Here is a 55,106-nt window from a genome sequence, read left to right on the forward strand (position 1 = left end):
CATGACCGCCACCACCAGGTAGATCAGCGGCGTGACCTGCGGCGTGTTCGGCAGCAGCGCGATGCCCGGCAGGGTCAGCACGCTGACGAGCACCGTGATCGTCGTCACCGCCCAGGTCAGCAGCGTGAGCGGCCGCTCGTGCAGCTGCCGCAGCGCGTAGTGCACCACCGCCACCAGCCAGAACAGCGCATTCACCGTGAGCCATGCGAACCAGTCGTTGGCGATCGGCAGCGACACGTAGAAGTGCAGCCCGCGCAGGTACGAGGTGGTCGCGAGGTTGAAGAACAGCAGGTAGCCGGTCTCGTGGCGGCGCCACAGCCACACGAACAGCGCGAACACGCCCACCGCCATGAAGGCCGCGCTCAGCATCGCGGGCAGCTCCTGCTGCAGCCACTGGCGCATCTGGTAGCGGCCCTTGAGCGCATCGGCCGGGCCCAGCCACAGCGAGGCGATGCCGACCTGCGCGGCGCGCGTGTGCTCGAGCCGGATCAGGATCTCGGCCGGCCGCGCGGCCGAGCCGTCGTCGCGCTGCTCGAACACCACCCACAGCGGCGTGCGGGTGCTGTTCCACAGCGGCCCGAGCTCCTGCGCGCGGTGCACCAGCCGGCCATCGGCATAGATCGCGATCGTGCCGTCGGTCTTCACGCGCGAGCCGTAGAGCGCGAGCGGACCGCGCAGGCCGGGATGCGGCGGCACTTTGAGCCGCAGCCAGGTGGTGCGCGTCTCCTTGCCCGGGTCGGAGATCGTGTTGGCGTCGGCCTGCGCCAGCAACGCGATCGGCAGCGCCAGCGGCAGCTCGACCGGTTGCCAGGTATCGGGCAGTTGCTGACTGGCGAAGATCAGCGGCGGCGCCATGAAGCCGTTCGCGCGCTGCACCTGCCAGTCGGCCCGCGTGATGTGCAGCGTCGCGCCCGGCGGGTACTTGCCTGCGGCGTTGTCGCCGAAGAAGGCCCCCATCGCCACCAGCAGCGCCACCGACAGCACGAACACCACGCAGGCGATCGGCGACGGCAGGCGCGCCCGCGCCCGGGCCAGCGGGCCCTCGCCTTCGCGGCGGATGTCGGTGGAAGCGTTTCTGGAAAACAAGGCGCGCCGGGTGCGGAGGGTCGGGCGCGAATTGTCGGCGAGACCCCTGGCGGCGCGCCATGCCGGCGGGGCAAGAGGCGGGTTTGCCCTACACCCGCGCGTTGCGCGGGCCGTCAGTGCATCTCGACGAAGCGCCGGATCGACGCGAGGATGCCCGCCGCATCGAGGCCCTGCAGCGTGAGCAGCTCGCTCCGGTCGCCGTGCCCGACGAAGGCATCGGGCAGGCCCAGGCGCAACAGCCGCACCGGCAGCCCCTCCATCGCGAGGCGCTCCGCGCAGGCCGCGCCCGCGCCGCCGATGACCGTGGCCTCCTCGAGCGTGACGAGCAGCTCGTGCGTCGCGGCCAGCTCGAGCAGCAGGTCCTCGTCGAGCGGCTTGACGAAGCGCATGTTGGCAACGGTCGCGTCGAGCGTTTCGGCGGCCTCCATCGCGGCGTGGAGCAAGGGGCCGAAGACGAGCAGCGCGACCCTGGCGGCCTTGGTCTTCGTCGACCGGCGCACGACCACGCCGCGGCCGATTGCGAGGGGCGGGTCGGTGCGAACGCCGCCGTCCGCGGGCACGACGGCCCGCGGGTAGCGCACCGCCGACGGTCCGTCGTGGCCCAGGCCCAGCGCGAGCATCCGCCGGCACTCGGGCCCGTCGGCCGGCGTCATCAGCAGCAGGTTCGGAATGCAGCGCAGCGCCGCCACGTCGAAGGCGCCCAGGTGCGTGGCGCCGTCGCCGCCCGCGATCCCCGCGCGGTCGATCGCGAACAGCACCGGCAGCTGCTGCAGGCAGACGTCGTGGATGAGCTGGTCGTAGCCGCGCTGCAGGAAGGTCGAGTAGATCGCCACGATCGGCCGCAGGCCGGCCGCCGCGAGCCCCGCGGCCAGCGTCACCGCATGCTGCTCCGCGATGGCGGCATCCACGAAGCGCGACGGAAACCGCCGCTCGAAATCGACCAGGCAGGAGCCCTCGCGCATCGCAGGCGTGATCGCGACGACCGCGGGATCGTCGGCCGCCGCATCGCACACCCATTCGCCGAAGACCTGGCTGAAGGTCGGGCGGCTCGCGGCCCTGGCGACCACGCCCACGGCGAGATCGAAAGGGCCGGGCCCGTGGTAGGTGGTCGGGTCCGCCTCGGCCGGCGCGTAGCCGCGGCCTTTTCGCGTGACGACGTGGATGACCTGCGGCGCGCGCGAGCGCTTCGCGGCGCGCAACGCGGCCACGAGCGCCTCGACGTCGTGGCCGTCGATGGGACCGGTGTAGCGCAGGCCGAGCAGCTCGAACAGCGAGCGGTGGTCAGGGCTGCGCTCGACCAGGCCGCGCAGGTGCCGATGCAGCGCGCCCAGCGCGGGCGAGATCGACATCCCGTTGTCGTTGAGCACCACGACGAGCGGCAAGGTCGCGAAGCTGCCCGCATGGTTGAGCGCCTCGAAGCTCATGCCCGCCGACAGCGCGCCGTCGCCGACGATCGCGACGGCATGCCGGCCATCGTCGCGCATGCCCATCGCCAGGCCCACCGCCGCCGAGACGGCCGTGCCCGCGTGGCCGGCGCCGAAGGGGTCATGGGGCGACTCGTCCCTCGAGGTGAAGCCCGACAGCCCGCCGACCTTGCGCAGGGTGGCCATCGCCGGGCCGCGGCCCGTGAGGATCTTGTGCGAATAGCACTGGTGGCCGACGTCCCAGACCAGCGCATCGCGTGGCGTGTCGAAGGCGTGGTGCAAGGCGAGCGTGAGTTCGACCACGCCGAGGTTCGAGGCGAGATGCCCGCCGGTTCGCGACACGCCACGCAGCAGCGCGCTTCGGAGTTCGTTGGCCACCGCGGCGAGGTCCGCGGGATCGAGGTCGCGCAGCTGCGCGGGCGTTGGAAAGCTGGATGACGGGTCGGAGGGCGGCATGGATGCCTTCTGGTTCTCGAGGGGTTGTCTTCGGCCCCGGCGGGCGCCGTGGGCAGGGGTACGGATCGCTCGCACCAATAGTTGCTATTGCATGCAGATTGATCCGACGTGGCCGAGGCATCGGCGGCGATTCATGGCCATTCAGGCACTTATCTACTCTCGCATCGCCTCGATTCACGCCAGGCAGGTTACAGCACAACTGATTGCATTTGCAATGAACTGGGGATACATTGCCGTTGCGCATCGCACGATTCATATTCACATAATGAAATTCAGTGAGCTGCGAACGACGTTCGAACAACGAACCGCACAACGAAGGAGCAACGAATGAACGACTTGGCGAGCGCGGACGACATCGATCCGCAAGAGACGCGCGAATGGCTCGACGCCATGCGCGCCGTGGTGATCCACGAAGGCCGCGACAGGGCCCACTACCTGCTGGACCAGTTGATCGGGCAGGACCGCGCGGCTTCAGGCCGCTACACCGCGCCGCGCACCACGCCCTACGTGAACACGGTGCGCGTCGCCGACCAGCCGGCCTTTCCGGGCGACGTGGGCATCGAGCTGCGGCTCGACGCCTACCTGCGCTGGAATGCGATGGCGCTGGTGCTGCGCGCGGGCAAGCACTCGGGCGTCGGCGGCCACATCGCGACCTATGCCTCGGCCACCACGCTCTACGAGACCGGCTACCGGCACTTCTTCCGCGCCGCCACGCCCGAGTTCCTCGGCGACATGCTCTACATCCAGGGCCATTCGTCGCCCGGTATCTATGCGCGCGCCTACCTCGAGGGGCGCCTGACCGAGCAGCAGATGGACCGCTTCCGGCGCGAGATCGGCGGTGGCCTGGCCTCCTATCCGCATCCGCGCACCATGCCGGACTTCTGGCAGTTCCCGACCGTCTCGATGGGCCTGGGCCCGCTGATGGCCGCCTACCAGGGGCGCTACATGCGCTACCTCGAGGACCGCGGGCTGATCCCGGCGCAGGGCCGCAAGGTCTGGGCCTTCCTCGGCGACGGCGAGCAGGACCAGCCCGAGACCCTCGCCGCGGTCGCGATGGCGGGCCGCGAGAAGCTCGACAACCTGATCTTCGTTGTGAACTGCAACCTGCAGCGCCTCGACGGCCCGGTGCGCGGCAACGCCAAGATCATCCAGGAGCTCGAGAGCGTCTACCGCGGCGCGGGCTGGAACGTGATCAAGGTCGTCTGGGGCAGCGGCTGGGACGAGCTGCTGGCGCAGGACCACGACGGCCGGCTGCACCGGCGCATGATGGAATGCGTCGACGGCGAGTACCAGGCCTTCAAGGCGCACGGCGGCGACTACGTGCGCGAACACTTCTTCGGCAAGGACCCCGAGCTGCTCCAGCGGGTCGCGCACCTGAGCGACGCGCAGATCGGCGCCCTCGCCCGCGGCGGCCACGACCCGCTCAAGGTGCATGCGGCCTATGCCGCCGCCGTGCGCCATGCGGGCCAGCCGACGGTGATCCTCGCCAAGACGGTGAAGGGCTACGGCATGGGCGCGGCCGGCGAAGCGGCCAACATCAACCACCAGCTGAAGAAGATGGGCGACCCGGCCGTGCGCGCCTTCCGCGACCGCTTCGCGATCCCGGTGCCCGACGAACGGCTCGAGGAGATCCCGTACATCAAGCCCGCGCCCGGCAGCCCCGAGGCCGCCTGCCTCGAGGCCGGGCTGAAGCGCGCCGGCGGGCTCCTGCCGTCGCGCTCGCGCGGACCGGGCCCACTGGCGACGCCCGCGCTCGCGGCCTTCGCGAGCCACCTGCAGAGCAGCGGCGAGCGCGAGTACGCCACCACCATGGCCTTCGTGCGCATCCTCGCGCAGCTGCTCAAGGACCCGGTGCTGGGCCCGCGCGTGGTGCCGATCGTGCCCGACGAATCGCGCACCTTCGGCATGGACGGCATGTTCCGCCAGGTCGGCATCTACTCGCACGTGGGCCAGCTCTACACGCCCCAGGACGCGGACCAGCTGAGCTTCTACAAGGAGGACCGCCAGGGGCAGATCCTGCAGGAAGGCATCAACGAATCGGGCGCGATGTCGTCCTGGATCGCGGCGGCGACCGCGCACAGCACGCACGGCATCGCCACCATCCCGTTCTACATCTTCTATTCGATGTTCGGCTTCCAGCGCGTGGGCGACCTGGCCTGGGCCGCCGGCGACATCCGCGCGCGCGGCTTCCTGCTGGGCGCGACCTCGGGCCGCACCACGCTCGAGGGCGAGGGCCTGCAGCACGACGACGGCCACAGCCACGTGCTGTCGTCGGTGATCCCGTCCTGTGTGTCCTACGACCCGGCCTACGCGTACGAGATCGCGGTCATCGTGCAGGACGGGCTGCGCAGGATGTACGGCGAGCCGCAGGAGGACGTCTTCTACTACCTCACGCTGCTCAACGAGAAGACCGCGCATCCGGCGATGCCCGAGGGTGCCGAGGAAGGCATCGTGAAAGGCATGTACCGCCTGAAGCGCGGCGCCCGTACCGCCGACGCGCCGCACGTGCAGCTGATGGGCAGCGGCGCGATCCTCTCCGAGGTGATCGCGGCCGCCACGCTGCTGCAGCGCGACTTCGGCGTGAGCGCCGACATCTGGAGCGTGACCAGCTTTTCGGAGCTGCGCCGCGACGGCCTCGAAGCCGAGCGCTGGAACCGGCTTCATCCGGCGCGGGCGCCGCAGGCTTCGTATGTCGCGCACTGCCTGGCCGGCGAGGACGGACCGGCGATCGCCGCCACCGACTACATGAAGATCGTGCCCGACCAGATCCGGCCCTTCGTCGGCGATCGCCGCTTCGTGACCCTGGGCACCGACGGCTTCGGCCGCTCCGACACGCGCGAAGCGCTGCGCGCCTTCTTCGAGGTCGACCGCCATCACGTCGCGCTCGCGACACTGAAGGCGCTGGCCGACGACGGCGTGGTCGACGCGGAACTGCCGGCACGCGCCCTGTCGCTCTACGGCATCGACCCCGAGGCCAGGTACGCGGCACTCCCCTGACGATGCGCGCCCGGCCGGCCGGCGCGGCGGAGAGAGAATCGAGGCTCACTCCCGAAAGCGCTCTCCACCCGTATGGCAACGCCCCGTTCCACCGCCGTGCGCGGCACCTCCACCTGGGCCTCCTTCATCAGCGCCTACGTGCTGGTGCTCGACTTCATGGAGGACAGCTTCCGCAAGGAAGGCCTGCCGCCGCTGACCTGGTACGACGTGCTGTGGCTGCTCGATGCCTCGCCGAACGGCCGCATGCGCATGCACGAACTCGCGGAGCGCGCGGTCTACAGCCGCAGCTTCATCTCGCGCATCGTCACCACGCTCGAGGCCGAGGGCCTGGTGGTGCGCGAGGTCGACGAGACCGACGGGCGCGGCCGCGTCGCGGTGCTGACCGAGCAGGGCCGCGCGCTGCGCCGCAAGATGTGGCCGCCCTATCAGAAGCTGATCCACGAGATGTTCAACGAGCACATGACGGCTTCGGAGCTCGAATCGATGGAGCGCGGGCTGCGCCGCGTGATCGCGGGCGCGCACCAGCGCAACCAGGACCTGCGCAGCGCCGCGGCGCAGCCCGCCGCCGAACCCCGGAGCACCCGCAAGCGCTCGCGTTCGCGCTCGACCACCCAGCGCTCGGGCGCGTAGCTCAGGCGGACGAAGGCCAGCCCGACAGGAAGCGCGGCGGCACCGCCTCCGTCAGCCAGACCCCGTTCTCCGCGCGATGGAAGGCATGGCCCAGCGCCTGCATTCCGAGCGCGTCGACGCGCAGCACATGCGCCTTGCCATGGCGCTGCCCCACCTGCACGGCGGTCGCCGCGTCGGCCGACAGATGCACATGCTGCCGCGTGCCGGGCCGCAGGCCTTCGGCGCGGATCGATGCGAGAAAGCGCGTGGCCGTGCCATGGAACAGCACGGCCGGTGGCTCCGCCGGTTCGAAGCTGCGGCGGACCTGCGGCGTCGAATGGCCCTGCAGCGCGCGGATGCACCGGCCGTCGGCCGACAACGCGTAGCGCTTCTTCGCGCCGGCATCGACCGCCTGCACAACCTGCGCATGCGTGAGCGCGCGGCCCGCGGCCACCGCGCCAGCCACCAGCGCATCGATCTCGGCCCAGCCCTCGGCATCGAGCGCCAGCCCGATGGACTCGGGCGCATGCCGCAGCACGTAGGCGATGAACCGGCTCGCGTCCTCGGGCGTCATGCGTTCTTCCAGTGGTCGGCCTGCGCGAGCAGCGCATTCCACAGGCGCTGCGCATGCACGGACGGCGGACGGTCGGCCGCGCGGAACAGGTGGTACTCGAGCGGCGGATAGCCCTGCAGCGGCACCGCCACCAGGCCCTTGGGAATGCGGCAGCAGGCATTCACCACCGTCAGGCCGAAGCCGAGCTGAGCGAAGCGCAGCATCAGCTCCCAGCCATCGGCCTCGAGCGAGGGCTGCCACTGCACCGACTCGGCCTGCAGCAACCGGGCGAGCAGCTCGCGGTGCGGCCGGCCCGCGGGCGGCACGATCAGGTTCGCGCCCTGCAGGTCGCGCAGTCGCACCGAACGGCGCGAGGCCAGTGCGTGCGCGCGTGGCAGCACCAGCACCTGGCCAACGACCGTGAGCCGCACCGCATGCAGGTCGGCGGGCACGCCGCCCAGCGGCGCGATGCCCAGTTGCGCCTGGCCTGCGCGCACCGCCTGCACCGCCGCGTCGCGGTTGCGCGTGAGCAGTTGCAGGTGCGGCGACGCGCCCGGCCCCGAGAACTGCGACAGCGCCTTGCCGAGCAGGTAGAGGTAGGCGCCCTCGCCGGCCGCGAGGCTCACCACCGCCTGCTCCTGCCCCTGCGCGAGCCCCTTCACGAAGCGCTGGTTGAGCAGCAGCAGCTCGCGCGCATGGCGTGCCACCTGTTCGCCCGCGCTCGTGAGCTGCAGCGCGCTGCCCACGCGCAGATAGAGCTTGGCGCCGAGCTGCTCCGACAGCTTGCGCACCTTCGCATGCAGGGCCGGCTGGCTGATGTGCAGCAGGCGCGCCGACTCGCTGAAGTTCATCGTGTCGGCGAACACGGCGAAGGATTGCAGCGCGTCGAGGTTGGTGCGAGGAATTTCCACCTATCCATTTTATGGATAGCCCATCGCATATCGGTAGTTCCTGGTGATGGGCTTCGTTCCTACGATCCACCGCACACACAAGAAAGGAACACGACATGAGGAACGCATCGCAACATCTCCCGCGCCTGGGCATCGACATCGGCCGCGTGCTGATCGCGGCCGAACGGGCCGACGGCGGCGACACCGCCTTCATCGGCGGCTCGCTGCAGGACGCGCTCGACACGCCGCCCTACGAAGGCATGTTCGAGGCCGTCGCGCCGCTGGTCGATCGCTTCGAGGGCCGCGTGTGGCTGGTCTCGAAGTGCGGACCGAGCGTGCAGGCCAAGAGCCGCGCCTGGCTCGCGCACCACCGTTTCTTCGAACGCACGGGCATGGCGCCCGGCAACCTGCGCTTCTGCCTGAAGCGTCCGCAGAAGGCCGACCACTGCCGCGAACTGGGCATCACGCATTTCATCGACGACCGCAGCGACGTGCTGGGCCATCTCGAAGGCATCGTGTCGAACCGCTACCTGTTCGGCCCGCAGACCGGGCCCGTGGCCATGGCCGGCCTGGTGCCGCTGCCCGCATGGCGCGATGCGGCGGCGCTGGTGCGCTGATTCAGGCGTCCAGCTCGGGGTAGCGCCGGAAGATGCCGTCCTCGTTGAAGGCGATGCGGCGCGGGCTCTGCAGGTAGTCGTGCACGCGCTGGCGGCGCCGGATGTTGGCATGCAGCTTCGCCACCGCCGGCGTCTTCGCGAGCGCATGCGCGGTGGCCTTGGGGAAGGCGTACTGCAACCCGTCGACCAGCTGGAACAGCGAGAGGTCGGCATAGGTCAGCACGTCGCCCACCAGGTGCAGGTCGCCCGAGGGATTGCGCTGCAGCACGCGCTCGAACCAGTGGAGGAACTTCGGGATGCGCTGCTCGCGAAAGGCCTTCGCGCGCGCCAGCGCGGCCTCGCGCTGGTCCTCGTAGTAGTCGCCGGTCGAGATCGGATGGTGCGTGTCGTGCGCCTCGGCCACCGCGTCGGCGATGGTGAGCTGCAGCTGGTGCGTCCACAGGCCGTCGGATTCGCCGACGCCGGCCAGGCCCAGGCGCGGCCCCAGGTAGAGCAGGATCGCGGCGGTCTGGCCGACGACGATGTCGCCGTCGACGAGGAAGGGCGGCGCGAACGGAGGCCGCGTCTGCAGCGGATCGGCGAGCCGGCGGCCGAGGGCGCTTTCGCCGCCGCCCTGGTCCTCGCGCTCGCGCGCCACGTCGACATAGTCGGCACCGGCAGCCTCGAGCGCGAGCCGCACGAATTCGCCGCGGCCCTGGATGGTGGGCCAGTAATGGAGTTGGTAAGGCATGCGGCCATGGTGGCAGGCCCCGCCCGGCGCCGCAACCGCCGGCGCGCAACTATGGAACTTCGATGACAAGGAGGCGCGCGTTCGGCGAAGCCGCTCAGCGCAGCAGCATGCCCAGCAGCACCGCCACCAGCAGCGCGAGGTAGCCCCAGGCATGCACGCGGTCGGGCAGGCGGCCGATCAGCGGCGCGGCGGCGCGCACGCCCAGCAGCGATCCCGCGACCAGCGCGGCGAAGGCCGGCAGGTCCACGTAGCCGAGGTGCCAGCCCTCGAGCGCCGCGCCCGAGCGCCAGGCCAGCGCCATGTAGGTGGCGGTGCCGGCCAGCGCGATGGGCAGCGACAGCGGGTTGGCCATGGCGGTGGCGCGCGTCATGTCGATGCCGCGGCGGCGCATCAGCGGCACGGTCATCACGCTGCCGCCCACGCCGAGGAAGGCGGCGATCAGCCCGATGACGAAACTGCCCGCGGTGGCGATGCCGCGCGAGAGCGGCTCGCCGACCGCCGAGGCGGTGACGCTGCGCACGATGAAGCCCGGCCGCAGCAGGCAGTCGAGGATGGTGATACCCAGGTAGACGATGAAGGCCAGCCGCACGAATTCGCCATCGGCCCGCACGGCGGCCGCGGCACCAACGATGGCGCCCAGGCCGATGAAGCCGAGCAGCGGGCGGATCAGCGGCCAGTCGATGGTGCCGGCGCGCTGGTGGCGTCGCGTGGCGAGCAGCGCGCTCACGATCATCACGCAGGTCGAGGTGGCCACGGCGATGTGCATGGCCGCGTGGCCGGTGGCGCTGTGCTCGCCATGCGCGAGCAGCAGCACGCGGTAGAGCAGCGGCACCACGACGAAGCCGCCACCGAAACCGAACAGCACGGTGGTGACGCCCGCGAGGCCGCCGAAGACCGCGAGCACGAGATAGATCCACACGAGAGGCACTCCAGGAGAACAAAAACAGGCCTCGACGATAGGCCGGTGCCGCGCGGCGCGCCCGCGCAAGCCGGACAATGATGTTCTCGTTCCGGCCAACTCTTCCTCGCCCATGCGCAACGTCCCGATCGATGCCGTCGACGCCATCGCCCGCCCGGTGCTCGCGATCGGCACCGACTACCCGCCGGGCCAGCTGCTGCCCACACACAGCCATCGGCGCGCGCAGTTCCTCTACGGCGCGACCGGCGTGATGGAGGTCGGCACCGACGACGGCGCCTGGGTGGTGCCGCCGCAGCGCGGCGTGTGGATACCGGCGGGCCAGCCGCATCGCGTGCGCATGCTCGGCGTGAGCACGCGCAGCCTCTACATCGAGCCGCGCGAGGCGCCGCGCCCTGGCCGCCAGTGCGAGGTGCTCGAGGTGTCGCCGCTGCTGCGCCAGCTGCTGATGGCGGCCATCGAAGTGCCCGCCGAGTACGAGCGCCAGGGCCGAGACGGCCTGCTGATGCGGCTCGCGCTGCACGAACTGGCGCACGCCGAGGCGCTGCCGCTGCACCTGCCGCTGCCGCGCGAGCCTGCGCTGGCCGCGCTGTGCCTGGACTTCCTGCGCGCGCCCGATATCCATGCCACGCCCGCGCAATGGGCGGCACGGCTGCATGTGAGCGAACGCACCTTCAGCCGCCGCTTCGGCCGCGAGACCGGCATGGCCTTCGGTCAGTGGCGTCAGCGCGCCTGCGTGCTGCTGGCGCTGTCGCGACTGGCGTCCGGCGAAGCGGTGACGACGGTGGCACTCGACCTGGGCTACGACAGCCCCGCCGCCTTCTCCACCATGTTCCGCCGCACGCTGGGCCGCCCGCCCTCGCACTTCGCCGAAGCGGGCGCTCAGAGCTCCATGCGATAGCCGACGCTGTAGATCGACTTGATCCAGTCCTCCGAGCCGCCGGCCTCGGCGAGCTTGCGGCGCAGGTTCTTGACGTGGCTGTCGATGGTGCGGTCGGTCACGACGCGCCGGTCGTCGTAGATGCGGCCCAGCAACTGGTCGCGCGAGAAGGCGCGGCCCAGCGCGCCATGCAGCACGGCCAGCAGGCGGAACTCGACCGGCGTGAGGTCGAGCTCGCGGCCGCGCACACTGGCGCGGGCCGTGGCTTCGTCGACCCGCAGCGGCACCGGCGCCGGCGCGGCCAGCGGCCTGGCGCTCGCGGCCCGATGCCGGCGCAGCACCGCGCCCACGCGCGCCACCACCTCGCGCGGGCTGAAGGGCTTGCACACGTAGTCGTCGGCGCCGATCTCCAGCCCCAGCAGGCGGTCGACCTCCTCGACGCGCGCCGTGACCATGATCACCGGCACCGCGCCGATGCGCCGCAGGTCGCGGCAGATCTCCACGCCGTCGCGCCCGGGCAGCATCAGGTCGAGCAGCACCAGGTCGGGCCGCTGCGCGTGGAAGGCCGGCAGCGCGGCGTCGCCGTCGGCGACCCAATGGTGCGTGTAGCCGGCCGCCGCGAGGTAGTCGCCGAGCACGGCCGCCAGCCGCGGCTCGTCCTCGACGACGAGCACATGGCCCTGGGTCTGGAGGCCCATGCTCATTGAAAGACCTTCGTGCTTCGCACTGCGGTGCGAGCTTGCTTGGGGCGGCCCGGCGCGGCGCTCATGCGTCGATCCCCGGCAGGTCGATGACGATGCGCAGCCCGCCGAACGGCGAGGCCTGCGCCTCGATGCGGCCCTCGTGCGCCTCGACGATGTTGCGGCAGATCGCCAGGCCCAGCCCGCTGCCGCCGCTCGCTCGGTTGCGCGAGCCCTCGACGCGGTAGAAGCGCTCGAACAGCTTCTCGAGCTTGTCGAGCGGCACGCCGGGCGCGCTGTCCTCGACCACGATGCGCACGCCGCTCTCGTGACGATCGGCGCGCAGCTGCACCACGCCGCCGCGGTCGGTGTAGCGCAGCGAGTTCTCGAGCAGGTTCGCGATCAGCTGCTGCAGCCGCCGCTCGTCGCCGCTGAGGGACAGCGGTGCCGGCGCGATATGCACGCGCAGCTCGAGGCCCTCGGCCTCGAGCCGGCCCTGCATGCTGCCGACCGCCGCGCGCAGCACGGTCGCAATGTCGATCGGCGTGCGCCGGTAGGTCATCGCGCCGATGTCGGTCAGCGAGAGGTCGTGCAGGTCGTCGACCAGCTTGCCCAGCCGGCCAACCTCGGCATGCATCGCGTCGACCGACTGCGCGCTGGTCGAGCGGATGCCGTCCTGGATCGCCTCGAGCTCGGCGCGCAGCACCGCCAGCGGCGTGCGCAGCTCGTGCGAGATGTCGGCCATGAAGGTGCGGCGCGCGCGCTCGGTGTGCTCGAGCGTCTGCGCCATGCGGTTGAAGTCCTTCGCGAGATGGCCGAGCTCGTCGTTCGACCCGACCTCGATGCGCGAGGCATAGTCGCCGGCCGCCAGCCGCTGCGTGGCGCCGGCCATGCCGCGCACACGACGCAGCAGCGCGCGCGACAGCACGAAGGTCAGCAGCGCCGCCACCGCGATCGAGCCCAAGCCGATCAGCGTCAGGGCCTTGAACTGCCGCTCGAGGAAGCGCGCGTCGTCCTTGGGCAGCACGTCCTCGAACGGCACCATCGCCACCCAGCCGACGATGCGCCCGTCGACCGCCACCGGCAGCCGGATCGAGTCCGGCCCGACCGAGGGATTGCCGACCACGCGGCGCAGCTGCGCGTCGAGCAGGCCGATGCGCGCGAGAGCGCCGGTCTGGTCGGACGAGGCGAGCTGCGGCGCCGGATCCACGCCGGGCTCGCGCGCGATCGGCAGCACCAGCTCCATCCAGTTGCGGAAATCCTGCCGCAGGAACTGCCAGTCGCCATGCGCCGCATAGGCCGCGGCCACGCGCGGCACCATCTCCTCGACATGCGCGCGACCCTGCTGATTGAGGTAGCCGAGGAAGCCGCGCGCGAACACGAAGCGCATCGCGCCGGCCTGAACCACCACCACGGCGGCGCAAGCCACCAGCACGAAGAAGAAGAGCTTGGTCCGGATGCCGATTCTCATGATGGACACCGATGATGCCGCGCGGCCGGCAAACGCAAGCAAGGCCATGCGGGCGGTGCGATCTTCACAGTTGCTCCACATTGCGCCCGCAACATCGGCGCGATCGCAGTTTTCGCGGACCGCGGCGCGGGGCAGATCGGGGCCGACCACCCGCCGCCCACCCCAATGAGCACCCCCATGAAAAAGGCCGGAAGCCCCTTGGAGCTTCCGGCCTTTTTGCCGTGTGTCTGGTCCCGCCGCCAGGAATCGAACCTGGATCTCAGCCTTCGGAGGGCCGAATTCTATCCGTTGAAATACAGCGAGAAATGGGTTTCCGGTGAAACCGCAGCCTCGCATTATCGCCTATCACGCGGCCGCTGTTTCGGCTTCGTGCACGGCCGCGCCATTCGCCCCCGTCTGCCGCGTGAAACCGAGGCCCGCGAGGTACACGCGGAAGGTGCGCCGGCCCGTGGGCACGAGGTCGAAGGCCGCGGGATCGAGCAGCCAGTTCTGGATCAGTCCGCTGATCAGCGCATGCAGCCCCTGCGCCGCCACGCTGCCGGGCACCGGCAGCTTGATGCGGGCGCGCCGCGCGGCCAGCCGCAGGGCCTTCTCGAAATCGACCACGCAGGCGTTGCGCGCGTCGAGGTGGCGCTGCTGCACCGAGGCCATGTCGTGGGTGTATTCGACCTTGTGGGTCGCCACGTCGAACACGCGGCGCACCTGCGGGTCGGTGGTCATGAGGGTCAGCGCATGCACCATGCCCTCCTCGATCTCGGCCAGCGGGTCGTCGTGGCTCAGCGCCGCGGCCTTGGGCGGCGCCTCGAGCGGAAGGATGACCCGCTCCATCATCGCGTTGAAGAGATCGGCCTTGTCCTTGAAGTGCCAATAGATGGCGCCCCGCGTCGCCCCGGCCTGCTGCGCGATCTGCTGCAGCGTGGTCTGGGAGACCCCCTGCGCCTGAAACAGCAGCTCCGCGGCATCGAGCAGTCGATTCCGCGTCGCCAGTGCTTCTTCCTTCGTACGACGTGCCACCAAGTCTCCTGATTTGTAAAGGCAACGCCCTTTGCATATCGTGGGGCCATTGCGTGGATGTCACTATACATCCATGAATGTATGTAAACTGTCGCCCTTCCCGATGGCCCACCTGGCCGTGCTGGCTTTCCGGCACGGCCGCAGAAATCGCCGTCTCCCGTCTTCGCTTCAAAGGAATCGCATGCCTCTCCTGCATGTTTCGCGCCCATCGTTTCTTTCGCCGCGCCTCGCGACCGTGGCTGCCGTCGTGTTGCTGGTCATCGCTGGTTGTTCGAAGAACGATGCCCCCGCCGGTGCCGGCGCGGGTGGCGGCGGTGGCGGCGGCGCCCGTCCCGCTCCCGAAGTGGGCGTGATCGTCGCGACCCCGGGCGACGTCGGCCTGGTGACCGAACTGCCGGGCCGCCTCGAGGCCTCGCGCGTGGCCCAGGTGCGTGCGCGTGCCGCCGGCATCCTGCTCAAGCGCGAGTTCCGCGAAGGCAGCGACGTGAAGGCCGGCCAGCTGCTGTTCCGCATCGACCCGGCACCGCTGGTGGCCGCCACGCAGAACGCGCAGGCCGCGCTGGCCCGCTCCGAAGCCAATGCCGCGCAGGCCAAGGCCCTGGCCGACCGCTACAAGCCGCTGGTCGAGGCCAATGCGGTGAGCAAGCAGGAATACGTCAACGCGGTGGCTTCGCAGAAGACCGCCGAGGCCGACGTGGCCGCCAGCCGCGCCGCGCTGCAGACCGCGAAGATCAACCAGGGCTATGCCGACGTGACCTCGCCGATCTCGGGCCGCATCGGCCGCGCGCTGGTCACCGAGGGCGCGCTGGTCGGCCAGGGCGATGCCACCGAGCTCGCCGTGGTGCAGCAGATCAATCCGCTGTACGTGAACTTCACGCAGTCGGCCTCCGACGTGCTCAAGCTGCGTCGCGCGGTCGCCGCGGGCCAGTACAAGCGCGCCGGCGGCGAGGACGCCGCGAGCATCCGCCTGGTGCTCGAGGACGGCACCGACTACGGCCAGGACGGCAAGCTGCTGTTCTCCGACCTCACGGTCGACGCCACCACCGGCCAGGTCACGCTGCGCGCCGAGATTCCCAACCCCAAGGGCGAGCTGCTGCCGGGCCTGTACGTGCGCGTGAAGCTCGAGCAGGCGCAGGTCAGCAACGCGATCACGGTGCCGCAGCAGGCGGTCACGCGCACCCAGCAGGGTGACCACCTGACGGTGGTGGGCGCGGACGGCAAGCTGAGCCAGCGCACGGTGAAGATCAGCGCCGCCAAGGACAACCAGTGGGTGGTGCTCGAAGGCCTGAAGGCCGGCGAACAGGTGATGGTCGACGGCTTCCAGCGCCTGCAGATGATGCCGCCGGGCACGCCCGTGAAGGCCGTCCCGTGGACGAAACCGAATCCCAACGGTGCGGCGCCCGCCGCCGCGCCGGCAGCCTCTGGCGCGGCACCCGCCCCCGGAAGGCAGCCTCGGCTCCGGCCGAGAAGAAGTAATCAAGGAGCGCGCCCGCAATGGCCAAATTCTTCATCGATCGACCCATCTTCGCGTGGGTGATCGCACTGTTCGTCATCGTTCTCGGCGGCGTGTCCATCACGCAGTTGCCGATCGCCCAGTACCCGCCGGTGGCGCCGCCCGCCATCGTGATCAACGTGGCCTATCCGGGTGCCTCGGCCCAGACGCTCGAGGACAGCGTGCTGTCCGTGATCGAGCGCGAAATGAACGGCTCGCCCGGCCTGATCTACATGGAATCGGTGGCGCAGGCCGACGGTACCGGCGCGATCACCATCAGCTTCGAGCCCGGCACCAATGAAGACCTCGCGCAGGTCGACGTGCAGAACCGGCTCTCGCGCGCCACGCCGCGGCTGCCCTCGGCCGTGACGCAACAGGGCGTGCAGGTCGACAAGTCGCGCGACAACTTCCTGCTGTTCGCGCTGCTCTCGTCGGACAACCCCGACGTCGACCCCGTGGCGCTCGGCGACTACGTCGCGCGCAACATCGTGCCCGAGCTGCAGCGCATCGAGGGCGTGGGCAAGGTGCAGCTGTTCGGCTCCGAGAACGCGATGCGCATCTGGATCGACCCGGCCAAGCTGCAGGGCTTCAACCTGTCGCCGTCCGACGTCAACACCGCGATCCGCGCCCAGAACGCCCAGGTGGCCTCGGGCACGCTCGGCGACCTGCCGAACGTGCCGGGCCAGGCCATCGCCGCCACGGTGACGGTCAACGGCCAACTCACCAGCGTCGAGCAGTTCCGCGAGATCGTGCTGCGCGCCAACACCGACGGCTCGACCGTGCGCCTGAAGGATGTGGCGCGCGTCGAACTCGGCGGCCAGAGCTATGCCACCTCGGCGCGCCTGAACGGCGTGCCCGCGGTGGGCGTCGGCGTGCAGCCCACGCCCACCGGCAACGCGCTGCGCTCGGCCAAGGCCGTGCGCGCGAAGATGGCCGAACTCCAGCGCTACTTCCCCAAGGGCGTGAAATGGGACATCCCCTACGACAGCTCGCGCTTCGTGCAGATCTCGATCACCGAAGTGGTGAAGACGCTGTTCGAAGCCGTCGCGCTGGTGTTCCTCGTGATGTTCCTGTTCCTGCAGAACTGGCGCTACACGATCATCCCGACCATCGTGGTGCCGATCGCGCTGCTCGGTACCTTCGCCACCCTGCTCGCACTGGGCTTCTCGATCAACGTGCTGACCATGTTCGGCATGGTGCTGGTGATCGGCATCGTGGTGGACGATGCGATCGTGGTGGTGGAGAACGTCGAACGCATCATGAGCGAGGAAGGGCTGTCGCCGCTGGACGCCACCCGCAAGGCGATGCAGCAGATCTCGGGCGCCATCATCGGCGTGACCGTGGTGCTGATCTCGGTGTTCGTGCCGCTGGCCTTCTTCGCGGGTTCGACCGGCAACATCTACCGCCAGTTCTCGGCGGTGATGGTGGCCTCGATCGGCTTCTCGGCCTTCATGGCCCTGTCGCTCACGCCGGCGCTGTGCGCCACGCTGCTCAAGCCGGTGGAAGCCGGCCACCACCACGAGAAGCGCGGGTTCTTCGGCTGGTTCAACCGCGGCTTCTCGCGCACCGCCAAGGGCTATGAAAGCATCGTCGCGCGCATCCTGCGCCGCGCCGCACGCTACCTGATCATCTACGCGGCGATCATCGGCGCGGTGGTGTACTTCTACACCCACCTGCCGAGCTCGTTCCTGCCGCAGGAAGACCAGGGCAACATCATCGTGAACGTGCAGCTGCCGCCGGGCGCGACGCAGGAGCGTGCGCTGTCGGTGATGCAGCAGGTCGAGGGCTTCATCATGAAGCAGCCCGAAGTGCAGAGCATCGTGAGCGTGATGGGCTTCAGCTTCTCGGGCCAGGGCCAGAACGCGGGCCTCGCCTTCGTGACGCTCAAGGACTGGGAGGAACGCAAGGACCCGGGCAACTCGGCCAGCGCGCTCGCCGGCCGGGCCTTCGGCGCGCTCTCGGGCATCCGCGACGCCTTCATCTATCCGCTGAGCCCGCCGCCGATTCCCGAACTGGGCAACGCCAGCGGCTTCAGCTTCCGGCTGCAGGACCGCGCGGGCGCGGGCCACGACGCGCTCGTCAACGCGCGCAACCAGCTGCTGGGCATGGCCGCGCAGAGCAAGATCCTGTCGCAGGTCCGTCCCGACGGCCTGGAAGACGCACCGCAGTTGCAGATCGACATCGACCGCGACAAGGCCAACGCCCTGGGCGTGAGCTTCGACGCGATCAATGGCGCGCTGTCGACCGCGCTGGGTTCGAGCTACATCAACGACTTCCCGAACCGCGGCCGCCTGCAGCGCGTGGTGGTGCAGGCCGACGCCCCGGCACGGATGCAGCCCGACGACATGCTCAAGCTCAACGCGACCAACGCGCAGGGCCAGCCGGTTCCGCTGGGCGCGTTCGCGACCACCAAGTGGGTGACCGGCGCGACGCAGACGGTGCGCTACAACGGCTATCCCGCGATGCGCATCAGCGGCGACGCGGCGGCCGGCTACAGCACCGGTGCCGCGATGGCCGAGATGGAGAAGCTCGCCTCGCAGCTGCCGCAAGGCTTCGGCTTCGAATGGACCGGCCAGTCGCGCGAGGAAAAGCTCGCCGGCTCGCAGGCCATGATCCTCTACGGCTTCGCGATCCTGGCGGTGTTCCTCTGCCTGGCCGCGCTGTACGAGAGCTGGTCGATCCCGCTGTCGGTGATCCTGGTGGTGCCGCTGGGCGTGATCGGCGTGCTGCTGGCGACGCTGCTGCGTTCGTACTCGAACGACGTGTACTTCCAGGTGGGCCTGATCACGATCATCGGCCTGTCGGCGAAGAACGCGATCCTGATCATCGAGTTCGCCAAGGACCTGCAGGCGCAGGGCCGCGGCGTGATCGAGTCGGCGCTCGAGGCCGCGCACCTGCGGTTCCGGCCGATCATCATGACCTCGCTGGCCTTCGGCCTCGGCGTGGTGCCGCTGTTCACGGCCTCGGGCGCCGGCTCGGCGAGCCAGCGCGCGATCGGCACCGGCGTGCTCGGCGGCATGGTGACGGGCACCCTGCTCGCGGTGATCTTCGTGCCGGTCTTCTTCGTGGTGGTGCGCACGCTGTTCAAGGGCAGCGCGCGCCAGCGCGAGGCCGACAAGCGGCATGCGCAAGCCGCCGGCATCTCGGAGGAAAAACATGAACCTCAATAACAAACTGATTCCCACCGCGCTGGCGGCAGCGCTGCTGCTGGCCGGCTGCTCGCTGATCCCGACCTACGAGCGTCCGGCGGCGCCGGTGCCCACCACCTACCCGGGCGACCCGGCGCAGCCGGCCGGGCCGGCGGCGTCCGCCATGCCCTGGCAGGACTTCTTCACCGACCCGCGCCTCGCGGGCCTGATCCAGACAGCGCTGGCCAACAACCGCGACCTGCGCGTCTCGGTGCTCAACATCGAGCAGGCGCGCGCGCAGTTCCAGATCCAGCGCGCCGACCTGTTCCCCGCGCTGGGCCTGTCGGGCAACGGCTCGCGCTCGAGCCCCAACGTCTACCAGGCGATCGACAGCAGCCAGGGCAGCGTGAGTTCGCAGTACTCGGTCAACCTCGGCATCACCGCCTGGGAGATCGACTTCTTCGGCCGCATCCGCGCGCTGAAGGACCAGGCGCTGGCGCAATACCTCGCCACCGACGAAACGCGCAAGGCCGCGCAGATCAGCCTGATCGCCGCGGTCGCCAACGGCTGGCTCACGGTGCTGGCCGACGACGAGCTGCTCGAGATCACGCGCCAGACCCTGAGCACGCGCGAGGAATCGGTGCGGCTGACCAAGCTGCGCTTCGACAACGGCGTGTCGTCGGAGCTCGATTTCCAGGCCGCCAACTCGCTGGCCGAGACCGCGCGCGCCGCCTATGCGCAGCAGCTGCGCACGCGCCAGCAGGACGAGAACGCGCTCGCGCTGCTGTTGGGCGCGCCGGTGCCGGCGAGCGCCTTCGAGGGCGCCAAGGGCCTGGGCGGCATCCGCCCGATCCCCGACGTGCCCGCGGGCCTGCCCTCCGACCTGCTGGCCGAGCGGCCCGACATCCGCGCGGCCGAGCAGCAGCTGATCGGCGCCAACGCCAACATCGGCGCGGCGCGCGCGAACTTCTTCCCGCGCGTCTCGCTGACCACCTCGATCGGCACCGCGAGCAGCGAGTTCTCGAACCTGTTCGACCGCGGCACCAAGGCCTGGAGCTTCGCGCCCTCGGTCACGCTGCCGCTGTTCGACGCGGGCCGCAACATCGCGGGCCTCGACTCGGCCAAGGCCGGGCGCGAGATCGCGGTGGCTCAGTACGAGAAGTCGATCCAGACCGCGTTCCGCGAAGTGGCCGATGCGCTCGCGGGCCGCGCCACCTTCGGCGAGCAGGCGCGCGCGCAGCGGGCGCAGGCCGATGCCGAGGCGGTGCGCTTCAAGCTCTCGGACCTGCGCTACCGCAACGGCGTGGCCAGCGCGCTCGATCTGCTCGACGCGCAGCGCTCGCTGTTCACGGCGCAGCAGTCGGCCGTGACCACGCAGCTGCAACTGCTGCAGAACCAGGTCACGCTGTACAAGACGCTGGGCGGCGGCTGGGCCTCGCGCGACGCCGCCGGTGCCACGACCACCGGGCAGGCGACGGGCGCCAAGCCGGGCGCGGCGGCCACCGGCGCGGCTCCCGCGGCGCCCGCCGCGACCACCGGCACGGCCGAAACGCCGCCCGCCGTCGTCATCCGTCGCAAGGGCTGAAGTCGCCTCGACGGTTGTTTGCGCGCAAATCCGCGCACGCTCATGCGACCGGCCCTTCGCCTTGCGGCGAAGGGCCTCTCTATAATCGTCGGTTGATTCGAAAAACGCCCCCCGACGAGCCCCCGATTTTGAGGACGCCATGAGCGCAGACCCGCATTACCAGGCCACCGAAGAAGCCCACACCGGTCCGATCAAGAATCCCAAGCAACTGCTGCTGGCGGTCTTTTTCTCCTTCCTCGCACCCATCTTCATCATCGTGGGCCTCGTGGCCTATGTGGTGTCCGGCAACAAGCCGGCCGGTACCGCCGAGGGCGACAACATGGCGCTCTACGGCGTCACCAAGGAAGCGCGCGACCGCGAGGTCGGCGAGCGACTGAAGAAGATCGGCGCGATCGAGATCCGCGATGCCAACCGCCCGCTGGCGGCCGGCGAAGCGGTGTTCAAGGCCCAGTGCGTCGCCTGCCACGGCGCGCCCGGCATTCCCGGCGCACCGCACCTGAACGACGCGGCCGCCTGGGGCCCGCGCATCGGCCAGGGCTACGCCACGCTGCTCGAGCATGCGCTCAAGGGCAAGGGCGCGATGCCGGCCCAGGGCGGCGGCGACTTCGAGGACCTCGAGATCGGCCGTGCCGTGGTCTACATGGCCAATGCCGGCGGCGCCAAGTTCCCGGTGCCCGACCGTCCGGCGGCGGCAGCCCCGGCCGATGGTGCTTCGGCGGCCGCGGCACCCGCGGCTTCGGGCGCGGCGCCTGCCGCTCCGGCAGCCAGCGCCAGCAAGTAATTCATCAGAGAGGGATCGCGGCCCGCGCGCCGCGTCCGCCCAGCAAAAAGCCGGCTTCGCGCCGGCTTTTTTTTGCGTTCGATTGCTACGTTTTAGATAGCAACTCAGGCCTGCGTGGCATGGCGTTCGGCCGGACTCAGCACATGCCCGAAGCGCGCCGGCAGTTCCGCCGCCGTCACCGTCTCGGGCGTCCACAGCCCCTGCTCGATCGCATCGGCCGCCAGGCCCACGTCCTGCGTGTGGACCAGTCCCAGCCCGAGGTCCGCCGACAGATAGAGGTGCCCGTGCTCGTCGAGCAGGCAGCCCCTGACCTCGGCGGCCTGCCCCGTGTGCGCCGTCACCGCGAAGCCGGTCTCGGCGATGCGCCAGACCAGCGGCGCCGCCTCCAGTTCCACGTAGACGCGCTGCGGCCCGTTCTGGAAGAACCACTGGCCGTGCTCGTCGTGCTCGTAGTTGCGGTGGATGAAGTCGATCAGCTTGTCGTGCCGCAGCATCGAGCCCTTGGCGGCCGGAAACGGCCCCTGGGCCTGGGTGCGGTCGTCGCGCATGTACCAGTTGCCGCGCGCGTCGAGGCCGAGCCAGCCGTAGCAGTGCGGAACGTTGGGCCACTTGGCCAGGGCCTGTCTGACGATGTCGTCCATGGCCTCATTGTCCCCGCGCGGCGGCGCGCACCGCGTCGGCCGGCACGCCGGCCTGGCGGCAGAGCCAGCGCCCGACCTGCTCGGGCATGCCGCGCACATGGCCCGGCGGCCGCCCCATCGGAAAGCCCACGTGGCCGCCGTGCGCGGGCTGCCACAGCGTGACGTGGCGGCCGACCTCGCCGGGCCGCGGCAGGCTGGCCGCGGGAATGAAGGGATCGTTGCGCGCGTTGACCGCCAGCGCGGGCACGCGGATCGCGCCCAGGTGCGGCTTGGCCGAGCCGCGCCGCCAGTAGTCGTCCGCGTCGACGAAGCCGTGCAGCGGCGCGGTGAAGACGTCGTCGAAGGTCCGCAGGTCGCGCGCGGCCGCGAGCCGGGCGCCGTCGAACAGCCCCGGGAACTGCGCCAGCTTGGCCAGCGCCTTGGGCTTCATGGTCGCGAGGAACATGCGGGTGTAGACCAGCCGGTTGAAGCCGCGGCCGATGGCATCGCCGCCCGCCGCGAGATCGAGCGGCGAGCACACCGAGGCCACCGCGCTCACCACCCGCGAGGCGCTCTCGCCGGCCTCGCCGGCCCAACGCATCAGCGCATTGCCGCCGAGCGAGACGCCGGCCGCGAGCACCGGCGCGCCGTTTTTGCGGCTGGCGCGCATGCGCGCCAGGATCCAGCCGATCTCCTCGAAGTCGCCCGAGTGGTAGGCGCGCGGCGCGAGGTTCATCTCGCCGCTGCAGCCGCGGAAATGCGGCACGGCGAAGTCCATGCCGCGCGCGGCGGCGAAGTCGGCGAAGGCCTCGGCGTAGTGGCTGCGCGAGGAGCCCTCGAGGCCGTGGAACAGCACCAGCAGCGGTCGCTCGCCGGGCTCGCCCTGCGAACCGGGCGCATCGGCGAAGTCCACGTCGACGAAGTCGCCGTCGGGCGCGGCCCAGCGTTCGCGCCGGTAGACCGGCGCCGCGCCCTCGAAGCGGCGCGCATAGAGCGCGCCCCAGATCGTCTGCAGGTTGCCGCCGGGCAGCCAGCGCGGCGCCAGGTAATCCATCGCGGATGGCGACGGCGCGTCGGGCGTGCCGGAGGGAAAGGAAGAAGGAAGGAACGCGGACATCGAACGAAGGAAGAGAACGCCCGGCGCTCAGTGCAGCATCTGCGGCAGCTCGTTCGCGTCGTCGGGCTCGCGCGCGCTGCCCGGGCTCGCATGGTGCGCCACCATGCGCCAGCCCTGCGCGGTCTTGTGATAGACGTTGGTCGCCAGCACGAAGGCATGGCGCGGGCCCTCGACCGTGAGCACCTCGATGCGCTCGAGCACGTTGTGGACCGCGCTCGCGATCGAGTCGATCTTGCGCACGTGCGCGGGCGTGGCGTGGATCGCGCCGTTGCCGAACATCTGCTCGAAGGCCGCGCGGATCGCCGCCGAGCCCACCAGCCGCGGGCCGCCCGGGTGGACGCAGAACACCTCGTCCTCGTCGGCCCAGCAGGCCATCAGGGCGTCGATGTCGCCGCGCTGCAACGCCTCGTAGAAGGCGGCCTCGATGTCGTCGGCGGTGCCGCCGATGGCCGCGGCGGTGCGAAGTGGGGACTTGGGCATGGGCGTGATTCTGCCGCGCCGTGCATGACGCGGGCGCTGCACTGCTTTGGCACGGCGCGCACCGTGCCGCCGCAGCCTCGGGCGATCGATCGCTCCACTTTGGACCATTTGGACAAAACAACGGCCATGAAAATCATCAAGCCGTTGATTCACAAGGATTTTTTCGACTGGCACGCCGCATGCAAGGAGCCTCGCCATCCCGCAACCGGAGCCCTTCCATGAACGTCGGCATCTTCATCCCCATCGGCAACAACGGCTGGCTGCTGTCCGAGAACGCCCCGCAGTACAAGCCCAGCTTCGAGCTCAACAAGGCGATCACGCTGAAGGCCGAGCACTACGGCCTCGACTTCGCGCTGTCGATGATCAAGCTGCGCGGCTTCGGCGGCAAGACGGAGTTCTGGGACCACAACCTCGAGTCCTTCACGCTCATGGCCGGGCTCGCGGCCGTCACCACCAAGATCAAGCTGTTCGCCACCGCCGCCTCGCTGGTCATGCCGCCGGCCATCGTCGCGCGCATGGCCTCGACCATCGACTCGATCTCCAACGGCCGCTTCGGTCTCAACCTCGTCACCGGCTGGCAGCGCCCCGAGTACTCGCAGATGGGCATGTGGCCCGGCGACCAGTTCTTCGGCACGCGCTACGAATACCTGTCCGAATACATCCAGGTGCTGCGCGACCTCTGGGGCACGGGCCGCTGCGACTTCAAGGGCGCGCACTTCCAGATGGACGACTGCCGCCTGAGCCCGCGCCCGCAGGCCGACATGAAGGTGATCTGCGCCGGCCAGAGCGACGCCGGCATGGCGTTCTCGGCCAGGTACGCCGACTACAACTTCTGCTTCGGCAAGGGCGTGAACACGCCGCGCGCCTTCGCGCCCGCGGCCGAGAAGCTGATCGAGGCCAGCGCGGCCACGGGCCGCCACGTCACCAGCTACGTGCTGATGATGGTGATCGCCGACGCGACCGACGAGGCCGCGCGCGCCAAGTGGGAGCACTACAAGGCCGGCGCCGACAGCGAGGCCATCGCCTGGCTCGGCGCGCAGGGCGCGGCCGACACCAGATCGGGCGCCGACACCAACGTGCGCCAGATGGCCGACCCGACCTCGGCCGTGAACATCAACATGGGCACGCTCGTGGGCTCCTACGAGACCGTGGCGCGCCTGCTCGACGAGGTGGCCGAGGTGCCCGGCACCGAGGGCGTGCTGCTGACCTTCGACGACTTCCTCGCGGGCGTCGAGGCCTTCGGCGAGCGCATCCAGCCGCTGATGAAGAGCCGCGCGCACGTGGCGAGCCCGGTGCCCTCGCGCGCCGAACCCGAACGCCTCGCGGCCTGAACCGGAGCACGCCATGAACGCACCGGCCCGCAACGCCACCCTCACCTCGACCACGCCCGTCGGCGCGCCGCGCGCCGCGGGCGCGCCCGCCCCGCTGATCCTGCCCGCGCGCCCCGAGCCGCTCGCGCTGCATGCGAGCGACACCGCGCTTGTCGTGGTCGACATGCAGAACGCCTATGCCTCGCTCGGCGGCTACGTCGATTCGGCCGGCTTCGACATCTCGGGCGCGCAGGGCACCATCGCCGGCATCGTGCGCGCCATCGCCGCGGCGCGCGCGGCCGGCATGCTGGTGGTGTTCCTGCAGAACGGCTGGGACGCCGGCTATGTCGAGGCCGGCGGCCCCGGCTCGCCCAACTGGCACAAGTCGAACGCCCTCAAGACCATGCGCGCGCGGCCCGAGCTGCAGGGACGCTTCCTCGCCAAGGGCGGCTGGGACTACGAGCTCATCGACGAGATGAAGCCGCGGCCCGGCGACATCGTCGTGCCCAAGACGCGCTACAGCGGCTTCTTCAACAGCACGCTCGACAGCACGCTGCGCTCGCGCGGCATCCGCCACCTCGTGTTCACCGGCATCGCGACCAACGTCTGCGTGGAGTCCACGCTGCGCGACGCCTTCCACCTCGAGTACTTCGCCGTGATGCTCGAGGACGCCACGCACGAGCTCGGCGGGCCCGCGATCCAGCAGGCCTCGGTCTACAACGTCGAGACCTTCTTCGGCTGGGTCTCCTCGGTCGACCACTTCTGCCGCAGCTTCGCACCGGCCGCGCTGTCGCAACCCGCCCGGGCCGAAACGGCCACCGCCTGATCCTCTTTTCTCCAGGAGTCTTTCCATGCCCAAGCAAGCCATCATCCCGCCCGGCACCGGCGTGCCGCTCGCCCCCTACGTGCCCGGCACGCTCGCCGACGGCGTGCTCTACGTCTCGGGCACGCTGCCCTTCGACAAGGACAACAACGTGGTCCATGTCGGCGACGCCGCCGCGCAGGCGCGCCATGTGCTCGCCACCATCCAGGGCGTGGTCGAGGCCGCGGGCGGCACCATGGACGACGTGACCTTCAACCAGATCATGATCAAGGACTGGGCCGACTACGCGAAGATCAACGCGGTCTATGCCGAGTTCTTCCCGGGCACCAAGCCGGCGCGCTTCTGCATCCAGTGCGGCCTGGTGAAGCCCGACGCGCTGATCGAGATCGCCTCGATCGCGCACGTGGGCCAACAGGCCTGAGTTCGATGAGCACCCTGCACTACGAGGTGCATGGCCCGTCCGATGCCGCGGCCACCGTGCTGCTGTCGTCGGGCCTCGGCGGCTCGGCCGGTTTCTGGCAGCCGCAGCTCGGCGCGCTGGTCGCGGCCGGCCACCGCGTCATCGTCTACGACCAGCGCGGCACCGGCCGCAGCCCCGCCGCGCTGCCCGAGGCCTACGCCATCGCCGACATGGCGCGCGACGTGCTCGAGATCCTCGATGCCACGCACACCGCGCAGTGCCACTTCGCGGGCCACGCGCTCGGCGGCCTCGTGGGCCTGCAGCTCGCGCTCGACGCACCCGCGCGCATCGCGAGCCTGGTGCTCGTCAACGCGTGGGCCCGCCCCAATCCGCATTCGGCGCGCTGCTTCGATGCGCGGCTCGCGTTGCTCGGCGCCTGCGGCGCGCGCGCCTATGTCGAGGCGCAGCCGATCTTCCTGTACCCCGCGGCCTGGGCCGCCGAGCATGCGCAGCGCGTGGCCGACGAGGTCGACCATGCCTTCGCGCACTTTCCGGGCGAGGCCAACATGCGCGCGCGCATCGGCGCGCTGCGCGCCTTCGACGTGGCCGCGCGCCTCGGCGAGATCGCCGCGCCCGTGCTGATCGCGGCCGCCAAGGACGACGTGCTCGTGCCCTGGACCTGCTCGCAGCATCTCGCCGACGGCCTGCGCGACGTCACGCTCGACTTCGTCGCGCACGGCGGCCATGCCCACAGCGTGACCGAAGCCGAGGCCTTCAACCGCGGACTGCTCGATTTCCTCTCGCGGGTCGCCGCACCCGCCGCCATCGCATGACCACTTCCTCTTCGCTCGACGACGCGGCGCTCGCGCTGCTTTTCACCGCCGCGCGCAGCCACAACGGCTGGACCGACGAACCGGTGTCCGACGCTCAGCTGCGCCAGCTGCACGCGCTCGCCAGCCTCGGCCCGACCTCGGCCAACTGCTCGCCCGCGCGCTTCGTGTTCGTGCGCACGCCCAAGGGCAAGGCCCGGCTCGCGCCCGCGCTGTCCAAGGGCAACCTCGAGAAAACGATGAGCGCGCCCGTCACCGTCATCGCCGCCTGGGACCGCAGGTTCTACGACCGGCTGCCCACGCTGTTCCCGCATGCCGACGCGCGCAGCTGGTTCACCGGCAGCCCCGAGGCCGCGCACGAGACGGCCTTCCGCAATGCCAGCCTGCAGGCCGGCTACCTGCTGCTGGCGGCGCGCGCGCTCGGGCTCGACGCGGGCCCGATGTCGGGCTTCGACAAGGCCAAGGTCGACGCCGCCTTCTTCGAGGGCAGCGACTGGACCGTCAACTTCCTCATCAACCTCGGCCACGGCGACGCGTCGAAGCTGTTCGGGCGCCTGCCGCGCCTGGGCTTCGACGAGGCCTGCGTGCTGGCCTGAAAGCACCCGGCATGCAACACGCCATGGCCTCCATTCCGACGCCCGCCGGGTTGCCGTGCGGCCTGCAGAAAAGCGACTATCGCAACGCGATGGCGCGACTGGGCGCGGCCGTCAACATCATCACCACCGACGGTCCCGCGGGCCGCGCCGGCTTCACGGCCTCGGCCGTCTGCAGCGTGACCGACGAGCCGCCGACCCTGCTCGTGTGCCTCAACCGCTCGGCCTCGGTGTACCCGGCCTTCAAGGCCAACGGCGTGCTGTGCGTGAACGTGCTGGCCGCGGGCCACCAGTCGCTGTCAGCGCTGTTCGGCGGCCGCACGCCGATGGACGAGCGCTTCGCCGCCGGCCGCTGGCGCCGCGATGCCACCGGCTCGCCGATGCTCGAGGACGCGGCCGTCTCCTTCGACTGCCGCGTGATGCACGCCACCAGCGCGGGCACGCACGACGTGCTGTTCTGCGAAGCCGTGGCCATCGCCATCGGCGGCGCGGCGCAGGGACTGATCTACTTCGACCGGCGCTATCACGAGATCGCGGCGCCGCCGCACTGAAGCCGCTGCCTCAACGCGGCTCGATGCCCTGCAGCACGATGCGCTGCACGTTCTCCACCGTGCGCTCGAAGAAGCCCTCGTCGTCGAGCGTGTGACCCGACAGCGCCTGCACCTGCACGCCGAAGTCGGCGTAGTGCTGCGTGATCGCCCACAGCGCGAAAATCAGGTGCGGCGGATCGACCGGCGCGAGCTTGCCGGCCTCGACCCAGGCGCGGATCACTTCGGATTTCTTCTCCACCAGCGTGCGCAGCTCGCGATCGAGTTCGTCGCGCAGCAGCGGCGCGCCCTGGATCATCTCGAGGCAGAACAGGCGCGAGGCATCGGGCCGGTCGCGCGAGATCACGAGCTTGCGCCGGATGTAGTCGCCGATCGCCTCGCGCGGATCCTGCTCGGCGCTGAAGCCGCGCAGCGGCTCGAGCCACAGCGCGAGCAGGTCGCGCAGCACGTTGACGTAGAGCTCCTCCTTGTTCGCGAAGTAGTAGAGCAGGTTGCTCTTCGACACGTCGGCGCGCGCGGCCACCTGGTCGATCGAAGTGCCGTGCAGCCCGAAGCGCGAGAACAGCCCGAGCGCCGCGCCCAGGATCGCGCTGCGCTTGTTCTCGATCTGGCGCAGCCGCCGGTTCACCGCCGACGCGCTGCGCACGGCGGGCTTGCGGCTCGGCTTCTCGCTGTGGCTGGCCGCGGCCAGCGCCTTGGTCTTCGGCATCTTCCCTCGCTCTTTCTCTGTTCGTCGATCGTCGTCGGTCATGGTTTCGGAACGCGCACCACTGTAAGGCCGCGATGCATCGCACCGCGCCGCGCCGGTGTTGACCAGGCCCCACGGCGCACCATGCTGACGCGACGAAAGCGATTTGTCCATTTGGTCCAACTGGCACAGACGTTGCATGGCGAAAGGCATGCCAAGCCCATGGAGCCATTCGCCATGACCCTGCTGTCCGTTCCCATCATCGATCTCGCGCCGTACTTCGCCGGCACCGCCGAAGGCAAGGCCCAGGTCGCGCACAAAGTCGACGAAGCCTGCCGCAGCATCGGCTTCCTCGTGATCACCAACCACGGCATCGCACCCGAGCTGATCGAACGCGTGGCCTCGCTGTCGCGGCGCTTCTTCGAGCTGCCCCTGGCCGACAAGCGCAAGGTCGACCGCCCGCGCGAGGACGCGGTGCGCGGCTACAGCGCGGTCGGCGAGGAAGGCCTCTCGTACAGCCTCGAGGAAGCGGCACCGGGCGACCTCAAGGAGTCGTTCTCGATCGGCCCCTCGAACGTGCCCGACGACGACTACCACCGCGGTCCCGCCGCAGGCCCGCACTTCGAGCCCAACAGCTGGCCGCCGATCGAGGGCTTCCGCGAAGCCTACGAGGGCTACTTCGAGGCGATGAGCGATCTCTCGCGTTCGCTGATGCGCGTGTTCGCGCTCGGCCTCGCGCTGCCCGAGCGCTTCTTCGACGACAAGATCGACCGCCACATCAGCATGTTCCGCGTGCTGAGCTATCCGCCGCAGCGCGAGCAGCCGCTGCCGGGCCAGCTGCGCGCGGGCGCGCACAGCGACTACGGCAGCCTCACGATCGTGCTGCCCGACGACAAGGGCCTGCAGGTGTTCAACAAGGCCGGCCAGTGGGTCGACGTGCCGCAGGTCGAGGGCGGCCTGGTCGTCAACATCGCCGACCTGATGATGCAGTGGACCAACGACCAGTGGGTGTCGACGCTGCACCGCGTGATCAACCCGCCCTTCGAGGTGGCGAGCACCAACCGCCGGCAGTCGCTGGTGTTCTTCCACCAGCCCAACTACGACGCGATGGTCGAGTGCCTGCCGAGCTGCCTCGCGCCCGGCGAACAGCCGAAGTACGCGCCGATCTCCTCGGGCGACCACCTGACCTCGAAGTTCGTCAAGCAGACGACCTTCGGCGGCACCAAGGTGACGGCGTAGAGAACATGGCCCACCTGTCCTACGTCAACGTCTTCGCGAAGGACGTGGTCGCGCTCAGCGGCTTCTACCAGCGCGTGTTCGGCTTCCCCGAGATCGAGGCGATCCGCTCGCCGATCTTCCGCGGCCTCGACACCGGCAAGTCGAGCCTGGGCTTCAACGCGCTCGATGCCTACGAACTGCTGCAGCTCGCCGAGTTCTCCGACACGCGCGGCGTGAAGTTCCTTCTCAACATCGACGTCGACAGCCAGGACGAGGTCGACCGGATGGTGCCGATCGCGCTCGAGGCCGGCGCCACGCTGGTCAAGGCGCCCTATCGCACCTACTACGACTGGTACCAGTCGGTGCTGCTCGATCCCGAGGGCAACGTGTTCCGCATCAACTTCATGCTGTGACGCGCCTGCGGCCTCCTCGCGCCTGCTCCTTCTCCTTCTTCTTCCGGCCCCTTCCGCCATGCCTCTCTCGAAAGGTTGCTCCATGCCGCGCACTCCCGTCTCCTGTCTCGCCCTGACCTTCGCGGCGGGCGCAGCGTCCCTCGCGGCGCTGCCCGCGGTCGCCGCCGACGGCTTCACGCTCAAGGACAAGCCCAAGATCGCGATGCTCTACTTCGGCCCCAAGAACGACGGCGGCTGGACCCAGGCCTTCGACGAGGCGCGCGTGAAGATCGAGAAGGAACTCGGCCAGAAGATCCAGTTCGTCGAGAACGTGCCCGAGGACGCCTCGGCCATCAAGCCCGCGGCCGAGAAGTTCATCCAGCGCGGCGCCAACATCGTCATCGGCACGGCCTTCGGCTATTCCGACAGCTTCAAGGACCTGGCCGCCAAGTACCCCGACGTCGCCTTCCTCAACGGCTCGGGCACCACCAACGGCCGCAATCTCGAATCCTTCTACGGCCGCACCTACGAGAGCCAGTACCTGTGCGGGATGGCCGCGGGCGCGGCTTCCAGGAGCGGCAAGCTCGGCTTCGTCGCGGCCGATCCCTTCGGCGTGGTGAACTGGACCATCAACGCCTTCGCGCTCGGCGCGCAGAAGATGAACCCCAACGCCACCGTCAACGTGATCTACACCGGCGCGTGGAACGACCCCGTGAAGGAACGCGCCGCCGCCGCCGCGCTGATCGACCAGGGCGCCGACGTGATCGGCCAGCACGTCGACAGCCCCACGCCGCAGATCGTCGCGCAGGAGCGCGGCGTCTACGGCACCGGCCACCACCGCGACCTGCGCCAGTTCGCGCCCAAGGCCACGCTGTGCTCCTCGGTCTGGGTGTGGGACCGCTTCCTGACGCCCGAGCTCAAGAAGATCATGGCCGGCAACTGGAAGCCCGCCGAGTACGGCGCCTTCATTTCGATGAAGGACGGCGGCACCGACATCGCGGGCTTCGGCCCGGCCGTGCCCAAGGACAAGGCCGCGCTGATCACGGCCGAGCGCGACGCGCTCATGAAGGGCAAGCAGATCTACGCCGGCCCGCTGGCCGACCGCGACGGCAAGGAGCGCGTGGCCAAGGGCGCCGTGCTGTCCGACGCCGACCTCTGGAAGATGGACTGGTTCGTCAAGGGCGTGGTCACGCAGAAGTAGCCGCGAGGAATTCCGCTCTCATGCCCAACGCGCTCGAACTCACCGGCATCCGCAAATCCTTCGACGGCTTCGCGGCACTGACCGACGCGCACTTCGCCGCGCGCTGGGGCGAGGTGCATGCGCTGCTCGGCGAGAACGGCGCGGGCAAGTCCTCGCTGATGAACATCGCGGCCGGCCTCTATGCGCCCGAGGCGGGCCAGCTGCTGGTCGACGACAACGCGGTGCGCTTCGCCGGCCCGCGCGATGCGGCGCGCCAGCGCATCGGCATGGTCCACCAGCATTTCAAGCTGGTGCGGCCCTTCACCGTGGCGCAGAACATCCTGCTGACCGCGCCGCCTTCGGCCGAGTTCCGAAGCCATGGCGAGCGGCTGCGCGACATCGCGCGCGACATCCGCAACAAGGCCTCGGCGCTGGGCTTCGACATCGACCCGATGCGCCGCGTCGACACGCTCTCGATCGCCGAGCAGCAGCGCGTGGAGATCCTCAAGGTGCTGCTCGCGGGCGCGCGCATCCTGATCCTCGACGAGCCCACCGCCGTGCTGACCGACCAGGAGGCCGCGCGGCTGCTGCAGACCGTGCAGGGGCTCGCGCGCGGCGGCGCCGCGGTGGTGCTGGTCACGCACAAGATGGCCGACGTGAAGACCTATGCCGACCGCGTGACCGTGATGCGCGGCGGCCGTACCGTCGCCACGCTGCGCCCGCAGGATGCATCGGTCGCCGAGCTCGTGAAGCTCACGGTGGGCGAAGCGGTCGCGGCCTCGGCTTTCCGGCCCGCGCCCTCGGCACGCGGCGCGGTGCGCCTGTCGGTGCGCGGCCTGCGCACCCCCGCCTCGCCCGAGGGACGCCGCGTGCTCGACGGCGTCGACCTCGTGCTGCACGCGGGCGAGATCTACGGCCTGGCCGGCGTCGGCGGCAACGGCCAGGGCGAGCTGGCCGGCGCGATCCTCGGCCTGCCGGGCGAAGCCGTCGACGGCGAGATCCGGCTCGAGGGCCAGGGCGACCTCAAGACGATGGCCGCTTCGGCGCGGCGCGCGCTCGGCATCGCGGCGATCCCGGCCGACCGCTACGGGCTCGCGCTCGCGGGCGGCCTGTCGGTGGCCGAGAACTACGCCATCGGCCGCGTGCACACGGGCCGCTACGGCCCGGTGTGGCGGCTGCGGCGCGGCCGCATCCAGGCCGACACGCAGGAGGCGGTGCGCGCCTTCGACGTGCAGGGCGTGCGCTCGGTGGCGCAGAAGGCCGCGCTGCTGTCGGGCGGCAACGCGCAGAAGCTGGTGCTGGCGCGCGAGTTCGGCAAGTCGCCCACCCTGGTGCTCGCGCACAGCCCAAGCCGCGGGCTCGATGTGCGCGCCAGCGCCGAGGTGCATGCGCGGCTGCGCGCCGCGCGCGATGGCGGCGCCGCGGTGCTGCTGATCAGCGAGGACCTCGACGAGGTGCTGCAGCTGGCCGACCGCGTGGGTGTGATGACGCGCGGGCGCATCGCGGGCGAGTTCGCGCAGCCGGCCGACCGCCAGGCCATCGGACAGGCGATGGTGGACCATGGCTGAGGCCACGCTCGCCCCCGACACCGCGCGCGGCGCGGCACCGCATCGCGCGCAGCCGCTGGCACGCCGCCGCTACGCGCTCGAGATCCGCCAGCACATGGCCTGGCGCTGGCAGGCGCTGATCCTCGCGGCCGCGCTGGCCGCGGGCTTCGCGATCTCGGCCGCGATCCTCGTGACCGCGGGCGTGCCGGCCGACGAGCTCGCCAACGAGTTCGTGACCCAGACCTTCCTCGACGGCCAGAACTTCCGCGCCGTGCTGTTCCAGGCCGCGCCGATGATCCTGGTCGGCCTCGCGGGCTCGCTGGCCTTTCGCGCGCGCTTCTGGAACCTCGGGCTCGAGGGCCAGATGATCTGGGGCGCCATCGGCGCGACCGCCGTCTCGATCTGGCAGCTCGGCCCCGAGCCGCTGCGCCTGCCGCTGATGTTCGCGGCCGCCATCGGCTGCGGCCTGCTGTGGGTGCTCGGGCCCGCCTGGCTCAAGCTCAGGCTGGGCGTGAACGAGATCATCTCGACCCTGATGCTCAACTACATGGCGGCCAACTTCCTGCTGCACCTGGTCTACGGTGCCTGGAAGGATCCGAAGGACAGCTTCCCCTACTCGCCGCAGTTCCGCGTCTTCGAGCGGCTGCCTGAGCTCGGGGCCGGCATCGGCAGCGCGATCCTGCTCGCGGGCATCGTCGCGCTGCTGGCCTGGTGGCTGGTGGGCGTGAGCCGCGCGGGCCTGTACCTGCGCTTCGTCGATGCCAACCCGCGCGTGGCGCATGCCAACGGCGTGCCGGTGCGGAGCACGATCTACGGCGCGGTGCTGCTGTCGGGCGCGATGGCCGGGCTCGCGGGCTTCGCGGTCGCCGCGGGCCAGGAGGGCCGGCTCGACGCAGGCCTTCTACCAGGGCTACGGCTTCTCGGGCATCCTGATCGCCTTCCTCGCGCGCAACAACCCGCTCGCGGCCACGGTGGTGGCGCTGCTGGTGGCGGCGCTGTTCGTCACCGGGCGCAGCCTGCAGGTGTTCTACCAGGTGCCGTTCTCGATGGTGCAGCTGATCCAGGCCATCATCGTGGTGTGCGTCGCCTCGAGCGACTTCTTCATCCGCCACCGGCTGCGCCGCGTCGGCACGGAGGCCGCGCCATGAACGGCGGCGTGATCCTCAACTGGCTCGCGAGCACGCCCGACTTCGCGGTGCCCTATGCGCTGGCCGCCCTCGGCCTGATCCTCAGCGAGCGCGCGGGCGTGCTCTCGCTCGGCGCCGAGGGGCTGATGCTGGTGGGCGCGCTGGCCGGCATCGGTGCGCAGATCGCGATCGGCCAGCCCGCGGTGTCGCTGGCGCTCGCGATGCTGGCGGCGGCCACGGTGTCGGTGCTGTTCGCGGTCATGGTGATCTGGCTGCGCGTGAACCAGGTGATCGCGGGGTTGGCGCTGGTGTTCTTCTGCCAGGGGCTCACGGCGCTGGTCGGCAGCCTGGCCGGCTGGACCAACCATGCCACCGAGGGCATCGGCGCGATGGGGCTGTGGCCGCTGTCGCTGCTGCCGGGCGTGGGCCGGCTGTTCGAGCAGAACGCGATGGTGTGGCTCACGCTGCCGCTGTTCGGCGCGGTGGCCTGGTTCTTCGCGCGCACCGCCACCGGCCTGCGGCTGCGTGCCGTGGGCGAGAACCCGCAGGCGGCCGACGCGGCCGGCATCCGCGTGCCGGCCTGGCGCTTCGCGGCGGTGCTCGCGGGCTCGGCGCTGGTGGGCCTTGCGGGCGCCTACATCTCGGTGGTCAGCACCAAGCTGTGGATCGCGGGCATGACCGGCGGGCGCGGCTGGATCGCGGTGGGCCTGGTGATCTTCGCGCGCTGGTCGCCGTGGAAGGCGCTGGTGGGCGCGCTGCTGTTCGGCTGCATCGAGGCGCTGATCCCGCAGCTGGCCGCGGCCGGCGTTCGGCTGCCGCAGTACTTCGTGATGATGACGCCCTACGCGGTGACGCTCGGCGTGATGGTCTGGGTGGCGCTGTCGCGGCGCGGCGCCGACGAGGAGCCCGGCGCCCTCGGCCAGGCCTATGTGCGGGAGGAAAGAAGATGACGCTGAAGGCCTGGGTCTACGACGAGCCGCGCGAGCTCGACGCGGCGAACTTCGCCGACTACCTCGATCCGAGGACCACCGCGGTGGTCTCGATCGACATGCACCGCGGCCACCTCGACGACGATCCCGCCTGCCCGTGCCCGGCGCCGCGCGCGCGCGAGGTGGTGGCGCCGATCGACGGCTTCCACGACGAAGCGCGCGCGCTCGGCGTGCGCATCGTGCACGTGAAGTCGGTGCTGCGGCCCGACGGCAGCGACGACCTGCGCGGCATTCCGGCCGCCTGGCGGCGCACCTTCCCGCTGCACGTGGGCGAGATCCCGAATGCCGACGCGCATGCCCTCGAGGGCTCGAAGTGGACCGAGTGGGTCACGCGCGTGGAACCCGGCGACCTGCGCGTGGACAGCAAGCGGCGCCTCTCGGCCTTCTATCCCACCGACCTCGACTTCCTGCTGCGCAACCAGCGCATCGAGACCGTCGTGCTCGACGGCGGCTTCACCGACTGCTGCGTGCTCAACACCGCCTTCGACGCCAACAACCACAACTACCGCGTGATCGTGCTGCGCGACCTGGTACGCGGCACCGACACGCGGCTCGAGAGCGCGGCGCTCGCGATGGTCTCGCTGCACCTCGGGCTGGTGATGGAGTCGCGGGAGCTGCTGCGTCAGTGGCGCGGCTGAGCGGCTAGGCAGCCTCGGCCGGCGCGCCGAGCCACTCGCGCGCCACCGCCTGCATCGCCCCGGGTTGCGCCGCGCGCCACACCACCTCGGGCGCCGCGATGTGCACGCCCGCCGGCGCGATGCGCAGCGCGAGGTCGACCAGCTCGGCCAGCTTCGACGGCCGCACCGGCTGCTCGCTGCTGGGCACCATGTAGCTCAGCGTTCCGAGCATCCAGGCCGCCAGCCGCTCGGGACGGCTCGCGCGCTGCGCCGCGGCCGGCTTGCGCGCCGACCGCAGGATCAGCAGGCGCTCGAAGCCGCAGGCCACCACGGCCTGCTCGTCGAGGTTCGCGAGGCCGCGCTTGAGCGCCTCGGGCAGCCGGCCCTGGTCGTGCGGCTGCACGATGACGAGGGTCTGCACGCCGCAGGCGCGCAGCCAGCGCGCGAGCGCCGGCAGCTGCGCGGGGTCGGGCAGCCACAGCGCGCGCTCGCGGCCGTGGTACAGGCGCGGCGCGTCGAAGGCCACGATCGCGGCCCGGGCCGAGGTCGGCGGCCACTGCTCGATGGGCAGCGGCGGGCAGAGGCAGGACTCGACGCCGGGCAGCCCGTCGTGCATGGGCTCGCTCACGAGCACGCGCACATGCGCATGGCGGTGGCTGCCCGCGAGCCGGTGCAGCAGGTCCTGCCCCAGCGCGCCGGTGGCGCCGGCAATGAGCAGCGTGCCGAAGGCGGCGGAGGCGTCGGGGACGGGCACCGCCGGGCGGTTCGCGCCGCGCAGGGCTTGGAGCGGATCGAGGGACATAGGAGCACCTATGCTAACTTCGGCCCCATTCTGTGGAGGTAATGCAAATGATGATGAAGCGCTGGCTCCTGATCCTCGCGGCGGTCCTGTCCCTCAGCGGATGCGGCTACAACCAGTTCCAGTCGCTCGACGAGGCCAGCAAGTCGGCCTGGAGCGAGGTGCTCAACCAGTACCAGCGGCGCGCCGACCTGGTGCCCAACATCGTCGCCACCGTGAAGGGCGAAGCCGCCTTCGAGCAGGACACGCTGACCAAGGTGATCGAGGCGCGCGCCAAGGCCACCTCGATCCAGGTCACGCCCGAGACGCTCAACAACCCCGAAGCCTTCAACAAGTTCCAGCAGGCGCAGGGCGAGCTCTCCTCGGCGCTGTCGCGGCTGATGGTGGTGTCGGAGCGCTACCCCGACCTCAAGGCCAACCAGGCGTTCCGCGACCTGCGCGTGACGCTCGAGGGCACCGAGAACCGCATCACCGTGGCGCGCAACCGCTACATCGAGAGCGTGCAGGAGTACAACGTGCTCGCGCGCAGCTTCCCGACCAACCTCACGGCCAAGGTCTTCGGCTACGCGCCCAAGCCCAACTTCTCGGTGCAGAACGAAGCCCAGATCTCGGTGCCGCCGACGGTCGACTTCGGCGCGCCGAAGAAGTAAGGCAAAGCTGCGCCGATGGCCGCAGCCCTGATCCTCCGCCGCCTGCTGGCCGCGTTCCTCGCCGTGGCGCTCGGCTGGGCCGCGCTGCCCGCCTTCGCGCAGGCGCCGCTGCCGGTGCCCGCGCTCACGGCGCGCGTGATCGACCAGACCGGCACGCTCGACGCCGCGCAGCGCGCCGGCCTCGAGACCAAGCTCGCGGCCTTCGAGCAGCGCAAGGGCTCGCAGATCGCGGTGCTGATGGTGCCGACCACGCAGCCCGAGGACATCGAGAGCTACACGCAGCGCGTGGGCGATGCCTGGAAGATCGGCCGCAAGGACGTGGGCGACGGCCTGCTCGTGATCGTCGCCAAGGACGACCGCCGGATGCGCATCGCCCCCGCCAAGGCGCTCGAGGGCGCGGTGCCCGACCTCGCGGCGGCGCGCATCGTCGACGAGGAGATGAAGCCGCGCTTTCGCAACGGCGACTTCGCGGGCGGCATCAACGCCGCGGTCGACCGGCTGATCGGCCTGGTCGACGGCGAGCCGCTGCCCGAGCCCGCGCGCGACGGCGGCAATGGCGGCAGCCAGGGCTTCGACTGGGAGAACCTCGCGATCTTCCTGTTCGTCGGCGTCTTCATCGGCGCGCCGATCGTGCGCGCGATCCTCGGCAAGACCCTGGGCTCGGTGGTCATGGGCGGCGGCATCGGCGTGGTCGCGTTCTTCCTCACCACCAGCCTCGTGATCGCGGTGCTCGCGGGCATGGTCGCGCTCGTGGTCTCGCTGGCCTCGGGCCTCGCGCGCTTCGGCGGTGGCGGCTGGAGCAGCGGGGGCGGCGGCGGTGGCTGGAGCGGCGGCGGGGGTGGCGGCTGGGGCGGCGGGGGTGGCCGCGGTGGCGGCGGAGGCGGCGGCTTCAGCTCGGGCGGCGGCGGCAATTTCGGCGGCGGCGGCGCCTCGGGAGACTGGTGAGCATGGCAACCCTCTTCTCCAAACTCGGCCGCATGTGGCGCCATCGCTGGATCGACGAGGCCGCGGTGCGCCGCGTGCTGCCGGCCGACGCGCTCGCGCGGCTGGCCGCGCGCGTGGGCGCGAGCGAGCGGCGCCACAGCGGCGAGATCCGCATCTGCATCGAGGCCGGCCTGCCGATGTCCTACCTGCGCCGCGAGGCGCCGGCACGGCAGCGCGCGGTCACGCTGTTCGGCAAGCTGCGCGTGTGGGACACCGAGCACAACAACGGCGTGCTGATCTACCTTCTGCTGGCCGAGCACGCGATCGAGATCGTGGCCGACCGCGGCATCGATGCACGGGTGAGCGACGACGACTGGCGCGCGATGGCGCAGCGCATGGGCGCGGCCTTTCGCGAAGGCCGCTTCGAGGACGGGCTCACGCAGGCGCTCGAGGAGATGTCGGCGCTGCTGGTCGAGCACTTCCCGCTGCGCGACGACGAGCCCGACCGCAACGAGCTGCCCGACGAACCCGTGGTGCTCTGAGCCGCTTGCTCACTCGGCCGCGGGCAGCGCCCACACGGCCGATCCGCCCACCGCATAGAAGCGCCGCCCCGGCGCCGACTCCATCGTCCAGCCGCCCGTGAACTCGCCGAAGGCGGGCAGCACGGCCTGACCTTGCCCTTGTGCTTGCCCTTGCCCTTCCTCGTGCACGAAGCACGGCAGCCGCACGCTGTCGCGCCCCGGCCCGTGCAGCCGGCGCGCCGGGTGCAGATGGCCCGCGAGCACGAAGTGCGTGGGATGCGTCTGCGGATGGTGGCAGCAGGCGAAGGGGCCGAGCAGCCAGGGTTCGTCGACCACCTCGATGCGAAGCGCGGGCGGCGGATCGCCCGCGCGGCTGTCGTGGTTGCCGCGCACCAGCGTCATCGCGAGCGCCGCATGCCGCTCGCGCCATTCCCGCACCACGGGCAGCACCGCGCGCGCGGGCGCCGCATGCAGGAAGTCGCCGAGGAACACCAGGCGCTGCGGCGCATGGCGCGCGATCAGCAGATCGAGCCGCGCGAGGTTCTCGAGCGTGGTGCCGCCCGGCACCGGCAGGCCCAGCGCGCGGAAGGTGGCGGCCTTGCCCAGGTGCAGGTCGGCGACGAACAGCGCCTGCCCGGCCGGCCACCAGAGCGCGCGCTCGGGCAGCAACTGCACCGCTTCGCCCGCCCATTGGAGCGGCAGCGGCGTCGAGGCGGAAGAGGATGAAAAGGAGGAAAGGGAACGCATCGCCGACCAGTGTCGCAAAAGCGCCGTGCGGTCGCGTCCGACTTGCAATTCGCCCGCGCCGCCCCTAGCTTTGCCGGATGACCGAATCGCCCACGCTGCACATCGTCTGCCCGCACTGCCACACCACCAACCGGGTGCGCGAGGCGCAACTGGCCAGCGCGCCCGACTGCGGCAGCTGCCACCAGCCGCTGTTCGGCGCCCACTCGGCCGCGCTGCCCGACGTGGCGAGCTTCGACCGCCACATCGCGCGCAACGAGATCCCGGTGCTGGTCGACTTCTGGGCCCCGTGGTGCGGCCCCTGCCGCCAGATGGCGCCGGCCTACGAGCAGGCCGCGGCGCAGCTCGAACCGCGCGTGCGCGTCGCCAAGGTCGACACCGAGGCCGTGCCCGCGCTGGCCGCGCGCTTCAACATCCGCAGCATTCCGACCCTGGCGCTGTTCAAGGGCGGCCGCGAGGTCGCGCGCCAGGCCGGCGCGATGGGCGCGGCCGACATCGTGCGCTGGGCCAGGGCCCACGGCGCGGGCTGAAGCGCTAAGGCCGCCGCCGGCGTTCGCGCCGCGGCGCCGGCGGCCGGGCGGCGCCCTCCTGCCCGAAGGCCAGCGAGCCGCGCACCCGCTCGGCACCGCCCGCGGTCACGGCCCCGCCGGCCGCCTTCTCGAGCTGCTCGACCATGCGCGCGATGCGGTCGGCCACGTTCTCGTTCGACAGCTTCTCGCGGAACAGCTCGACCATCAGCGGAAACGAGAACGGCGTCGGCCGCTCGAGCGCGCGCAGCACCAGCTGCTGCGTGCCCATGCGCGCGAGGCTGGCGGCAAGGCGGCCGATCTCGAGCTCCTGCGACAGCAGCTCGCGCTCGGCCTGCGCGAGCAGCGCGTTGTCGGGGTCGTACTTGCGGAACACCTCCCAGAACAGCGAGGACGAGGCCTGCAACTGCCGGCTGCTGCGCTTCTCGCCCGGATAGCCCTGGAAGATCAGCCCCGACACGCGCGCGATCTCGCGAAAGCGCCCGCTGCGCGAGCTCGCCCGCGTTGAGCGAGGCCAGCACCTCGTGCAGCAGCGCCTCGTGCGCCTGTGCCGCGTCGCCCGCCGGCATGCCGAGCACCTCGGGCAGCCGCGCGGGCCAGTCGACCTCGCTCGCGCTCAGCAGCTCGAAGCCGTAGTCGTTGACCGCGATCGAGAAGGTGCGCGCCTCGTGCTGCGCCACGCGCCAGGCCAGCAGGCTCGCGAGCCCCAGGTGCACGTGGCGGCCCGCGAACGGATAGAGGAACAGGTGCCAGCCCTCGCGCGTCTTCAGCGTCTCGGCCAGCAGCGTTCGCGGCGTGGGCAATGCCGACCACTGCTGCTGCAGCTCGAGCAGCGGCCGCACGCAGTGCAGCTCGGGCGACTCCCACCGGCCCTGGTCGGCCAGCGCGAGCTGCTGCACCACCGCGTCGGCCAGCGTGTTCGACAGCGGCATGCGCCCGCCATTCCAGCGCGGCACCGCGGGCCGCTGGCCGCTGGCGCGCCGCACCCAGGCCGTCATGTCGTGGATGCGCACCAGCTCGAGCAGCCGGCCGCCGAACAGGAAGCAGTCGCCGGGCTTCATGCGCGCGACGAAGCCCTCCTCCACGCTGCCGATCCTCGCGCCGCCGAGGTACTGCACCGACATGCTCGCGTCGCTCACGATGGTGCCGATGTTCATGCGGTGGCGCCGCGCGAGCCGCGCATCGGGCACGCGCCACACGCCGTCGGCATCGGGCACCACGCGCTTGTAGTCGGGATAGGCCGCGAGCGAGGCGCCGCCCTGCACGACGAAGTCCAGGCACCAGGCCCAGCTCTCGCGCGTGAGCCCGGCGTAGGCGGCCGTGCCGCGCACTTCCTCGTAGAGATCGTCGGGCACGAAGCCGCCGCCGAGCGCCACGGTCACGAGGTGCTGCACCAGCACGTCGAGCGGCTGGTCGGGCGAATGGCGCGCCTCGATGTGGCCCTCGGCGATGGCGGCGCGCGCCGCCGCGCCCTCGACCATCTCGATGCTGTGCGTGGGCACGAGCGTGATGCGCGAGGGCCGGCCCGGCGCATGGCCCGAGCGGCCCGCGCGCTGCAGCAGCCGCGCCACGCCCTTGGGCGAGCCGATCTGCAGCACGCGCTCCACCGGCAGGAAGTCGACGCCGAGGTCCAGGCTCGAGGTGCAGACCACGGCCTTGAGCTCGCCGCTCTTCAGGCCCAGCTCGACCCATTCGCGCACCTCGCGGTCGAGCGAGCCGTGGTGCAGCGCGATGGTGCCGGCCCATTCGGGCCGCGCCTCGAGCATCGCCTGATACCAGATCTCCGACTGCGAGCGCGTGTTGGTGAAGACCAGCGTGGTGCTGCTCGCCGCGATCTCCTCGAGCACCTGCGGCAGCATCGTGAGGCCCAGGTGGCCGCCCCAGGGAAAGCGCTCGGCGCGACCCGGCAGCAGCGAATCGATGACCAGCTTCTTCGGCACCTGGCCCTGCACCAGCACGCCGTCGCCGTGGCCCAGCAGCGCGTGCATCGCTTCGTTCAGGTTGCCGAGCGTGGCCGACATGCCCCAGACCGCGAGCCCCGCGTTCCAGCGCCGAAGCCGGCGCGAGCGCGAGCTGCACCTGCACGCCGCGCTTGTTGCCGAGCAGCTCGTGCCACTCGTCGACCACCACCATCCTCACCTGGCCCAGCACCTCGCTGGCATCGGCGCGCGCGAGCAGCAGCGACAGGCTCTCGGGCGTGGTGACCAGCACCGTGGGCAGGCGCGTGTTCTGCGCGCTGCGCTCGGCCGAGGAGGTGTCGCCGCTGCGCGCGCCCGCGCTCCAGGGCTGCACCCCGGCGCCGAGCGCCTCCAGCGGCTGCTGGAGCGCGCGCAGGGTGTCGGCCGCGAGCGCGCGCATCGGCGTGAGCCACAGCAGGGTGAGCGGCGGTGCCGGTGCCGGCCGCGCGCCCTCCTTGCGCGGCCGCGCGGCCTGCGCATGGGCCAGCAGCGCGCCGAGCCACACGGCATAGGTCTTGCCCGCGCCGGTGGTCGCATGCAGCAGGCCAGAGCGACCCTGCGCCACGGCCTTCCACACCTCGCGCTGGAACTTGAAGGGCTTCCAGCCGCGCGCGGCGAACCAGGCGTCGAGCGCCGCCTTGACCGCCTTGCTCATGACGGCAGCAGCGCGGCCAGCGTCTGCAGCGTGTCGGCTTCCTGCACCGGCTTGTCCTCGCGCCAGCGCAGCATGCGCGGAAAGCGCACCGCGATGCCGCTCTTGTGGCGCGCGCTGCGCGCGATGCCTTCGAAGCCGAGTTCGAACACCAGCGTGGGCTTGACGCTCTTCACCGGTCCGAAGCTCTCGATGGTGGTCCTGCGGATGACCGCGTCGACACGCGCCATCTCGGCATCGGTGAGGCCCGAGTAGGCCTTGGCGAAGGGCACGAGCTTGCGCTCGGCCTGTTCGGGCGGGCCGTCCCACACGGCGAAGGTGTAGTCGCTGTAGAGGCTGGCGCGGCGGCCATGGCCGCGCTGCGCATAGACCAGCACCGCATCGATGCTCAGCGGATCGATCTTCCACTTCCACCACACGCCCACGTCCTTGGTGCGGCCCACGCCGTACTGCGCGCTGCGGCGCTTGAGCATCATCCCTTCGACGCCCATGCTGCGCGCCGCCTCGCGCTGGCGCGCGAGATCGGCCCAGTCGGCGCCCTCGAGCATCGGGCTCGGCAGCAGCAGCGGATGCGCAAGGCGCGCGACCAGCTCGTCGAGCAGCGCGCGGCGTTCGGCCTGCGGCAGCGCGCGCAGGTCGCGGCCCTCCCACTCGAGCAGGTCGTAGGCCAGCAGCACCACCGGAATCTCGCGCAGCAGCTTCGCACCCAGCGTCTTGCGGCCGATGCGCTTCTGCAGCTCGGCGAAGGGCTGCACCCGGCCGTCGCGCCACACGGCGATCTCGCCGTCGACCACCGTGCCGTCGGGCAGCGCCTCGCCGAGCGCCGCGAGTTCGGGGAAGCGCTCGGTCACCAGTTCCTCGCCGCGCGACCACAGCCACGCCACGCCCGCGCGCTTCACGAGCTGCGCGCGGATGCCGTCCCACTTCCACTCGACGATCCAGTCCGAGGGCGGGCCGAGCGCCGCGTCGAACTGCGCGAGCGGCTGGTTGAACGGATGCGCGAGGAAGAAGGGATAGGGCTGGCCGCTGGTCTTCTGCACCTGCTCGGCGTCGGACTCCGGCGCGATCAGCGTGCCGTAGTCGGCGGCGCGCGGCCGCGCGCCGATGTGGGTGTAGCCCATGAGCCGCTGCGCGACGCGCTTGGCATCGATGCCGCCCACGGCCGCGAGTGCCTGCGTGACCTGCAGCTTCGACACGCCGACGCGGAAGGCGCCGGTGATGAGCTTGAAGTAGACCAGCCGCTCCTCGGCCGCGAGCCGGCGCCACTGCGCGCGCAGCCGGTCGGCCAGTTCATCGGGCGCCGCCTTCGCGGTCTCGCGCAGCGGCAGGAGATGCTGCTCGACCCAGGCCGCGAGCCCGAGCTCGTGCGTTTCGCTCGGCGCCGGCAGCAGCAGCGCGATCGTTTCGGCGAGGTCGCCGACGGCCTCGTAGCTTTCGTCGAACAGCCACTCGGGCAGGCCCGCGGCCTCCTGCGCGAGCAGTCGCAGCAGCTTGGTCGGCACCAGCTGGCGCGGCTTGCCGCCCGCGAGGAAGTAGACGGCCCAGGCGGCATCGGCCGGATCGGCCGCGCGCAGGTAGCGCTGCAGCGCGGCCTGCTTCGCGAGGCTCGAGGTGCTGGCATCGAGCTCGCGGTAGAGCGCGGCGAAGTCCTTCATGCCGGCGCCGCCTCCCCCGCGGGCGGCGGCGCTTCCTGGTCGTCCTCGTCGCCGTACTCGGTCTTGAAGCCCTGCGCGTCGAGGCCGTTCTCCGACAGCCAGCGCACCATCACCTGCACGCTGCCATGGGTGACGAACACGCGCTCGGCGCCCGTGCCCGCGATCGCCTGCTGCAGCCCGGGCCAGTCCGCATGGTCCGACATCACGAAGCCGCGGTCGACGCCGCGCCGGCGCCGCGTGCCGCGCAGCTGCATCCAGCCGCTCGCGAAGGCATCGACATAGGCGCCGAAGCGCTTCATCCACGGCGTGCCCTGCGCCGAGGGCGGCGCCAGCACCAGCGCGCGCTTCAGCAGTGCCGCGTCGACGCCGGGATCGGTCACGCGCAAGGTGGCCGGCAGCGCCACGCCCGCGGCGCGGTAGACGGCATTGAGCGGCTCGACCGCGCCGTGCACGACGATCGGCCCGATCGAGGCATCGACCCCATGCAGGATGCGCTGCGCCTTGCCGAAGGCATAGCAGAACAGCACCGAGGCGCGGCCGGCCTCGGCATTGGCGCGCCACCAGGCGTCGATCTCCGCGATGAGCTGCGCCTGCGAGGGCCAGCGGTAGATCGGCAGGCCGAAGGTGGACTCGGTGATGAAGGTGTCGCAGGGCACCGGCTCGAAGGGCGCGCAGGTGCCGTCGGGCTCGGTCTTGTAGTCGCCCGAGGCCACCCACACGCGGCCGCCGTGTTCGAGCCGCACCTGCGCCGAGCCCAGCACGTGGCCGGCCGGATGCAGCGACACGCGCACGCCATGGTGCTCGATCGCCTCGCCGTAGGGCAGCGTCTGCAGCGCGATGTCGGCTCCCAGGCGCGCGCGCAAGGTGCCGGCGCTGTCGGTGTGGGCGAGGTAGTGGCCGTGGCCGGTGCGCGCATGGTCCGAATGCGCATGCGTGATGACGGCGCGCGCGACCGGCCGCCAGGGGTCGATGTAGAAATCGCCCGGCGGGCAGTACAGGCCCTCGGGGCGCGCGACGACGAGATCTTCTGGCTGCGCGGGCATGGCATGCGATCGTAGGCGCTCGCGGCCCGCGGCGCCCCCGCCCGGATGTCGCGAGGCGCCGTGGGCCGGCGCCTACCCGCGACGCCCGTCCGCGGTGCTCAGGGCTGCTTGCCGCGCCGCGCGGCCGTCATCTCGAGCACGTTCATCTTCATGCCGTTGGCCATCACCATGTCGCCGGGCTTCTGGCCGGCCTTGCAGGGGCCGACCCATTTCGCCTCGACGACGGCCATGCCTTCGCTGCGGCCCATCAGCGGCGGGCTGTAGCTCGATTTGCTCTCCACGCGGTAGGCGGAACCGAAGTCGCCGCTCATCACGGCGCGCGAGGTGGCGGTGGTGCTCCCGATCTTGCAGACCGAGTCGATCACCAGCTTGCCGCCCTCGGCGCGCAGGTCCTGCTTCGAGCACAGGCTGCGGCCCATGCCCTGGCCCATCTCGCGCAGGGCCTTGTCGGTGGCCGCGTCGATGCACTGCTGCATGGTGTGGCTGCCCTCTTTCGCGCCGCTGCCGTCGTCGCTGCGCATCTCCCACAGGCCGGGCTTGCGCGCGGGATAGTCGATCGCCACCGCCGGCCCGGCGAGCACGGCGCAGGGCAGCACCGCGGCGCAGGCGGCGAGGAGGGCCAGGACGAGGGGAAGGGTCTTCATGGGGTGGCTCCGGGCGCGGCGTGTCGAGGGCTCGACGATGCCCCGGTTTGTACAGGGCGCCCCCGCGGCGCGGAATACCGCGATCGGTCTACGCCGCGCGGCCGGCCCCGGCGATGCCACGTGCACCGCTCGCCGCCGCGCGCACGCGCGTGGCCAGCCCGAACACCACCCCCAGCACGAAGCCGCCGCCCACGTCGATCAGCACGTGCTGGCGCACCGCCATGGTCGAGTAGACGATGCCCGTAGCCCACGCGATGTTGAGACCGCGCAGCCAGGCGGGCGCGCCCGCGTCGCGCAGCTGGCGCGCGAGCACCACGCAGGCGAACACCGAGAACGACACGTGCAGCGAAGGAAAGGCATTGCCCGCCGAGTCCTTGGTCTTGAGGAAGTGCAGCGTGGTGCCGGGGCTGGTGTCGATGGTGAAGTTGGAAATCGCCGTGGGCATGAACCAGAACACGACGAGCGCGATGCTCGTCATCAGCGCGCAGGCCAGCGAGAACGCGAACAGTTCGCGCCGGTCGCGCGAGAACAGCACAGGCAGCGCGATGTAGACCCACAGCGACAGGTATACCGGCAGCAGCGCGGGCCAGAAGGCGACGAGCCGGTCGATCGGCGTGAGCGGCAGCACCCAGGCCTCGCCCGAGTGCCGCATGACCCAGAAGTACAGCGGGAAGAAGCCGATGGTGGCGAGGGTGTTGCCGATCAGCTTGAGCGGCCACAGCGCGAGCGCGCGCCGGCCCAGGGCGCGTGGCCAGGAGGGCGACGTGGCGACGGGCTTGGAGTCGGGAAAGGAGGTCATGGGCGCCGGAGGCGATGCGCGCGGGCCCCGCGGGTGCGGGGCCGCGGCATCACCAGGGCGTCCACTTTAAATCGCTTCGCGCCGAGGCCACCGTGCGTTCGATGAAGCGCACGCCGCGCGCGCCGTCTTCCACGCGCGGATAGTCGGCCTCGAGCGGATCGGCGCGCCGGCCTTCGAGGCGCGCGCGGATGTCGGCGGCGACGCCCGCGTAGACGTTGGCGAAGGCCTCGATGAAGCCCTCGGGATGGCCCGCGGGCAGGCGGCTCGCGCGGCGCGCCGACTCGTGCAGCCAGGGGGCACCGCGCGTGAGCACGCGCTGCGGCCCGTCGTGCGGCAGGTGCAGCAGCCGGCTCGGCTGCTGCTGGTGCCACTCGAGCGTGCCCAGGGTGCCCGAGACGCGCACGCGCAGGTCGTTCTCCAGGCCGGTGCTGATCTGCGAGGCGATGAGCACGCCCGCGCGCGCCGCCCTGGTAGCGCAGCAGCAGGCTGCCGTCGTCGTCGAGCTGGCGGCCGGCGACGTGCGCCGTGAGGTCGGCGCACAGGCTCTCGATCTCAAGGCCGGTCAGCGTGGCGACGAGGTTCTCGGCATGCGAGCCGATGTCGCCGATGGCGCCGGCCGCGCCGCTGCGCGCGGGGTCGGTGCGCCAGTCGGCCTGCTTGTTGCCGGTGCCCTCGAGCTGGCTCGCGAGCCAGCCCTGGTTGTATTCCACGACCACCTTGCGCAGCGTGCCGAGCTCGCCCGCGCGGATCATCGCGCGCGCCTGGCGCACCATGGGGTAGCCGGTGTAGTTGTAGGTGACGCCGAAGACCGTGCCTTGCGCCGCCACGCTGGCGACCAGTGCATCGGCCTGTTCGCGCGTGTGGACCAGCGGCTTGTCGCACACCACGTGGAAGCCGGCCTCGACGAAGGCCCGCGCCACCGGGTAGTGCACGTGGTTGGGCGTGACGATCGAGACGAAGTCGATGCGCTCGTCGGCGGGCCGCTTCAGTTCATCGGCCAGCAGGGCCTGCCAGTCGCCATGGTTGCGCGCGTCGGTCAGGCCGAGGTCGGCGCCCGAGGCGCGCGCCTTGGCGGGATCGGAGGACAGCGCGCCGGCCACGAGCTCGATCCGGGCGTCGAGCGCGATGGCCTTGCGGTGCACGCCGCCGATGAAGGCATCGCGGCCGCCGCCGACCATGGCGTAGCGCAGCTTGCGATGGGGGGTGTCGGTCATCCAACTCCTTGAGGTTCCAGAGACGGGGTTCCCCCTCCCCGCGGGGAGAGGGAGCGAAGCGATCGGCCGGCCGGCCGATCCCGTTCAGAACGGCGAGTTCGGGTGGTAGAAGTCCTTGGCGTTGTCCTTGGTGATCAGCACCGACGGAATGATGGTGGTCGCGGGCAGCTTCTCGCCCTTCAGGCGCGCCTCGGCCGTGAGCTTGATGGCGTCGTAGATGAACTTCGGCGAGTAGCTCACGTCGGCCGTGATGCGCTTGTCCTTGGCGTCCATGATGGTCTTGACCATGCCCTTGGCGCCGGCACCGCCGAATACGATCTTGATGTCGTCGCGCTTGGCCTGCTCGATGGCCTTGAGCACGCCCACGGCCATGTCGTCGTCGGCGGCCCAGATGGCGTCGATCTGCTTGAAGCGCGTGAGGTAGTCCTGCGTGACCTTGAACGCGTCGTCGCGGTTCCAGTTGGCGTACTTGGCGTCGAGCAGCTTCACGTCGGGGCTGTTCTTGAGCACCGCGTTGAAGGCGTCCATGCGCTCGTTGTCGAGCGTGGTCGCGATGCCGCGCAATGCCACCACGTTGCCCTTGCCACCGAGCTGCTTGACGATGTACTCGGCCGGGATGCGGCCGAAGGCGGTGTTGTCGCCGGCCACGTAGGCGTCCTGCGCGCTGGTGTCGGTCAGGCCGCGGTCGACCACGGTGACGTAGGCGCCCTTGGCCTTGACCTGCGCGACCGGCTTGGTCAGCGCGGCCGATTCGAACGGGAACACGACCAGCGCGTTGATCTTGGTGACCGTCGACAGGTCCTGCAGCTGGTTGGCCTGCTCGGGCGCGTTGGCGGCGGTCTTGATCGTGATCTTCAGGTCCTTGTGTTCCTTCTCGAGATCCTTCTTCGCCTGGTTGGCCCAGTAGTTGATGCCGCCCATGAAGCTGTGGGTGGCGGCGGGGATCGAAACGCCGAGGTTGACCTTGTCCGCGGCGAGCGCGGGCAGGCTGGCGAATGCCGCGGCGGCCACGGCCGTGAGCGCGATGCGTCGGGTGAAACGAGTCATGCTGATGTCTCCTCTTGGTGGATGGAACGGAACGGGAAGGAACCGGGTGTGGCCACGCCCAACGGCGTCATCGCTTTCCTCGCTGGAGGAAGGCCACGATGATGATCACGAAGCCCTGCACCGCGGCATTCAGGTACACGCTGATGATGCTGGTGAGGTTCAGGATGTTGCTGATGACCGAGAGCAGGATCGCGCCCACCACGGTGCCGGTGATGCTGCCCGCGCCGCCCTTGAGCGCGGTGCCGCCGACGATCACCGCGGCGATCGCCTCGAGCTCCCACAGCAGGCCCGTGGTCGGCGAGGCCGAGCCCAGGCGCGGCACGTACAGCAGCGTGGCGATGCCCACGCACACGCCGAGCAGCACGTAGGTCAGGATCTTCACGCGGTCGACGTCGACCGCGGCGTAGCGCGCCACCTGCTCGTTGGAGCCGATGGCCTGCACGTAGCGGCCGTAGGCGGTGCGGTTGAGGATCACGCCGCCGACGATGGCGACGATGACGAACACCCACACCGGCACCGGGATGCCCGCGAGGCTCGCGTAGTAGACCGGCGCGTAGAGGTCCGACAGCTCGTTGTCGAGCGTGAGCGCGCCGCCGTCGGCGAAGTAGGTGAGGTAGGCGCGGAAGATGCCGAGCGTGCCCAGCGTGACGATGAAGGGCTCGATGCGGCCCTTGGTGATCAGCAGGCCATGCGCGAGGCCGAACAGCGCGCCCAGCACCACCGCGAGCACGGCACCGAGCATCACCGCCATCAGCGGCGAGCCGGTGGCCGGGCCGGCCCAGTTGATGAACATGATCACGCTGCCCGCGATCAGCGCGGCCATCGAGCCCACCGACAGGTCGATGCCGCCCGAGATGATCACGAAGCACATGCCGACCGCGATGATGCCGATGAAGGCGGTGCGCGTGAGCACGTTCATCGCGTTGTCGACGGTGGCGAAGTCGCCGTTGAGCAGGGTGCCGGCGATGCACAGCAGCACCAGGCCGATGACGGGGCCGAGGCCGTGCAGGTGCTCGGTCCAGCGCGCCTTGGGCTGGGCGCGGTGGGTGTCGGCGGTGGGTTCGGGGCTGTTGTTCATGGGGGCCGGGTGTGGGTCGTGGCTCAGTGCGCGCCGGTGGCGTGGGCGATGAGCGCTTCTTCGCTCAGGTGGTCGGCGTCGAGCGTGGCGACCAGCCGGCCCGCGCGCATCACCGCGACGCGGTGGCACAGGCCGATCAGTTCCATGAGCTCGGACGAGATGACGATCACGGCCAGGCCCTCGCGCGCCAGGCGCTGGACCAGGAAGTAGATGTCGCGCTTGGCGCCGACGTCGACGCCGCGCGTGGGCTCGTCGAGCACCACCACGCGCGGGCGCGGCTGCAGCACCTTGGCGAGCGCGAGCTTCTGCTGGTTGCCGCCCGACAGCGACGAGGCCTTGACCTCGAGCGAGCCGGCGCGGATGCCGTAATCCTTGACCGCCTCGGCCAGCGCGCCGCGCTCGGCCTCGGGCTTGAGCCAGGGCGTGGCGTAGCGCTCGAGCGCCATCAGCGTGAGGTTCTGGCGCAGGCCGAAGTGCACGTGCAGGCCCTTGCCCTTGCGGTCCTCGCTCAGGTAGGTGAGGCCGTGCTTCGCGGCATCGCGCGGGCTGCGCCAGCCCTTGCCGTTGGGCACCGCGCGCCCGAGCATCTCGACGCTGCCGGCGGCGGGCCGCAGGCCCAGCAGGCCTTCGAACAGCTCGGTGCGGCCGGCGCCGACCAGGCCCGCGAAGCCGAGGATCTCGCCGGGGCGCACCTCGAAGCTCGCGTCGCGTGCCCAGCCGGGCACGCTGAAACCCTGCACGCGCATCGCGGGCGCCTGCGCGGTGGACACCGGATCGCGCGGCGGATAGAGGTCGGCCAGCTCGCGGCCCACCATCAGGTTGGCCATCTGCTGGCGCGTGACCTCGGCCGTGGGCGAGCGCGCGACGAAGCGGCCGTCGCGCATCACGATCACCTCGTCGGTCACGCGCTCGACCTCGTCGAGCTTGTGCGAGATGTAGACGATGGTCACGCCGTCGGCGCGCAGCTGCGCGATCAGCTTGAACAGGCGCTCGGTCTCGCCGGGCGTGAGCGTGGCGGTGGGCTCGTCCATCACCAGGAGGCGCGCGCGGCGCGCGATGGCCTTGGCGATCTCCACCAGCTGCTTCTCGGCCACGATGAGCCGGCGCACCTTGGTGCGCGGGTCGGCCTGCAGGCCCACGGCCGCCAGCGCGGCGGCGGCCTCGCGCTCCATCGCGGCGTCGTCGAGGAACAGGCCCTTCTTCTTCTCGTGGCCGAGGAAGATGTTCTGCGCGATGCTCAGGTCCTCGGCGAGGTTGAACTCCTGGTGGATCAGCACGATGCCCAGCGCCTCGGCATCGCGCGAGCCGGCGAACTGCTGCGCCTGGCCGTTGATGCGCAGCGTGCCGCCCGTGAGGCCCTCGTAGCCCGAGAGGATCTTCATCAGCGTGGACTTGCCCGCGCCGTTCTCGCCGAGCAGCCCGTAGACCTTGCCGGGCGCGAGCGCGAAGCTCACGCCGTGCAGCACCTGCACCGGGCCGAAGGACTTCCGCACGTCGTCGAATTCGACCGCGACGCTGGTCTTGTCTTGCACTTCGCTCATGGCGCGATTCCCCTCGCCTTGAGGCTCTGCTGCATCGCGAGCACGCCGGCGCCGATCAGGCCGCCCTGCGCGGCCAGCGGCGTGTACTGGATCTCGAGGTGGCGCGTCGACAGCGCGAGCGAGCGCTGGTAGACGCTTTGCCGCACGGCCGCGAGGAACAGCGGGCCGATGCGCGTGATGCCGCCGCCGATGAACACATGCGACGGATTGAAGAAGTTGACGACCGACGCCAGCATCTGGCCGATGAGGTTGCCCGCGCGCTGCACGATGGCATTGGCCGCGGGATCGCCGGCGCGGCTGGCCTGGCCCACGTCGAGGGCCTCGATGCGGCCCTGGCTGCGCAGCACCTCGGCCAGCACGGCGCTCTCGCCGGCCTCTGCCGCCTGCACCGCCATGCGCGTGATCGCGGGGCCGGCCGCCATCGCCTCGACGCAGCCCAGGTTGCCGCAGTGGCAGCGCGGCCCTTCCTGGTCGACGCAGATGTGGCCCACGTCGCCGGCCGAACCGGCGGCGCCGCGGTAGACCTCGCCGTGGCAGACGATGCCGCAGCCGATGCCGGTGCCGATCTTGATGACGAGGAAGTTCGAGAGCGAGCGCTTGAGGCGCCAGAGCTCGCCGAGCGCCATCAGGTTGACGTCGTTGTCGACGAACACCGGCGCGGCGTAGTCCTCGCGCAGGTAGTCGCGGATCGAGAAGCTGTCCCAGGCCGGCATCAGCGGCGGATTGACGAGCTGGCCGATCTCGAAGTTGACCGGCCCGGGCACGCCGATGCCGATGCCGAACACGTCGCGCGCCGTGCGGCCGCAACGGCCGAGCAGTTCGCGCATCAGCGCGCGCACGCGCGCCAGCACGACCGCGGGGCCGTCGCGCACGTCGGCCGCTTCCTCGTGCTGCGCGAGCACCGTGAGGTCGGGCTGCAGCACGGCGACGCCGAGGCTGGTGGCGCCGATGTCGACACCCACGAGCACGCCGAGGTCGGCATGGAGCTGGAGGTTTTCGGGGCGGCGCCCGCCCGAGGAACGTTGCAGGCCGGCTTCGGCCAGGAGGCCCTGCTCGAGCAGCCCGGCGATCAGCGCATTGGCCTTGCTCTTGGAGAAGCCGAGCTCCTCGGCCATGGCATGGCGCGAACCGCCGGCCGACCAGAAGGTGGTCTCCAGCAAACGCATTTCGTCCGCAGTGATGCCGCTCCAGGGTGCCACGCGCGCTTGTCTCCGGTTCTTTGTGGTGACCCGGCGGCATCGAGGCCGTCGGGCGAAGGCGAATACTAGGAGGCCGGCTTCAGCCGGGCAAGGCTTAACTTCGACCATATTCGGATCGAAGACGGCTCGATTCGATCCTGAGGGCCCGCCTCTCGCCGGGGCGGGACGAAAAAAAGCCGCCTCGGTGGGCGGCTTTTTCGAGGAGCAAGCCCGCGGGCTTACTTCTTCTGGCGGTACTTGCGCAGCGCTGCGATCTGCGCGGCCATCACGGCCAGTTCCGATTGCGCCATCGCGATGTCGATGTCGCTCTTGGCGTTCTTCAGCGCTTCCTCGGCGGCGGCCTTGGCCTGGTTGGCCTTCTCGTCGTCGAGGTCCTTGCCGCGGATCGCGGTGTCCGACAGCACGGTCACGGCGTTCGGCTGCACTTCGAGGATGCCGCCGGCGACGAAGACGAACTCCTCGTTGCCGTCGGCCGTTTCGATGCGCACGGCGCCGGGGCGGATGCGCGTGATCAGCGGGGTGTGGCGCGGATAGATGCCGAGCTCACCGGCTTCACCGGGCAGCGCGACGAACCTGGCTTCGCCCGAGAAGATCGACTCTTCCGCGCTGACCACGTCCACATGAATGGTGCCTGCCATGGTGATTCCTTCTTAAGCGACCTTCTTGGCCTTCTCGAACGCTTCGTCGATGCTGCCCACCATGTAGAACGCTTGTTCCGGCAGGTGGTCGGCTTCGCCGTTCACGATCATCTTGAAGCCGCGGATGGTTTCCGACAGCGGCACGTACTTGCCGGGCGAGCCCGTGAACACTTCGGCCACGTGGAAGGGCTGCGACAGGAAACGCTGGATCTTGCGGGCGCGGGCCACGGCGAGCTTGTCGTCGGGCGCCAGTTCGTCCATGCCCAGGATCGCGATGATGTCGCGCAGTTCCTTGTAGCGCTGCAGCGTGCCTTGCACCGACCGGGCCACGTTGTAGTGCTCTTCGCCGACCACGTTCGGGTCGAGCTGGCGCGAGGTCGAGTCCAGCGGATCCACGGCGGGGTAGATACCGAGCGAAGCGATGTCGCGCGACAGCACCACGGTCGAGTCAAGGTGGGCGAAGGTGGTGGCGGGCGACGGGTCGGTCAAGTCGTCGGCGGGCACGTACACGGCCTGGATCGAGGTGATCGAGCCGACCTTGGTCGAGGTGATCCGCTCTTGCAGGCGGCCCATTTCCTCGGCCAGCGTCGGCTGGTAGCCCACGGCGGAAGGCATGCGGCCCAGCAGTGCCGACACTTCGGTACCGGCCAGCGTGTAGCGGTAGATGTTGTCGACGAAGAACAGAACGTCACGGCCTTCGTCGCGGAACGACTCGGCGATGGTCAGGCCGGTCAGCGCCACGCGCAGGCGGTTGCCCGGGGGTTCGTTCATCTGGCCGTAGACCATCGACACCTTCGAGTTCGGCAGGTCGTCGAGATCCACCACCTTGGCGTCCGACATTTCATGATAGAAGTCGTTGCCTTCGCGGGTACGTTCACCCACGCCGGCGAACACCGACAGACCCGAGTGGGCCTTCGCGATGTTGTTGATGAGTTCCATCATGTTCACGGTCTTGCCCACGCCGGCGCCGCCGAACAGGCCCACCTTGCCGCCCTTGGCGAACGGGCACACCAGGTCGATCACCTTGATGCCGGTTTCCAGCAGGTCCTGCGAGGGCGACAGTTCGTCGTACGCGGGCGCCTTGCGGTGGATGGGGGCGGTCAGCTCCTGGCTGACGGGGCCGCGCTCGTCGATGGGCGCGCCCAGCACGTCCATGATGCGGCCGAGGGTGGCCTTGCCGACCGGCACCGTGATGGGTGCGCCGGTGTTGGTCACGATGAGGCCGCGGCGCAGGCCGTCCGACGAGCCCAGTGCAATCGTACGCACCACGCCATCACCGAGCTGTTGCTGCACTTCGAGGGTCAGCGCGCTGCCTTCGAACTTCAAGGCGTCGTACACCTTTGGCATCTGGTCACGCGGGAACTCCACGTCGACCACGGCGCCGATACATTGGACAATTTTTCCTTCAGCCATGGCGTTTCCTTCTGGATGGATTCTCAATAAATTTGCGACAGGTTCTTGCAGAAGCGTCCTGGTGCCAATGCGGGCCGCTTTCGCAAGAATGCCGGCCGGGCCGGCATCCTCGAGGTCAATGACGATGCGTTCGGATCTCTACGCTCGCCGTGCTCAGCACTTCATCGCCGTGGCTTGCGCGGCGAAAGCGTCCGACGCCGCCTTGCAGGCCTGGCCCAGGGCGGCCTTGTCGGCACCCATCGAAGCCCAGGTCGCCTTGGTCTGGTCGAGGC

Annotated in this window: 51 protein-coding genes, 1 tRNA gene and 3 pseudogenes (2 of these 55 cut by a window edge); 26 read left to right on the plus strand and 29 right to left on the minus strand. The window is 70.6% G+C overall.

The genetic code is table 11. The features are described 5' to 3' along the window. Both ACHMXE_RS40475 and ACHMXE_RS40480 read right to left on the minus strand, forming a co-directional pair. Positions 1-957: the 5' portion of a sensor histidine kinase gene (locus ACHMXE_RS40475; RefSeq protein WP_395353015.1), read on the minus strand. The gene continues 930 nt to the left of window position 1, outside the view; the window shows 957 of its 1,887 coding nt (coding positions 1-957); the start codon lies at positions 955-957; its stop codon lies off the left edge, out of view. 242 nt (positions 958-1,199) lie between these two features. Next, positions 1,200-2,966, minus strand: a complete 1,767-nt coding sequence (locus ACHMXE_RS40480; protein ID WP_395349178.1) for a 1-deoxy-D-xylulose-5-phosphate synthase — start codon at positions 2,964-2,966, stop codon at positions 1,200-1,202. Positions 2,967-3,293: 327 nt separating this feature from the next. Between ACHMXE_RS40480 and aceE the strand changes: the two genes are divergently transcribed. Both aceE and ACHMXE_RS40490 read left to right on the plus strand, forming a co-directional pair. After that, positions 3,294-5,963, plus strand: a complete 2,670-nt coding sequence (gene aceE, locus ACHMXE_RS40485; protein WP_395349180.1) for a pyruvate dehydrogenase (acetyl-transferring), homodimeric type — start codon at positions 3,294-3,296, stop codon at positions 5,961-5,963. A 72-nt stretch (positions 5,964-6,035) separates the two neighbouring features. Further along, complete coding sequence (locus ACHMXE_RS40490; protein WP_395349182.1) at positions 6,036-6,593, plus strand: MarR family winged helix-turn-helix transcriptional regulator; 558 nt, start codon at positions 6,036-6,038, stop codon at positions 6,591-6,593. Between the two features lies 1 nt (position 6,594). On the opposite strand, the gene ACHMXE_RS40495 is transcribed toward ACHMXE_RS40490, so the two are convergent. Together ACHMXE_RS40495 and ACHMXE_RS40500 are read right to left on the minus strand one after the other, a co-directional pair. Further along, complete coding sequence (locus ACHMXE_RS40495; protein WP_395349184.1) at positions 6,595-7,146, minus strand: RNA 2'-phosphotransferase; 552 nt, start codon at positions 7,144-7,146, stop codon at positions 6,595-6,597. Next, positions 7,143-8,036: a LysR family transcriptional regulator gene (locus tag ACHMXE_RS40500; protein WP_395349186.1), complete on the minus strand. Its 894-nt coding sequence runs from the start codon at positions 8,034-8,036 to the stop codon at positions 7,143-7,145. Before ACHMXE_RS40500 ends, ACHMXE_RS40495 begins: the two co-directional genes overlap by 4 nt. Positions 8,037-8,131: 95 nt before the next feature. On the opposite strand from ACHMXE_RS40500, the gene ACHMXE_RS40505 reads away from it, so the two are divergent. Continuing rightward, positions 8,132-8,632, plus strand: a complete 501-nt coding sequence (locus ACHMXE_RS40505) for a hypothetical protein (RefSeq protein WP_395349188.1) — start codon at positions 8,132-8,134, stop codon at positions 8,630-8,632. A 1-nt stretch (position 8,633) separates the two neighbouring features. Here the strand turns inward: ACHMXE_RS40505 and ACHMXE_RS40510 are convergent, their stop codons facing one another. Together ACHMXE_RS40510 and ACHMXE_RS40515 are read right to left on the minus strand one after the other, a co-directional pair. Next, positions 8,634-9,362, minus strand: a complete 729-nt coding sequence (locus tag ACHMXE_RS40510) for a glutathione S-transferase (RefSeq protein WP_395349190.1) — start codon at positions 9,360-9,362, stop codon at positions 8,634-8,636. 94 nt (positions 9,363-9,456) lie between these two features. Continuing rightward, positions 9,457-10,281 (minus strand): sulfite exporter TauE/SafE family protein, encoded by an 825-nt coding sequence (locus ACHMXE_RS40515; protein ID WP_395349192.1) that lies wholly within the window; start codon positions 10,279-10,281, stop codon positions 9,457-9,459. A 112-nt stretch (positions 10,282-10,393) separates the two neighbouring features. Between ACHMXE_RS40515 and ACHMXE_RS40520 the strand changes: the two genes are divergently transcribed. Continuing rightward, a complete protein-coding gene (locus ACHMXE_RS40520; RefSeq protein ID WP_395349194.1) occupies positions 10,394-11,179 on the plus strand; it encodes an AraC family transcriptional regulator in 786 nt (261 codons plus the stop codon). On the opposite strand, the gene ACHMXE_RS40525 is transcribed toward ACHMXE_RS40520, so the two are convergent. The 4 genes from ACHMXE_RS40525 to ACHMXE_RS40540 all read right to left on the minus strand — a co-directional run bounded on the left by ACHMXE_RS40525 (position 11,161) and on the right by ACHMXE_RS40540 (position 14,326). After that, positions 11,161-11,856, minus strand: coding sequence for a response regulator (locus tag ACHMXE_RS40525; RefSeq protein WP_395353017.1), 696 nt, complete (start codon positions 11,854-11,856; stop codon positions 11,161-11,163). The genes ACHMXE_RS40520 and ACHMXE_RS40525 overlap by 19 nt on opposite strands. Before the next feature lie 67 nt (positions 11,857-11,923). Further along, positions 11,924-13,309, minus strand: a complete 1,386-nt coding sequence (baeS, locus tag ACHMXE_RS40530; protein ID WP_395349196.1) for a sensor histidine kinase efflux regulator BaeS — start codon at positions 13,307-13,309, stop codon at positions 11,924-11,926. Between the two features lie 228 nt (positions 13,310-13,537). After that, a tRNA-Arg gene (locus tag ACHMXE_RS40535) sits at positions 13,538-13,612 on the minus strand. Positions 13,613-13,654: 42 nt separating this feature from the next. Further along, positions 13,655-14,326, minus strand: coding sequence for a TetR family transcriptional regulator (locus ACHMXE_RS40540; RefSeq protein ID WP_203203986.1), 672 nt, complete (start codon positions 14,324-14,326; stop codon positions 13,655-13,657). A gap of 178 nt (positions 14,327-14,504) precedes the next feature. Here ACHMXE_RS40540 and ACHMXE_RS40545 point away from each other — a divergent pair, with 178 nt between their 5' ends. From ACHMXE_RS40545 to ACHMXE_RS40560, 4 genes are all read left to right on the plus strand, one after another. After that, positions 14,505-15,860 carry an efflux RND transporter periplasmic adaptor subunit gene (locus ACHMXE_RS40545; RefSeq protein ID WP_395349198.1) on the plus strand — a complete coding sequence of 452 codons (1,356 nt, stop codon included), beginning with the start codon at positions 14,505-14,507 and terminating at the stop codon, positions 15,858-15,860. Further along, on the plus strand, positions 15,818-18,985 hold the full coding sequence (locus ACHMXE_RS40550) for an efflux RND transporter permease subunit (protein WP_395349199.1): 3,168 nt from the start codon (positions 15,818-15,820) through the stop codon (positions 18,983-18,985). The genes ACHMXE_RS40545 and ACHMXE_RS40550 overlap by 43 nt, the downstream gene beginning before the upstream one ends. Continuing rightward, positions 18,972-20,528, plus strand: coding sequence for an efflux transporter outer membrane subunit (locus tag ACHMXE_RS40555; protein ID WP_395349200.1), 1,557 nt, complete (start codon positions 18,972-18,974; stop codon positions 20,526-20,528). The genes ACHMXE_RS40550 and ACHMXE_RS40555 overlap by 14 nt, the downstream gene beginning before the upstream one ends. Before the next feature lie 139 nt (positions 20,529-20,667). Continuing rightward, positions 20,668-21,309, plus strand: a complete 642-nt coding sequence (locus ACHMXE_RS40560; protein WP_203203982.1) for a cytochrome c5 family protein — start codon at positions 20,668-20,670, stop codon at positions 21,307-21,309. Positions 21,310-21,413: 104 nt separating this feature from the next. Here ACHMXE_RS40560 and ACHMXE_RS40565 read toward each other — a convergent pair whose 3' ends face one another. The 3 genes from ACHMXE_RS40565 to ACHMXE_RS40575 all read right to left on the minus strand — a co-directional run bounded on the left by ACHMXE_RS40565 (position 21,414) and on the right by ACHMXE_RS40575 (position 23,526). Then, positions 21,414-21,950 (minus strand): DUF2946 family protein, encoded by a 537-nt coding sequence (locus ACHMXE_RS40565; RefSeq protein ID WP_395349202.1) that lies wholly within the window; start codon positions 21,948-21,950, stop codon positions 21,414-21,416. 4 nt (positions 21,951-21,954) lie between these two features. Continuing rightward, the gene (locus tag ACHMXE_RS40570; RefSeq protein ID WP_395353019.1) at positions 21,955-22,983 is read right to left on the minus strand and encodes a YheT family hydrolase; all 1,029 of its coding nucleotides are present in this window, start codon (positions 22,981-22,983) and stop codon (positions 21,955-21,957) included. A gap of 90 nt (positions 22,984-23,073) precedes the next feature. Beyond that, complete coding sequence (locus ACHMXE_RS40575; protein ID WP_203203980.1) at positions 23,074-23,526, minus strand: nuclear transport factor 2 family protein; 453 nt, start codon at positions 23,524-23,526, stop codon at positions 23,074-23,076. Between the two features lie 24 nt (positions 23,527-23,550). Between ACHMXE_RS40575 and ACHMXE_RS40580 the strand changes: the two genes are divergently transcribed. Genes ACHMXE_RS40580 through rutF form a run of 7 tightly spaced genes read left to right on the plus strand, consistent with a single transcriptional unit; the run spans position 23,551 to position 28,033 of the window. Beyond that, complete coding sequence (locus ACHMXE_RS40580; protein WP_395349203.1) at positions 23,551-23,748, plus strand: hypothetical protein; 198 nt, start codon at positions 23,551-23,553, stop codon at positions 23,746-23,748. Beyond that, positions 23,745-24,857 carry a pyrimidine utilization protein A gene (rutA, locus tag ACHMXE_RS40585; protein WP_203203979.1) on the plus strand — a complete coding sequence of 371 codons (1,113 nt, stop codon included), beginning with the start codon at positions 23,745-23,747 and terminating at the stop codon, positions 24,855-24,857. The genes ACHMXE_RS40580 and rutA overlap by 4 nt, the downstream gene beginning before the upstream one ends. 13 nt (positions 24,858-24,870) lie before the next feature. Beyond that, a complete protein-coding gene (rutB, locus tag ACHMXE_RS40590; protein ID WP_395349205.1) occupies positions 24,871-25,662 on the plus strand; it encodes a pyrimidine utilization protein B in 792 nt (263 codons plus the stop codon). A gap of 25 nt (positions 25,663-25,687) precedes the next feature. Next, the gene (gene rutC, locus ACHMXE_RS40595; protein ID WP_395349207.1) at positions 25,688-26,080 is read left to right on the plus strand and encodes a pyrimidine utilization protein C; all 393 of its coding nucleotides are present in this window, start codon (positions 25,688-25,690) and stop codon (positions 26,078-26,080) included. A 5-nt stretch (positions 26,081-26,085) separates the two neighbouring features. Beyond that, complete coding sequence (gene rutD / locus ACHMXE_RS40600; RefSeq protein ID WP_395349209.1) at positions 26,086-26,892, plus strand: pyrimidine utilization protein D; 807 nt, start codon at positions 26,086-26,088, stop codon at positions 26,890-26,892. Continuing rightward, positions 26,889-27,485 carry a malonic semialdehyde reductase gene (locus tag ACHMXE_RS40605; protein WP_395349211.1) on the plus strand — a complete coding sequence of 199 codons (597 nt, stop codon included), beginning with the start codon at positions 26,889-26,891 and terminating at the stop codon, positions 27,483-27,485. Before rutD ends, ACHMXE_RS40605 begins: the two co-directional genes overlap by 4 nt. A 23-nt stretch (positions 27,486-27,508) precedes the next feature. After that, the gene (rutF, locus tag ACHMXE_RS40610) at positions 27,509-28,033 is read left to right on the plus strand and encodes an NADH-dependent FMN reductase RutF (RefSeq protein WP_395349213.1); all 525 of its coding nucleotides are present in this window, start codon (positions 27,509-27,511) and stop codon (positions 28,031-28,033) included. Between the two features lie 10 nt (positions 28,034-28,043). On the opposite strand, the gene rutR is transcribed toward rutF, so the two are convergent. Beyond that, entirely contained in the window at positions 28,044-28,739 is a 696-nt protein-coding gene (rutR, locus tag ACHMXE_RS40615) for an HTH-type transcriptional regulator RutR (RefSeq protein ID WP_203203974.1), read from the minus strand. 216 nt (positions 28,740-28,955) lie between these two features. Between rutR and ACHMXE_RS40620 the strand changes: the two genes are divergently transcribed. From ACHMXE_RS40620 to ACHMXE_RS40650, 7 genes and pseudogenes are all read left to right on the plus strand, one after another. After that, complete coding sequence (locus ACHMXE_RS40620; RefSeq protein ID WP_395349215.1) at positions 28,956-29,957, plus strand: isopenicillin N synthase family dioxygenase; 1,002 nt, start codon at positions 28,956-28,958, stop codon at positions 29,955-29,957. A 5-nt stretch (positions 29,958-29,962) separates the two neighbouring features. Further along, positions 29,963-30,349 (plus strand): VOC family protein, encoded by a 387-nt coding sequence (locus ACHMXE_RS40625; RefSeq protein ID WP_093350364.1) that lies wholly within the window; start codon positions 29,963-29,965, stop codon positions 30,347-30,349. Positions 30,350-30,431: 82 nt separating this feature from the next. Beyond that, positions 30,432-31,529 carry a BMP family ABC transporter substrate-binding protein gene (locus ACHMXE_RS40630; RefSeq protein ID WP_395349216.1) on the plus strand — a complete coding sequence of 366 codons (1,098 nt, stop codon included), beginning with the start codon at positions 30,432-30,434 and terminating at the stop codon, positions 31,527-31,529. Positions 31,530-31,549: 20 nt separating this feature from the next. Further along, positions 31,550-33,076, plus strand: a complete 1,527-nt coding sequence (locus tag ACHMXE_RS40635; RefSeq protein ID WP_395349217.1) for an ABC transporter ATP-binding protein — start codon at positions 31,550-31,552, stop codon at positions 33,074-33,076. A gap of 271 nt (positions 33,077-33,347) precedes the next feature. Next, positions 33,348-33,878, plus strand: a pseudogene (locus ACHMXE_RS40640) (ABC transporter permease); the annotation flags it as partial. 321 nt (positions 33,879-34,199) lie between these two features. Further along, positions 34,200-35,132: an ABC transporter permease gene (locus ACHMXE_RS40645; RefSeq protein WP_093350352.1), complete on the plus strand. Its 933-nt coding sequence runs from the start codon at positions 34,200-34,202 to the stop codon at positions 35,130-35,132. A 2-nt stretch (positions 35,133-35,134) separates the two neighbouring features. Beyond that, positions 35,135-35,809 (plus strand): cysteine hydrolase family protein, encoded by a 675-nt coding sequence (locus ACHMXE_RS40650; RefSeq protein WP_203206056.1) that lies wholly within the window; start codon positions 35,135-35,137, stop codon positions 35,807-35,809. Positions 35,810-35,813: 4 nt separating this feature from the next. On the opposite strand, the gene ACHMXE_RS40655 is transcribed toward ACHMXE_RS40650, so the two are convergent. Beyond that, positions 35,814-36,590, minus strand: coding sequence for a hypothetical protein (locus ACHMXE_RS40655; protein WP_395349218.1), 777 nt, complete (start codon positions 36,588-36,590; stop codon positions 35,814-35,816). A gap of 47 nt (positions 36,591-36,637) precedes the next feature. Here ACHMXE_RS40655 and ACHMXE_RS40660 point away from each other — a divergent pair, with 47 nt between their 5' ends. The 3 genes from ACHMXE_RS40660 to ACHMXE_RS40670 are packed head-to-tail and all read left to right on the plus strand — an operon-like array spanning position 36,638 to position 38,703. After that, the gene (locus ACHMXE_RS40660; protein WP_395349219.1) at positions 36,638-37,237 is read left to right on the plus strand and encodes a LemA family protein; all 600 of its coding nucleotides are present in this window, start codon (positions 36,638-36,640) and stop codon (positions 37,235-37,237) included. A 15-nt stretch (positions 37,238-37,252) separates the two neighbouring features. Beyond that, on the plus strand, positions 37,253-38,182 hold the full coding sequence (locus tag ACHMXE_RS40665) for a TPM domain-containing protein (protein ID WP_395349220.1): 930 nt from the start codon (positions 37,253-37,255) through the stop codon (positions 38,180-38,182). A 2-nt stretch (positions 38,183-38,184) separates the two neighbouring features. Further along, positions 38,185-38,703, plus strand: coding sequence for a TPM domain-containing protein (locus ACHMXE_RS40670; protein WP_172705455.1), 519 nt, complete (start codon positions 38,185-38,187; stop codon positions 38,701-38,703). A gap of 9 nt (positions 38,704-38,712) precedes the next feature. Here the strand turns inward: ACHMXE_RS40670 and pdeM are convergent, their stop codons facing one another. After that, complete coding sequence (gene pdeM, locus ACHMXE_RS40675) at positions 38,713-39,429, minus strand: ligase-associated DNA damage response endonuclease PdeM (RefSeq protein ID WP_395349221.1); 717 nt, start codon at positions 39,427-39,429, stop codon at positions 38,713-38,715. A 77-nt stretch (positions 39,430-39,506) separates the two neighbouring features. Here pdeM and trxC point away from each other — a divergent pair, with 77 nt between their 5' ends. Next, positions 39,507-39,956: a thioredoxin TrxC gene (gene trxC, locus ACHMXE_RS40680; RefSeq protein ID WP_203203965.1), complete on the plus strand. Its 450-nt coding sequence runs from the start codon at positions 39,507-39,509 to the stop codon at positions 39,954-39,956. Positions 39,957-39,960: 4 nt separating this feature from the next. Here trxC and ACHMXE_RS40685 read toward each other — a convergent pair. The 13 genes and pseudogenes from ACHMXE_RS40685 to ACHMXE_RS40745 form a co-directional block, all read right to left on the minus strand. Continuing rightward, positions 39,961-42,566 (minus strand): annotated as a pseudogene (locus ACHMXE_RS40685) (ligase-associated DNA damage response DEXH box helicase). Beyond that, on the minus strand, positions 42,563-44,218 hold the full coding sequence (locus tag ACHMXE_RS40690) for an ATP-dependent DNA ligase (protein WP_395349222.1): 1,656 nt from the start codon (positions 44,216-44,218) through the stop codon (positions 42,563-42,565). Before ACHMXE_RS40690 ends, ACHMXE_RS40685 begins: the two are co-directional and overlap by 4 nt. After that, positions 44,215-45,261 (minus strand): ligase-associated DNA damage response exonuclease, encoded by a 1,047-nt coding sequence (locus tag ACHMXE_RS40695; protein WP_395349223.1) that lies wholly within the window; start codon positions 45,259-45,261, stop codon positions 44,215-44,217. Before ACHMXE_RS40695 ends, ACHMXE_RS40690 begins: the two co-directional genes overlap by 4 nt. A gap of 98 nt (positions 45,262-45,359) precedes the next feature. Continuing rightward, positions 45,360-45,905, minus strand: a complete 546-nt coding sequence (locus tag ACHMXE_RS40700) for a DUF3617 domain-containing protein (protein ID WP_395349224.1) — start codon at positions 45,903-45,905, stop codon at positions 45,360-45,362. Between the two features lie 88 nt (positions 45,906-45,993). After that, a complete protein-coding gene (locus ACHMXE_RS40705) occupies positions 45,994-46,704 on the minus strand; it encodes a phosphatase PAP2 family protein (protein WP_395349225.1) in 711 nt (236 codons plus the stop codon). Positions 46,705-46,753: 49 nt separating this feature from the next. After that, positions 46,754-47,918 (minus strand): annotated as a pseudogene (locus ACHMXE_RS40710) (Gfo/Idh/MocA family protein). Between the two features lie 84 nt (positions 47,919-48,002). Then, positions 48,003-48,965, minus strand: coding sequence for a substrate-binding domain-containing protein (locus ACHMXE_RS40715; protein WP_209546173.1), 963 nt, complete (start codon positions 48,963-48,965; stop codon positions 48,003-48,005). 67 nt (positions 48,966-49,032) lie between these two features. Next, a complete protein-coding gene (locus tag ACHMXE_RS40720) occupies positions 49,033-50,043 on the minus strand; it encodes an ABC transporter permease (protein ID WP_057593972.1) in 1,011 nt (336 codons plus the stop codon). A gap of 23 nt (positions 50,044-50,066) precedes the next feature. Then, positions 50,067-51,584 carry a sugar ABC transporter ATP-binding protein gene (locus ACHMXE_RS40725; RefSeq protein WP_395349226.1) on the minus strand — a complete coding sequence of 506 codons (1,518 nt, stop codon included), beginning with the start codon at positions 51,582-51,584 and terminating at the stop codon, positions 50,067-50,069. Then, positions 51,581-52,750: an ROK family protein gene (locus ACHMXE_RS40730; RefSeq protein ID WP_057593974.1), complete on the minus strand. Its 1,170-nt coding sequence runs from the start codon at positions 52,748-52,750 to the stop codon at positions 51,581-51,583. The genes ACHMXE_RS40725 and ACHMXE_RS40730 overlap by 4 nt, the downstream gene beginning before the upstream one ends. A 251-nt stretch (positions 52,751-53,001) precedes the next feature. Further along, positions 53,002-53,421, minus strand: coding sequence for a F0F1 ATP synthase subunit epsilon (locus tag ACHMXE_RS40735; protein WP_057593975.1), 420 nt, complete (start codon positions 53,419-53,421; stop codon positions 53,002-53,004). A 12-nt stretch (positions 53,422-53,433) separates the two neighbouring features. After that, the gene (gene atpD, locus ACHMXE_RS40740; RefSeq protein WP_203203954.1) at positions 53,434-54,834 is read right to left on the minus strand and encodes a F0F1 ATP synthase subunit beta; all 1,401 of its coding nucleotides are present in this window, start codon (positions 54,832-54,834) and stop codon (positions 53,434-53,436) included. 153 nt (positions 54,835-54,987) lie between these two features. Continuing rightward, positions 54,988-55,106: the 3' end of a hypothetical protein gene (locus ACHMXE_RS40745; RefSeq protein ID WP_203203953.1), read on the minus strand. 289 nt of this gene lie beyond the right edge of the window; 119 of the gene's 408 nt are visible here — the last part of the coding sequence; its start codon lies off the right edge, out of view; the stop codon is at positions 54,988-54,990.

It is taken from the genome of Variovorax sp. UC122_21, assembly GCF_044056785.1.
Lineage (GTDB): Bacteria > Pseudomonadota > Gammaproteobacteria > Burkholderiales > Burkholderiaceae_C > Variovorax.

Excerpts from the sequence above, each read along its gene's own strand:
- ACHMXE_RS40550 (WP_395349199.1), top strand. The coding sequence starts at position 15,818 with ATGGCCAAATTCTTCATCGATCGACCCATCTTCGCGTGGGTGATCGCA.
- rutF (WP_395349213.1), top strand. The coding sequence starts at position 27,509 with ATGGCCTCCATTCCGACGCCCGCCGGGTTGCCGTGCGGCCTGCAGAAA.
- ACHMXE_RS40510 (WP_395349190.1), bottom strand. The coding sequence starts at position 9,362 with ATGCCTTACCAACTCCATTACTGGCCCACCATCCAGGGCCGCGGCGAA.
- baeS (WP_395349196.1), bottom strand. The coding sequence starts at position 13,309 with ATGAGAATCGGCATCCGGACCAAGCTCTTCTTCTTCGTGCTGGTGGCT.
- ACHMXE_RS40725 (WP_395349226.1), bottom strand. The coding sequence starts at position 51,584 with ATGAGCGAAGTGCAAGACAAGACCAGCGTCGCGGTCGAATTCGACGAC.
- ACHMXE_RS40580 (WP_395349203.1), top strand. The coding sequence starts at position 23,551 with ATGACGCGGGCGCTGCACTGCTTTGGCACGGCGCGCACCGTGCCGCCG.
- ACHMXE_RS40575 (WP_203203980.1), bottom strand. The coding sequence starts at position 23,526 with ATGCCCAAGTCCCCACTTCGCACCGCCGCGGCCATCGGCGGCACCGCC.
- rutR (WP_203203974.1), bottom strand. The coding sequence starts at position 28,739 with ATGCCGAAGACCAAGGCGCTGGCCGCGGCCAGCCACAGCGAGAAGCCG.
- ACHMXE_RS40705 (WP_395349225.1), bottom strand. The coding sequence starts at position 46,704 with ATGACCTCCTTTCCCGACTCCAAGCCCGTCGCCACGTCGCCCTCCTGG.
- ACHMXE_RS40655 (WP_395349218.1), bottom strand. The coding sequence starts at position 36,590 with ATGTCCCTCGATCCGCTCCAAGCCCTGCGCGGCGCGAACCGCCCGGCG.
- ACHMXE_RS40635 (WP_395349217.1), top strand. The coding sequence starts at position 31,550 with ATGCCCAACGCGCTCGAACTCACCGGCATCCGCAAATCCTTCGACGGC.
- ACHMXE_RS40625 (WP_093350364.1), top strand. The coding sequence starts at position 29,963 with ATGGCCCACCTGTCCTACGTCAACGTCTTCGCGAAGGACGTGGTCGCG.
- aceE (WP_395349180.1), top strand. The coding sequence starts at position 3,294 with ATGAACGACTTGGCGAGCGCGGACGACATCGATCCGCAAGAGACGCGC.
- ACHMXE_RS40520 (WP_395349194.1), top strand. The coding sequence starts at position 10,394 with ATGCGCAACGTCCCGATCGATGCCGTCGACGCCATCGCCCGCCCGGTG.
- ACHMXE_RS40525 (WP_395353017.1), bottom strand. The coding sequence starts at position 11,856 with ATGGGCCTCCAGACCCAGGGCCATGTGCTCGTCGTCGAGGACGAGCCG.
- ACHMXE_RS40660 (WP_395349219.1), top strand. The coding sequence starts at position 36,638 with ATGATGATGAAGCGCTGGCTCCTGATCCTCGCGGCGGTCCTGTCCCTC.
- rutB (WP_395349205.1), top strand. The coding sequence starts at position 24,871 with ATGAACGCACCGGCCCGCAACGCCACCCTCACCTCGACCACGCCCGTC.
- ACHMXE_RS40695 (WP_395349223.1), bottom strand. The coding sequence starts at position 45,261 with ATGCCCGCGCAGCCAGAAGATCTCGTCGTCGCGCGCCCCGAGGGCCTG.
- ACHMXE_RS40700 (WP_395349224.1), bottom strand. The coding sequence starts at position 45,905 with ATGAAGACCCTTCCCCTCGTCCTGGCCCTCCTCGCCGCCTGCGCCGCG.
- ACHMXE_RS40565 (WP_395349202.1), bottom strand. The coding sequence starts at position 21,950 with ATGGACGACATCGTCAGACAGGCCCTGGCCAAGTGGCCCAACGTTCCG.
- ACHMXE_RS40490 (WP_395349182.1), top strand. The coding sequence starts at position 6,036 with ATGGCAACGCCCCGTTCCACCGCCGTGCGCGGCACCTCCACCTGGGCC.
- ACHMXE_RS40735 (WP_057593975.1), bottom strand. The coding sequence starts at position 53,421 with ATGGCAGGCACCATTCATGTGGACGTGGTCAGCGCGGAAGAGTCGATC.
- rutA (WP_203203979.1), top strand. The coding sequence starts at position 23,745 with ATGAACGTCGGCATCTTCATCCCCATCGGCAACAACGGCTGGCTGCTG.
- trxC (WP_203203965.1), top strand. The coding sequence starts at position 39,507 with ATGACCGAATCGCCCACGCTGCACATCGTCTGCCCGCACTGCCACACC.
- ACHMXE_RS40630 (WP_395349216.1), top strand. The coding sequence starts at position 30,432 with ATGCCGCGCACTCCCGTCTCCTGTCTCGCCCTGACCTTCGCGGCGGGC.
- ACHMXE_RS40555 (WP_395349200.1), top strand. The coding sequence starts at position 18,972 with ATGAACCTCAATAACAAACTGATTCCCACCGCGCTGGCGGCAGCGCTG.
- ACHMXE_RS40690 (WP_395349222.1), bottom strand. The coding sequence starts at position 44,218 with ATGAAGGACTTCGCCGCGCTCTACCGCGAGCTCGATGCCAGCACCTCG.
- ACHMXE_RS40545 (WP_395349198.1), top strand. The coding sequence starts at position 14,505 with ATGCCTCTCCTGCATGTTTCGCGCCCATCGTTTCTTTCGCCGCGCCTC.
- pdeM (WP_395349221.1), bottom strand. The coding sequence starts at position 39,429 with ATGCGTTCCCTTTCCTCCTTTTCATCCTCTTCCGCCTCGACGCCGCTG.
- ACHMXE_RS40505 (WP_395349188.1), top strand. The coding sequence starts at position 8,132 with ATGAGGAACGCATCGCAACATCTCCCGCGCCTGGGCATCGACATCGGC.
- ACHMXE_RS40715 (WP_209546173.1), bottom strand. The coding sequence starts at position 48,965 with ATGACTCGTTTCACCCGACGCATCGCGCTCACGGCCGTGGCCGCCGCG.
- ACHMXE_RS40570 (WP_395353019.1), bottom strand. The coding sequence starts at position 22,983 with ATGGATTACCTGGCGCCGCGCTGGCTGCCCGGCGGCAACCTGCAGACG.
- ACHMXE_RS40670 (WP_172705455.1), top strand. The coding sequence starts at position 38,185 with ATGGCAACCCTCTTCTCCAAACTCGGCCGCATGTGGCGCCATCGCTGG.
- rutD (WP_395349209.1), top strand. The coding sequence starts at position 26,086 with ATGAGCACCCTGCACTACGAGGTGCATGGCCCGTCCGATGCCGCGGCC.
- ACHMXE_RS40645 (WP_093350352.1), top strand. The coding sequence starts at position 34,200 with ATGAACGGCGGCGTGATCCTCAACTGGCTCGCGAGCACGCCCGACTTC.
- ACHMXE_RS40605 (WP_395349211.1), top strand. The coding sequence starts at position 26,889 with ATGACCACTTCCTCTTCGCTCGACGACGCGGCGCTCGCGCTGCTTTTC.
- ACHMXE_RS40720 (WP_057593972.1), bottom strand. The coding sequence starts at position 50,043 with ATGAACAACAGCCCCGAACCCACCGCCGACACCCACCGCGCCCAGCCC.
- ACHMXE_RS40495 (WP_395349184.1), bottom strand. The coding sequence starts at position 7,146 with ATGACGCCCGAGGACGCGAGCCGGTTCATCGCCTACGTGCTGCGGCAT.
- rutC (WP_395349207.1), top strand. The coding sequence starts at position 25,688 with ATGCCCAAGCAAGCCATCATCCCGCCCGGCACCGGCGTGCCGCTCGCC.
- ACHMXE_RS40665 (WP_395349220.1), top strand. The coding sequence starts at position 37,253 with ATGGCCGCAGCCCTGATCCTCCGCCGCCTGCTGGCCGCGTTCCTCGCC.
- ACHMXE_RS40480 (WP_395349178.1), bottom strand. The coding sequence starts at position 2,966 with ATGCCGCCCTCCGACCCGTCATCCAGCTTTCCAACGCCCGCGCAGCTG.
- ACHMXE_RS40730 (WP_057593974.1), bottom strand. The coding sequence starts at position 52,750 with ATGCGTTTGCTGGAGACCACCTTCTGGTCGGCCGGCGGTTCGCGCCAT.
- ACHMXE_RS40620 (WP_395349215.1), top strand. The coding sequence starts at position 28,956 with ATGACCCTGCTGTCCGTTCCCATCATCGATCTCGCGCCGTACTTCGCC.
- ACHMXE_RS40560 (WP_203203982.1), top strand. The coding sequence starts at position 20,668 with ATGAGCGCAGACCCGCATTACCAGGCCACCGAAGAAGCCCACACCGGT.
- atpD (WP_203203954.1), bottom strand. The coding sequence starts at position 54,834 with ATGGCTGAAGGAAAAATTGTCCAATGTATCGGCGCCGTGGTCGACGTG.